Below are 57671 nucleotides of genomic sequence, written 5' to 3'. Positions count from 1 at the left end.
ACTACTGGACAGCAATGAAAGCAAGAAGAAGATGTGCCAGTATTATAACGAAATTTCGAAGGAACTGTTCGGATTTGGTACCACTCTCCTGAGAGTGACCATTGACCAGAATATTGTTACCTTCTACGCGAAGCACCGACGTTCACCGCGCTCTGACGCCCTGGAAGGGGAGGCCCCCGGCTTAAAGCTGGAAGTGGACTTCCGCATGTCTGTCTTATATAAGAAGAAATTCCGGGAGAAGCTCGAGCAACACATGGGTTTGCCAATTGAAGCTATATTGCGGGATTATGATGCGTCCACTCAGTGGGCGATCACGAATGTGATTCTGGAACAGGCCTAGGATGGATCGGCAGGATTGATTCTTGTTGATGCATACGGGGGTTGTTGACCGGATTCATGATCAGGTTCCGTACAATTTCATATGATGGCGTCTGTCTTTGGATTGATTCTGAAGCAGAAACCGATGATGTACCGGCAGCGGGTGTCGCTTTCCTTTGTTTACGAAGAAAAGTGTTCTTGTTTATACAAGAGCGCTTTTCTTTTTGTTTTTTAAGTCGAACTATACACACTCAACTAACGTAATTTACACGGGCACTCGATGACAGAACAACCTTCCGATCGCTGTTATCCCCAGATTTTTTGATCCTTTAAAAGGTGAAATCCGGTGATAAAGGCGCACGCTTCGCTTCTTCAGGTTATTTCTGTCCTCTCCGTTATGTGTAAATGCTTAGCAGAGCATGTAAGCTAGTTCAACTTAATGGTTGCGTTGTTAAATCACACATATCAGGGGGAATAAGGATCATGATGAAAAAGTGGATTAGCGGTTTGGCAGCAGTGGCAATGACATCGGTATTACTTGCAGGTTGTGGCAGCAGTGCGGAGGATGCAACAGGCGGATCAGGCAGTGGGGGAACAGCAGCTAACAAATTGGTTATCTCCACTTGGGGCTTCTCGGAAGATTTCTTCAATGAATCAGTATTTGGTCCCTTTGAAAAAGAACATAATGTAGACATCGTGCTCGAAGTCGGCAATAACGCTGAACGTCTGAACAAAATTCGTCAAGGTACATCAAATGTCGATGTCATCTACCTGTCTGACTACTATGCGCAACAAGGTATCGATGAAGGTTTGTTTGAGAAAATCGATCGTTCCAAAATTCCAAATGTAAATGACATTTATGATATAGCCAAAGCACCACTTGGTGAAGATTATGGCCCGGCCTACACGGTTGGACAGCTCGGAATCGCTTATAACCCCGACCTCGTTTCCAAAGAAGTGACTTCATGGAGTGACCTGTGGGACCCGGCGTTCGAGGGTAACCTGACCATCCCGAATATTACGGCAACGGCAGGCCCAATGGTTGTGGATGCAGCTTCCCGTGTAGCCGGAAACGATACGTTTAATGAAGATGCGGCATTTGCTGAACTGAAAAAACTAAGCGGCAATGTGGTGAAATTCTACAGCCAAACATCCGAATTCGTGAACATGTTCTCCCAAGAAGAGATTGCTGGCGGACCGATCATGGAAATGTATTTCAAAGATCTGAAAGCAGCCGTGCCTAATGCGAAGTTTGTTACACCTAGCGAAGGTGCATATGCCGTAATGAACACAATCAATGTCGTGAAGGGTAGCAAAAACAAAGAGCTGGCTGAAGAGTTCATCAACTGGCAGCTCAGCCAAGATGTACAAGCGAAATCTGCTAAAGCCAAAGTCGATTCCCCGGTAAACACGAAGGTTGAACTGACTGCTGAAGAAGCAGAAGGTGTAACATACGGCGCTGAAGTCGTTGAGAAGCTGAACAAGCTGGATATGGAATTCGTGAATCAACAGGTTAAAGGCTGGACTGATCGCTGGAACCGTGAAATTGCACAATAAAAACAAGTAACCGACTAAATAGTTATCTTTGATCTATATGTTCAACTTATATCATTTGCAGCAAGCAACCATATCACCGCATAGGAGTTGAGAACGGATGAGTGAAGCGCAAAATCGCATCATTCTGGACGTGGACACGGGGATTGACGATGCACTGGCGATTTTGCTGGCCGTCAAAAGCCGGAAGTTAGACATTCTCGGCATCACCACAGTCTGTGGGAACGTATCACTTCAGCAGGCAACAGAGAATACGTGCAAAATTCTTGAACTCGCGGGTGCACCGACTATCCCAGTCATTGCTGGAGCAGTTGGACCCCTCACTCGAAAGTCGCATTATGAACATCGGGTACATGGACAGGATGGATTGGGCGGTGCGCTGCCTGATCCGGCCGTGTCTAAGAAAGCCGAGGAAGGCTTTGCGCCAGACTTTATCGTGGAACAAGCCAAGCGATATCCGGGCGAACTGACATTAATCATGACCGCACCTTTAACGAACTTGGCACTCGCGCTGATGAAGTGTCCTGAACTGCCTTCTTTATTGAAGGAAGTCATCTTCATGGGTGGTGTTGTTCGCGGACATGGCAATATTACACCGACCGCCGAGTACAACACCTACGCTGATCCGGAAGCAGCTCGCATCGTACTGCACGCAGGCATCGAGAAGCTTACTCAAGTCGGACTGGATGTGACACGTCAAACATTGCTGAATGAAGCAACGATTGAGCGCCTCACAGATCCTGTAATACGTGCATACGTCGCTCAAAGCACAGAGATTTATATCAACCGATATGAACAAATGAACGGCGTCCGCGCTTGCGCGTTACATGATCCACTAGCCGTAGGCGTAGCCCTTGCCCCAGAACTGGTAGGACGCAAATCGTATTACGTCGATGTCGAAACCGCCAGCCGCCTGTGCGATGGCCAGATGGTATGCGACTTCCAAAATCGGTTGGGTGAGCAACCCAACACGCTCGTCTGCGAAACCGTAGATGCGGAAAGCTTCCTTGAACTGTTTATCAACGCGTTAAACGCGTAGCTGTGATCTTCACGGCATTGGGGTTCAGTCTAAAAATCATTCTTACGTAATTCGCTGGTAGTGGAGGGGACGAAATCGATTCTGAAGAAGCGAAGCGTTCGCCTAAAAGCTTTCTGAAAGAAAGCTGCTTCGGAAGCATACACTATCCTTGGATTTTTCCTTCTATTAAGAAGGAGATCAAGAAAATCCAAGGATAACAGCGATCGTAAGAACGATTCGTAACCGGAACGGCTGGTGCGATGAGTGAACGTTTATTTTTGAAATGTGCGCCAGTGAAACGTGTGAATAAAACCATTTTAAAAGTCAGGAGTATCGCGATGAAGAAATCAGTAATCTACTGGCTATTGCTGCCGGGATTCGTGTTTTTGGCGGCATTTATGATCATTCCGATTGTCCTGACGATCGGGTCGACGTTTTTCCAAGAAAACTCCTTCACGTTTGAAGGATACATGCATTTTTTCAGAGACCCATACTTTTTGAAAATATTGCTTACGACGCTGCAAGTTAGCGTGGTCACCACCATCGTCTGTGTGGTGCTCGGATTCCCGACAGCTTATTATATCTCGCAGAAAGCGCCGCGCCGCAAAGGCATTTTGCTGGCACTGGCAATCTTCCCGCTGCTCACGAGCCCAGTCGTGCGCTCGTTCAGCTGGCTGATTATCCTTGGACGCAAAGGGCTGATTAATAACACCCTTGTTGGCCTGGGCATCGTGGACAAGCCGCTGGATATTCTGTACACACCGGCAGCGATGATGATCGGTTTGACGCACCTGTTCCTGCCACTGATGATTATCTCTCTGGTGGGTGTGCTTGAGAACATTGACGGTGACCTGCTCAAGGCAGCACAAAGTCTGGGCGCATCACGCATTACGGCATTCCGCCGGGTTGTGTTCCCACTGGCTGTGCCAGGACTTGTGATCGGAGCCGTGCTTGTCTTTGTCGGAAGCCTCACGGCTTATACCACACCTGCTCTCCTTGGAGGAAAACAGCGTGTAATTGCTACGTTCCTGTATCAGAACGCCATGACCCTCAACGACTGGTATCTGGCCTCGGTTGTTGCCGCGATTATGATTGTGATTACATTTGTCGTGGTCGGTGTCATGAACAAAATGGCCAAAACTTTAAATCCGAAGGGGTAGACACATATGCGGGAGAAACATATCGGGCTGGGCCTGTTCAGTCTGCTGGTCTTTATCTTTCTGCTGGGCCCGCTTCTGATCATATCGGTCACTTCGTTTGAACCGGGAACGGTACTCAAATTTCCGCCGGAAGGGTTCTCCTTCCGCTGGTACGAGAATATTTTCAACACAGGCGGATTCCTCCGCACATTCCAGACGTCCATCATCATTTCCCTGCTGGGGAACCTGTTGGCGCTGGTGCTCGGAGTTCCGGCTGCGTATGCACTCAGTCGTTACGATTTCAAAGGCAAGTCTGTGCTGAACGCACTGTTCCTGTCCCCGGTACTGATCCCGGGAATCGTGCTCGGTTTTACATTGATGAAATACCTGATCGTAATCTACCATCTGCCGATGTATCTCGGGTTGTTGATCGGTCATACGATTATCATGCTTCCATTTATCATTCGGGTTATTGCATCGAGTCTGTCTAGCTTTGACTTTGCAGTGGAAGAAGCGGCGCTGAGTCTCGGCGCGGGACGCGTAAGAACGTTCTTCACGATCGTACTACCTAACATCCGTTCCGGTATTCTGGCGGCGGTGCTGATTGCCTTCCTGGAGTCCTTCAACAACGTGGACATCTCGGTGTTCATGACCGGACCAGGGGTAAGCACATTACCGATTCAGATGCTGACATATGTCGAGAATTATTTTGACCCAACGATTGCAGCGATTTCCGTGCTGTTGATGGTACTCACCGGACTCTTAATGTTCGTGATCGAACGGATCATGGGCGGATTTTCATACTTTACTAAACGTTAATTGGAGGCGCAGAACGCTATGGCATTGCTGACATTAGACCACGTATCCGTGGCATACGATAAGCAGACAATCCTGAAGGATTTTCAGTTGGATCTGGAAAAAGGTAAGCTGCTCTCCCTGCTCGGACCGAGCGGTTGCGGCAAAACAACTACGCTGCGCCTCATCGCCGGGTTCCTGGAAGCATCGCAGGGCAAGTTTATGTTCGGCGGCAAGGATTATACGAAGGTTCCAGCGAACAAGCGGAACTTCGGATTCGTATTTCAGAGTTATGCGCTATTCCCGCATCTGTCTGTCTATGACAACGTGGCCTTTGGCCTGCGGATGCGCAAGGTGAAAGACAAGGACATCTCTTCCCGTGTGATGCGAATCCTGGAAGTCGTTAACCTGAATGGATTTGAGAAACGTTTTCCACAAGAACTGTCCGGTGGACAGCGTCAACGTGTGGCGATTGCCCGCGCATTGGTGATTGAGCCTGACCTGCTCTTGTTCGACGAACCACTCAGTAACCTGGATGCCAACCTGCGACTCAACATGCGGGTGGAGATTCGCCGGATTCAGCAAGAGCTGGGCATTACAACACTGTATGTCTCACATGACCAGGAAGAATGCTTCTCGATCTCGGATCAGGTAGCGATTATGAACAAAGGTGTGGTTGAGCAGCTCGACCGCCCGGAAACCATTTTCAAATATCCCGCAACGGAATTTGTAGCACGATTCATCGGGTTCCATAATTTCATTGAATTCGCAGAGCGTAGTGATGCAGGTGAATTGATTACGCTGAGCGCAGGTGGACGTACGTTTACAGCTACCGCGCATCCTGGAACAGCACGTCCCGGTGCACGCAAAGGTGCGATTCGTCCGGATGATCTGATCGTTAGTGGAGATACCTCTGCGGATGTGGTGAATGCATTGCCGGGGATTATCAAAGTCAGCACGTATCTGGGACGCAGTTATCAGTATGTAATCGAGACGGAGCTGGGTGATTTCACAGCAAATCAGGAGATGGAAACACCGTACCTCAGTGGGCAGCGTGTTAGCCTGATTTTCCCACAGGACAAGCTTGTATTGGTAGAGTAGTCGTGAATGTAGGGAGTAGCATTAAGAAATAAGAGCAGCAAAGAAGGCATTTCATGCGATGATTCCGGGCGAGGCAGTGGTACGCAATCAAGTGCAGTGCATCAGATTAAAGTGCAGGTTCATTATCCAGTCCGGATCGCAGTGAAATGCTTGTGAAGAAGGAGATTATGCCCCATGCGTGCAGATCAACTAATTGTGAATGTACATGTGTATAACAGTTATTATAAACGGTTTGAAATGAACAACGTTGCTGTACTCGACGGCAGATTCCTATATGTTGGACCCGGTGGACCGGAGATGATTCAGGCAGACGAAGTCATCGATGCGCGAGGAAGATACATGATTCCTGGCTTGATTGATATCCATCTGCATATCGAAAGCACGATGGTGACACCGGAAACCTTTTCCCATGGTCTGATTGGCTGCGGTGTAACGTCCATTGTGGCGGAACCGCATGAGATGGCGAATGTATTCGGGCTGGAGGGTGTGCAGGAGATGATGGCTGCGAGTCGGGAGACGACGGTGGACATGTTCTATGCGATCCCAAGTTCCGTTCCGGCAACCCCGATGGAGACAACAGGCGGTTCGATCGAGATCGAAGATATGGACGTGCTGCTCGCCACTGGCGAGATCATCTGTCTGGGCGAGATCATGAACTATGTCGATGTCATCCGTGATCCGGAATGCAAGACGAACCAGATTCTACAGCATATCCGCAAAAACTATCCCGATCTGGTGATCGAAGGTCATACACCGAAACTGCTTGGACTTGATCTGCATCGACTGATCTACGCAGGCATCGATTCCGACCATACCCATCAGAGCATTGAAGGATTACAGGCGCGGATTGCGGCAGGCATGTTTATTGAAATTCAGGAGAAATCAATGACACCTGAAGTCATGAAGTACCTGATTCAACATGATGTGGCACAGCATTTCTGCTTCGTAACAGATGATGTAATGCCGGATTCACTGGTGGAGCGTGGTCATCTGGATCATATCGTACGTAAAGCAATTCAGATGGGGATGCGTCCGGAAGACGCGATCTATGCAGCAACATCTACCCCTGCTTCCCGGATGAAAATGACCGATCGTGGCAGCGTTGCCCCAGGCAAAGTGGCCGATTATGTGTTGGTATCCAACCTGGAGGAACTCGCTATTGATCAGGTGTACAAAAACGGCCGCAAAGCTTATGACGATTACGAACCGTATAAGCAGGAACGCATAACCGGGCAGTTCCCACCTCACTTCTATAAGAGTGTACAGTTGGAGAAGCTGGGCGTAACAGATTTTGCAATTCAGTTGTCAGACCCGAAAGTCAGTGGATCAGGGGTTGATCTCACTAGTGGAGGGGAGCACCAATGCCGTGTCATGATGGTCAAGGATGGTTCTACTTTTGTGGAAGAGCATATTGCATCCGTTCAGTCCTCGGATGGTGAATTGCGCTGGGAAGAAAGCGGATATGCGCAGATCGCGACCTTTGAACGTTATGGCGTGAACGGCAATCGTGCACATGGTCTGATCGGTGGAGACACCATCAAACGCGGCGCAATTGCAACGACATACTCACACGACAATCACAACCTGCTGGTTGTAGGACGTAATCGTGAAGATATGATACTGGCAGCTAACACAGTGATTTCGAGCCAGGGTGGATTCTGCGTGGTGGAAGATGGCAAGATGCTGTCCCATCTGGAACTTCCCGTAGGTGGCATTTTGACGGAAGAACCACTTGCAGTGGTGTCCCATCAAGTGAAGGAATTACGTGCAGCTATGCTGTCTCTTGGATATGTACATTACAATCCGATCATGTCGATCAGCACCCATTCCCTTGCGGTAAGTCCGGCGTTGAAGATTACGGACCATGGCTTGATTGATGTGAATGCAGGTAAAGTTGTATCGTTGATTGTATAGTTGGAATACCACATATCGTGATATAACTCCAATTGGATTGTGATTGTGGAATTATTTTGGATTAGAAAAAGTCCTATACCCCGTTTCGCCATGGTAAGTGGTGTGACGGGGTATTCTTGTTCAAGCAAAGGATTCGAGATAATGTTTCTGTATGCTTAATCTTGCAAGTGAAACATGAATTAGATTTTAATCTTCCCTTGTAATGACCACTCAACATATTTGGACACTGACGGTGCAACCCACTTTCGGCTATCATTCTCATGATTCCACACAAACACGTCTTCTCTACAGATTCCATCCCCCGTCACTGGAAACGCGAATAAATCGCCAATGCCACTCTCCCCGAAGAAAATCAGGTTATCGAATGGCATATAATAATCTTGGAAGTGATCGTCACGATAGTGTTTGTTTTCATTCTTGATTCGATCTACTGACCAGATTAGTCCTAAATCATAAATGGCTCTTACCCCATTGGTTTCCAGCAGTATTTCCTTTAGTTCATGAGGCAGAGTGACATGGAACAAGCTTTCAACCTTTGCAATTTCATCTCCAGATGCAGGAGAACTGAACGTATACTCTTCTGAAATTCCCTTGAAATATTCTTTCCACATGAATTAGTCCTCCCACATTATGTAATGTAATCATTTACTTCGTAAGAGTTATCTCTTCTTTTTGGTCAATGAAAAGAAGGTAGCCCGCCATAGATTTGCCCTACTACCGGCTACCAAATAACAATAGGAAAATAATGCAGTCTACCTTTTCTAACTCTAGCTTACCAAGTAAGCCAACCACCCGTACGTTTATAATTGTGCAGGAGATCATACTTCTCATGGTACATGAGACGCTTCATTTTGGTTCTATACAGACGATAATCCTGTTTACGAGCGGGTTTACACTCTTTGTTGTAATGCGTGCTCTTGATTCCTTTACGGTGATCTTTCAGCTTTTCTTTTCTTGGATCAATGAACTTTTTACTGTTTTTCAGTTCAAGCAATTGTTCATTTTTCCAGATTGGAATCTCTTCGTGTGTAAACATCTTCATCCCCGTTGTGCCGGGTTAGATTTTGGCTTCGAGTGCCATGGCCTTAGACACAACTAACAGAAGAAGACTTTTGGATTGAATATAAGTATCACCTCTGATGTTATTCATCCTAATTTTAACATAATTACAACGTGTCTTTCCGATGTCTTAATCTGATTGAGGTCATCATCGTTCCTTGAAGACATAGAGCAAGATATTCATGGTTTGGACGGGACAAATGAATACATATATAGTAGAAGAGAATGTTTGGACTCAAAAGCAGGAGGATAGACAATGATTATGAATGAAATAAATAAAGCTAAAACCATATTTTTCGACGTAGATGATACCTTATACGATCACCTGCAGCCGCTTCGTGGCGCATTGCAGGACGTTCTCGGCCTGCCGGATGATTTCCCTTATACTGAGGCCTATCATCGTTTTCGTTATTATAGTGACTGGCTGTCTGCTCAAGAAGATCTGTCCGCTGTACCGGAGCCGGATGCGGTGGAGCGAATGCGCCGTCGTAGATTTGAGCTGACGATGGAGGAGTTTGAAATCCCCCTACAACAGGGACAAGCTGAAGAGCTGCAAGCACAGTATTTAAGCAGACAATTTGAGATTGTACCTTTTGAAGGAGCATATGAGCTAATCAGAATGCTTCAGGCAGAAGGCCATACAGTGGGTCTAATCACCAATGGAGAAGGGGAGCATCAGCGGCGTAAGCTTGAAGCATTGGATGTGCTTAGTCTCGTGGACGAGCATCTGATTTTCATCTCTGGTACCACCGGTTATGCCAAGCCGGATCGTAGGTTGTTTGAATATGTGAGTAAGCAGACCGGGACAGAAGCTCGTTCCAGCTATTACATTGGCGACTCGTGGCGTAATGATGTGGTAGGTGCAGTTGATGCGGGGTGGACAATTATCTGGTTCAACCATCGGGAGGCATTGCCGGAGTCCGATCATCAACCTCATTTTGTAGCACGGAGCTATGAAGAAATCAGTTCTATTCTGACTTTTGAACCCGTCCGAGTTTAAGGAGATTTATGTTTAAAGGAGCAGTCCTGCTACCAGCTTGGTGCAGGTCTGCTTTTTATATTATACCTTCTATAAAGGCATCAATGATGAGGTGTCTAACTCTTCGCTTTCAATTACAATTGCCATTAGTCCAGTTGCTGTTTTAGTTTCGTGCCATTCATCTTTATCCCAGAGAACCGCTTCACCACAATGAACTTTGATGTATTCATTTGCTTCACCTCTAACCCAACCCTCTCCGCTTACTATTAAAAGGAGTTGAGGAACCATAGCTTGGTGATAACCTATTACTCCATCTTTATCCAAGTGCATGCATCCTATATGAGCTTCTTTATGGATCTGCGTGATACGTGACATAACGAAATTAGAATCAAATTTGATAATCTTCTTACCTGACTCTTGTTTAAATTGAAATATCCTCATGTTTACCTCCGCAATAGTGACTAATTTAACTTCCTACATCGGTAACTATCCTTATGATGGGTATCATCCTATTCCATAAAATTGATGGAAACCCAATCAGACGAGTTTATCATAGCTCTAATGGGTTGGGAACAATTTGCTGACAATCATCTTTTTCTAATTTCCTGTACCAATGCTTCTATGAAGCTGTGCTTCATGAAATCTTCATTTGAAAGAGTAGTTCAGAACCTTCCCAAACAGTGTGTACAGTGTTATAATTAAAACAAGATTTAGATTAAGTCTAAATTAAAAGTAGAGAATCAAAGTAATCTATCATAAAATTCAAAACCATTTTTATATTCGAGAGGGGATAAATTCCATGAGCACAATCCAAACTAGAAACAACACTTTTACTAACAACGCCACAGCACTTCAAGAGGTTCTGAACCGTCAGATCGCAGGCTGGTCCGTACTGTACACGAAACTGCATCAATTCCACTGGTATGTTCAAGGACCTCACTTCTTCACACTGCACGCCAAATTCGAAGAACTGTACAACCTGGCTACAGCGAATATGGATGAAGTTGCAGAACGTTTGCTGGCTATTGGTGGACGTCCAGTGGCTACGATGGGTGAACAGCTGCGTCTGTCTCCGATTGAAGAGGCACAAGGCCAGTTGTCTGCTGAGCGTATGGTAGAGTCGGTGGTTGCTGATTTGCGCACAATGGTGGAAGTGATTCATCAAGGCATTCACGAAGCAGGAGAAGCGGAAGATAATGCAACGGAAGATATGCTGATTGGATTCACCGCTGCACTGGATAAAGAGGTCTGGATGTTAAACGCATTCCTGGGCAAATAAGCAAAGTCATCCTACATCCTGACAACGATATGTAGAGTCCGTGAACAAAGTGTCCGTTCGCTTACAAATCCGGTGTGCTTGCCGTATAATGATGGCATTCAAGATGTACAGAATGGTGGAATGAGTATGCGGTCAGACCTGGAACAATTGCAGGAAGAAGCTGAACGGTTTATATATACATGTTATGAAGAGCTGGGCCATTCGCGTGAAGACGCGCAGGCTCGGCTTGTTGCCGTTATGGGAGAAATCGAAGTAACGGGAACCTATGTGCACACCACAGATGAATTGGAGCAGGGTTGCAAAATGGCCTGGCGGAACAGCAACCGCTGTATCGGGCGGCTGTTCTGGGATAAATTGCGAATCGTGGACGCACGCCATGCCGATACAGCAGGAACGGCAGCGGATGCTGTGCTGAACCATATCTCTGTAGCTTCTAACGGAGGCAAAGTCGTTCCGATGATCACCATCCTTCCACCGGATGGGCCGAATGGAACTCCGATACGACTCTGGAATCATCAGCTTATTCGTTATGCGGGATATGAGACGGAGCAAGGCATTATTGGAGATCCTGCTTCGGTGGAACTGACGAAGGCGGCGATGTCACTTGGCTGGCAGGGGGCAGGTAGCTCCTATGATGTATTGCCACTCATTATTCAGGCACAAGGACAAGCTCCAGAGTGGTATGTTGTACCCGAAGAAGAGATTGTGGAAGTAGCCATTGGACACCCGGAACGAGCGGAGATAGCAGAACTTGGCATGCGCTGGTACGGTGTGCCGATGATTGCCGATATGCGACTGGAGATTGGCGGTATATCCTACCCGGCAGCGCCGTTTAATGGTTGGTATATGGGTACTGAGATTGGCGCCCGTAATCTGGCGGACACGTTCCGGTATAACAAATTGCCTGCGGTGGCGGCAGCATTTGGATTGAATACGTCGAGTGAAACGACATTGTGGAAGGATCGTGCGTTGGTTGAACTGAATGTGGCTGTGCTGCATTCGTTCAAGAAAGCAGGCGTGAGCATTGTGGATCACCACACGGCGGCAGCGCAGTTCGAGTTATTTGAACAGCGGGAGGAGAAGGCTGGGCGTGAGCTGACCGGAGATTGGGTGTGGCTGATTCCGCCGGTATCTCCGGCGACAACGCATATTTTCCACAGCACTTATCGCAATGAGATTGTGAAGCCGAACTTTTTCCGTCAGGATCAGGCGTATACCCTGAAAGATGGCGTGGCATCTGCCGCAGAGCCGCGAAGTAGCGAGCAGCAGAATGCACAGGTAGAGAATCACCAACCACAGGCTGGTGAGGCACCAATGAAATGCCCGTTTGCACATTAAATTGTGCAGACGGGTTATTTTTTGTGATCCTTTTTTATCAAACGAAGGGCTTTAAAATAGGAAAGAAATGAAAAGATTCTTTCTCTATATGGAAATATATAACACGCCTATAATGAAGCCATGACTTTGACATCACATAGGGGAGGGAACAATCCATGGGTTATATTGAAACGTTGCGAGGATTGGTTGGCAATGCTCCTGTTATTTTGGTGAGACCGAGTATATTGATCTTGAATAAGACAGGTGAGATTCTGTTGGTTCGACATATGGATGACACTTGGGGATTACCCGGTGGATTCATGGAGCTCGGCGAATCGGTGGAAGAGTCTGCAATAAGAGAGGTCAGAGAAGAGATTGGGATAGAGATCAAGAAACTTCATCTGTATGGCGTCTTCTCAGGAAAAGAGTTATACACGAAATTAAGAAATGCGCATGAATACTACAATGTGGTCATTGGTTATATTTGCACGGAGTATGAGGGAGAACTGAAGCCAGATGGGGTTGAAGTTCTTGAAGCGGAATTTTTCAAACCAACGGAATTGCCTGAAAGGACCGACCCTTACTTAAAAAGAAAAATCCAAGAAAATGCAGTGCACATAGCAACATTATTGGGAAAAATATAATCGAGAGGTTGCGTCCGGAATGGTTTATCTCACGAGTTGTAAAGCTAACGAACCGAGCGCGCCTTATAGGGCGGATTAATTGTGGAATTATAATTTAATGAACATCAGTGGCGTTATATCGGCATTAACCTGCCTGAAACCGATGCAGGAGCAATAAATCAAGGAAATAGCGCCTCTGTGATTCGTTAGTCTACAGTCCTGTGGGAATTGTAGCGAATAACACTTGTGCAGTTCGTTAGAAATAATTATGCCAATAAAGGGATGTCCTCCGTCATATTCATGACTTGAGGGACATCTCCCTTTTGCGTTTACACCCGTTTTGTCTTGTACCGACTGCGCATTGCAGCCTGAACTACAATGGCAGCAGCAATCAGCACCAGATTGAACACAAAAACGGAATACAGCGACCCAACCTCCATCATTAGTGCTGCAACCAATGGCGACACGATGGAGCCGATCTCGGCCGCAGAGACGATTTTGCCTATGACAGAACTTCGACTCTCGTCTGGGATGTGGTCACCAATATGGGCAAAGAATGAATCCATGTAACAGGCCCCTCCGACCCCACCAATCAGCATACCAACGTAGACCCACAGATAGGAGGATGTGCTTAGAAATACAACGACTTCAATTCCAATCAGGAACATGCCAAGCATGCAGAGCAGCAGGCGATCGCCCATCCGGTCAGAGAGATAACCAACAAAGGGAGCAGCGGCAAGCGTAGAGATCCCGGAGACGGTGAAGGCAAGACTGGTGGCAAACGGGTCCCAGTGCATGATGTGAGCTGCATACAGTGCGAAATAGGTGAGGAATACCGCATAGGCACTCATCTCCAGAAAATGCACCGTACCGTACCCAAGTAGCTGTTGCCGCCGGGTGAGCCTTGTATACGCCTCCTGAGTATGCTTTGCATCAGACGGTGATGAAGATAAAGGTGGTGCAGTGGGTGCAGCAAAAGGGTGGGAGTCACTGATGGTGGAATCTACAACAACCTCATCCGTGGAGAGTGGCGAATGTGTTGATTTGTCCAGAGGTTCTTGTGTCACAGTAGCCGAAGGATCCTCTATTAGATGATCACTTAACGTATCCCCAGATCCATGATTAGCTCTAGCTTGTGCTGTCGTCTTCATACCCATCGCAGCGACAACGGCCATCAGACAACATACGGTCACGAGCAGAAAAGGTAGTGACAAGGGCCAGTGCAGTGCGAGCCAGCCACTTATTACAGGACCGAGCACCATACCGCCACCTTCACTGCTGCTGATATACCCATTGTACAGTCCTCGGTTGTCTACATTCCCTCCGTCCCCGATGATGGAACGCACAACCACGGTAAGACCGGTGGAAGCCAGCCCTTGCAGCAGCCGGAGCAGGCCGAATAACACCGCAGCAGTAGACAGCGCGAAGCCACCCATACAGACAGCGAGTAGTAACAGCATGAGGATGAGAGCTTTTTTACCACCTAGTTTCTTATAAATTGCTGCTGCAGGAATGCCACCAATCACTTTCCCCACATAAAAAAGTGCAAAAATAACCCCCATCATCCAGCCAGACAGGCCGAATTCCTCAATAAATAAAGGAAACAGGGGCAGGATCATGAATCCGCCCATCTGACTTAGGAAACAAATCGTCATCAGCAAAGGCAGGTTACGACGAATATCCAAGAGCCAAGACTCCTCTCACACATAAAATGGAATCCTATAATTCCTTCCTTCACCTCATATGGATGCGTAGATATCGACATATACCCGTAATGTATGCAGGATTTTTGAAAATAAGAAGAAATGCCACGTGGCGTTTACATCAAAACCATTGCGGATATACCTGAATCATATATAATAGATGGGTTATCAATAAGGAAACATGGACGAAAGTGTACAGACTTAAGATGTACCTCAAGTATAAGGGGGCGATGTGAAGCATGTCAGAACAACAACCGATTATCCGCTTCGAAGCGGTGACCCAGCAATACGATCAGGATGAAGCCGTATTGAAGGCGGTCAGCTTTGAGATTGAGCGGGGTAAATTTTATACGCTTCTTGGCCCTTCAGGGTGCGGGAAAACAACCATATTGCGGCTGATTGCCGGCTTTGCGGAGCCGACACAGGGCAGTATTTATTTTAACGGTGCGCTCATCAACCGAGTGCCTGCCCACCAGCGGCAGGTGAATACCGTATTTCAGGATTATGCGTTATTTCCACATTTGAATGTATTTGAGAACGTGGCTTTTGGTTTGCGGATCAAAAAGATGAAAACAGCTGAAATTCGCAGCAAAGTGTTGGAAGCCCTCAAATTCGTCAATCTGTCCGGTTATGAAAACCGGGAAATTGGCGAAATGTCCGGCGGACAACGACAACGTGTTGCGATTGCACGCGCCATTGTGAACGAGCCTGAAATTCTCCTGCTGGACGAGCCTTTGTCAGCACTCGATCTGAAGCTGCGGACCGAAATGCAGTACGAGCTGCGGGAGCTGCAACAGCGACTGGGCATCACGTTTATCTTTGTTACGCATGATCAGGAAGAGGCGTTGGCGATGTCCGACGAGATCTTTGTCCTGAATGGTGGCGTGATTCAACAGAGCGGTACACCGAATGATATCTATGATGAGCCGATTAACCGCTTTGTGGCAGATTTTATCGGGGAATCGAACATTGTATCGGGCAAAATGAAGCAGGACTTTGTGGTGGAATTCGCTGGCGCACAGCATGAGTGTGTCGATCAGGGTCTCCAGCCGGACGAGCCGGTAGAGATTGTCATTCGTCCAGAGGATCTGGAGATTACAACGGAAGACCAAGGCAAGCTCAAGGTCAATGTAGACTCCCAGTTATTCCGTGGGGTGCATTACGAGATATCCACGTACGACGATGCGGGCAATGAGTGGCTTGTTCATTCAACCAAGAAAGCCGTTGTAGGCGCGCGGATTGGACTGTATTTTGACCCGGAAGCTATACACGTCATGCGCTTTAACGAGACCGAGGAAGAATTCGACAAACGACTCGAAGCCTACCAAGAGGCCGCTCATGCAGACTAAGGCCAGCACACGCAATGCGTATCTGATTCCATATGTATTATGGATGGTGTTGTTCGTTGTGGCGCCGGTTCTGCTGGTCATCTATTATTCGTTCTTCGACGTTGAAGGCAACTTCACGTTTGGCAACTACGCCCGGTTCTTCACACCTGTGTACTTGCAGATGACGCTCAGTTCGTTCTGGTATGCATTTCTGATTACGGCATTCTCGCTGCTCATCTCCTACCCGACGGCGTATATGCTGACCCGGACGAAGCACAAGCAGCTGTGGTTGCTGCTGATCATTCTGCCAAGCTGGATCAATCTTTTGCTAAAAGCATATGCCTTCATCGGCCTGTTCGGAACGTATGGTCTGACCAACTCCCTGCTTGAAGTCGTGGGTATTGGTACACAGCAGATCTTGTTCACCGACTTCAGCTTTATCTTTGTCTCGGTGTACATCTTCATTCCATTCATGATCCTGCCGATCTTCAATGCGCTGGAAGAGATGAATCCATCGTTGATCTACGCGGCGCGTGATCTGGGGGCCTCATCGTGGCTGACATTCCGCCGAGTTATCTTTCCACTGACGATTAGCGGTGTGAAATCAGGCTGTCAGGCTGTATTTATTCCAGCGCTGTCCCTGTTCATGATTACCCGCCTCATTGCGGGAAACCGTGTAATTACGCTGGGAACAGCGATTGAACAGCATTTTCTCGTCACCCAGGACTGGGGGATGGGTTCGACGATTGCCGTCTTTTTGATTATTGCGATGGCGATTATTATGTTCCTGACTGGATCAGGTAAGAAGGAGGTGCGTAATGGGAAGAAACGGAAAGCTGTCTAACGTCTATCTAGCCGTTGTATTCGCCATCCTGTACGCACCGATTGCGTATCTGATCTTCTATTCCTTCAATAGTGGCGGCCACATGCGCAGCTTCGAAGGATTCACGCTTGAATGGTACAGAGAGGTGTTCGCCGATACACGGCTGCTCATCATTGTGCTGAATACATTTATCATCGCACTGCTGTCATCGGCGATCTCAACGATCCTTGGTGTTGCAGGAGCACTGGCGATCTACCATGTGCGTCGCAAACGGACCAAAAATACGCTGCTGTCACTCAATAACGTGCTCATCGTGAGTCCCGATGTCATCATTGGTGCATCGTTCCTGATCCTGTTTACCATGATTGGCATCAAACTGGGCTTCACTTCGGTTCTGCTGTCTCATATTGCGTTCAGTGTGCCAATTGTCGTTATTATGGTATTGCCGAAGTTACAGGAGATGAGTCCGACACTGATGGATGCGGCACGGGATCTGGGCGCTGGTTCATGGCAGATTCTGACGCGTGTGGTGCTGCCATACGTGAAACCGGGTATTTTTGCCGGATTCTTCATGGCTTTGACGTACTCGCTCGATGATTTTGCAGTAACATTCTTCGTCACGGGAAATGGGTACTCTACACTCTCTGTAGAGATATACTCGAGAGCAAGGCAGGGCGTATCCCTGTCCATCAATGCGCTGTCGACCCTGTTGTTCCTGCTGACAGTGTTGCTGGTCGTTGGATATTACTTCATTAACCGCCGTGCAACGCGGATTCCACCTGGAGGGAAGGGGCTGCGTCCATGAAGCAACTGGTACGGACATTTGCAATTGTATTCGTGGCCGCCTTTGCCCTGATGATCCTGGCTTCGTATCTCAACAAGAGTCAGGGGTATTCTGGCGGCAACACGCTGACCATCTATAACTGGGGCGATTATATCGACCCGGATCTGCTTAAGGAGTTTGAGGACGAGACGGGCATTAAAGTGATCTATCAGACGTTTGACTCCAATGAAGCGATGCTGACCAAGATTGAGCAGGGGGGAACCACGTTTGATGTGGCAATTCCTTCCGAATATGCGATTAGCAAAATGAAAGAAGAAGACCTGCTCGTTCCACTCGATCACAGCAAATTGACTCATCTGGACAACATTGATCCGCGGTTCATGGACTTGTCCTTTGATGAAGGCAACACGTATTCCATCCCTTATTTCTGGGGAACGGTGGGGGTTGTGTACAATCCCGAACTGGTGGATGGATTAACGTTTGATAGCTGGAACGACCTGTGGGACCCGCGTCTGAAAAACCAAATCCTTCTCCTCGACGGCGCACGTGAAGTCATTGGTATGGGTCTCAACAGTCTCGGGTATTCCCTGAACGATACCAACGAAGAACATCTGCAAGAAGCTCTGAAGAAGCTGTCTACACTGACACCGAACGTCAGAGCAATTGTTGGTGACGAGATCAAGATGTTGCTCGCGAATGAGGAAGCAGCCGTTGGGCTCGTATGGTCCGGGGATGCGTCCGAGATTATGGATGAGAACGACAAGCTGGATTACATGGTGCCGGAAGAAGGCTCGAACCTCTGGTTCGATAACATGGTTATTCCAAAAACAGCGAGTAATATTGAAGGAGCACACCAGTTTATCAACTTCATGCTGGACCCGGATCATGCCGCTCGCAATGCGGAGTATGTCGGATATTCCACACCGAACGCCGAGGCGCTTAAGCTGCTGCCGGAGGATATCTCGGAGGATGAACGCTTCTATCCGGACGAGACACTGACAGGTAAGCTGGAGGTCTACGATAATCTGGGTAAAAAAATGCTCTCGCATTATAACGACCTGTTCCTGGAGTTTAAAATGCACAGTAAATAACCGCCAATAGCGTATGTACAGTTCGTTAGATCTGAAAAAAATAAAGGGGTGCTGCTCGTCATATCAATTGATGACGAGCAGCACCCCTTTTTTATTACTTCAGAGCAATAGCGCTTGAGGTGTCATATAAGATGAACATTTAAGATCACACGTTAACGGAGGGGACAGAAAAAACTGAAGAAGCGAAGCGCTCGCCTTTATCAACGGATTTTCCCATTCCAGATGGGATTCAAAAAAATCCGGGGATAACAGCGATCAGAAGTTGTTCTGTCACCGGAGTGGCTCAGTTGATCCACCTATTCATCTTATATAATTGCCACTACATGCGCTTTTTGCGCCCCACCATGATCCATGCCCCACCCATAATCAGCACAATGGCCACGAACGGTTGGATAAAGCTCAAGCTGCTCAGCATCGTGCCAATCGACATTACGGCGAAGAACAGCAGCGATACAACCATCAGAATGTTGATGGGGATCAGCAACCATTTGTTCCGACCACCGAACCAATACAATTCGAACAAACCAACAGCAACAGCCAGAATGAAGCCCGGCCACATTGTACTCCAGTTATTGAACAGCATGGCGATCTGACACACGATACCAACGGTGAGCAGCAACCCACCAGGAACCAGCAATCCGACCCCTCTGCCGATCATGGAGAAGTAGAGCCAGTGGAAGAACAGCCCGAGTGGAATCACGAATAACGTGGGCCAGAAGGTCGCAAAGATCGTACCCGGACCGAGTGAACCTCCCTGGTTCAGAATCAGGTACACGCCCAGCAAAATGAGAACAGGCGCAAGGATCGTACGTTTAGCCATAATATCTCTCCTTCTCAATACAAGATCAATTTTCCGGACAGTTGTATGTAGAGCAATTCTTTCGATATTCACAGCATACCATGAACTGGAAAAGGATATCCTCCGCCTTTGGAGTTAAAGTAAACCTAGACCAAAGTCTAGGTAGGAAAATTGGAGAAACTATACTCCCTGGAAGAGGGTGTAGTTGAACATGCTAAGAACCCACTCTGTTGAAGAGTGGGTTCTGTCATTTTTTTTATCAAAAGCGAAGCTCGTTATTTCACCACATCTGAATGTTTCTTGCCCCAGCTGTTCACGCCGTCATCCTCAATAATGGAGATGGCTGCATCGGCGATATCGGGGTTCGTCATCAGTTTCTCCTGAATACGGAACTTGATGTCATCCGCATCAGCCAGGCTGAGTCCTTTGGTCAGTTCAATCAGACCTTCCACATGATAATAACGGCCTTCCTGAATGATACGCATCATCTGAATATCGGCAACGTGTGTGTCTGCCAGAATGGTCTGGGATACTTTGTCCTCAATATCCTGCGGAGCCGCTACACCGATCAATCCGATCATATTATCATAACCGACACGGAAGGCTACAGCGATCATCAAGCATCCAATAATCGTCGTTACAATACCATCAATCAATGCAAAATTGGTTAAGGCAATGACCACGACGGAGATCAACGCTAGAAGGGCACCAAGTACAGCCACAACATCTTCGTAGAATACGAGACGGGTTGGCGGTGCAGCACGGCCTACGTTTTTGATGGCAGCAGGGGCCAAGGCAAATCCAGCAGCTTTGGGTGCGCGTGCTTCTTTGAGGATTTCCTTCATGGCTTTGATCAGAATGGCCCCGTCGATCAGAATGTTCAAGACGAGCACACCGATGTTAATCCAGAGGCCCCCGGAATGACCAGCAGGATGCTGGAGCAGGTGGATACCTTCATGGATGGTTTCATAGGCCATAATCGTCACGACAATAACGGCGATCATACAGAAAATGTTGATGACCCGTCCGAATCCGGTCGGGAAGCGGCGTGTAGGTTTTTTCTCGGACAACACACTTCCGACAAAGACAAACCCTTGGTTAATGGCATCAGCGAGTGAATGCATCGCCGAAGCGAACATGGCACCACTGCCACTGAATAGGAAAGCCCCTCCTTTGCATACGGCAAGTACGGCATTCCCTGCCATCGCTACGGCGGAGGATGTATTCCCCTTTTTGACGAGAGACAGAAAGCTCTCAGACTTCGGTTGTTCAGCCACTTCGTAGTCCCTCCCAGATCAATGTATTAGGTGCAGAAAAGGCAATCTTATCTATACAGCATGTGCATTTCCACTAAATGTTATTATAACCGCTTTGACATATCCCAGCATTATGCAAAAAAGGTCATATCACCATATGTATCTCAGTATTCAATGGCCTCCAGAGCACGTAAGTTCCGGTTGGATTGCTCCAAGAGCTCTGTAAACGTCCCGGCGACATAATATATAAAATCCGGATCATGCACGTACATAATAATCTGCCCAACGGTTCCTTGCTCTGTTGGATCAAAATCAAACATTAGATACAGTGAACCTCCCCCAAGCATGCCAAACGTAACCCATTTCTTCTGAAACAGGTACGGCTTGATTCGGGGATCAAGCTCACGGAGCTCTTCTTCGGTATAATAATCATCCAGGCGGTTCTCCACAAGCGTGGACTGCTCCTTTTGAATCTTTTCCAAGGACAACAGGTAAAATGGCTCAGATTCCCGTCCTTCCTCAGGGCTTGGATACAAGACGTGAAAGGCATATCCACTCCCATTTTTTCGTTTATAGAATGCACGAAAATCAGCGGGTAAACGAATACCATGTTCACGCTCGAATGCATCAAGCTGCTCATCCGTCACGCCTTCAAACTCGCGATATGCGTTGAGCAGCTCCCGGTTCTCCTCATCCTGTATCTTCTCCTCCAACAACATATCCAGTTCATCCATCAATTCATATATGCGCTGTTCTGGCATCCGATTCCCCTCCGTATGAGCTATTGAGATAATATGTTGAGTGATATGCGAGCAAACTGTGCCTAATTTCACCTCATATTATAGTTATAATCCGGAAAAGCACACAAGAATCAAGAGTCTTGTCTTACATGCTCCCATGGTCTCATCATTCAAAGCCGGTTGTTGCATAATCAGCACACCTGGTTACATCCACAGCTCCATCTACCAACTTCATGGAAGTTGCTCCTAACAACAAGTAAAGCGTGAGCAACAGGAGCAATCCCTGTAACCCACGCTTTTTATTATCTACTATATAAATGAAACTAATCTTTTACACGAAAACGTAGAGGGCAGAAATAACCTGAAGAAGCGAAGTGTTCGCCCTTATCCTCAGATTTATACCTTTATAAAGTAAATAAAAAAATCTGGGGATAACAGCGATCGGAAGGTTGTTCTGTCATCGGAGTAGCGAGTGTAAATACTTTTGTTCGTTTTATATAGTCCTCTTTAATCAAACTTCCAGCAGGACAGACTAAGGTTGCCATACTGATAGGCTTTGAACAGGAGCGATGCCTGCTTGTTCTGATCTCCCGCACCCATAGCGAGCAACAGCGGTACAAAATGCTCCGGAGTAGGCACGGCGGCTTGAGCTGAAGGCGCCAGCTTGTCATAGGCGAAGAGAGACACCGTATCCCAACTCATGAGCTTGTCATGCAGCCAGTTGTCGAACTCTGATGCCCATGGGTCAACGCCGTTACTTTCCCAGTTCAACCGACGCAGATTGTGTACCGTTCCGCCGCTGCCAATCACGAGAATGTCCTGCTCACGCAAGGCGGCGAGCGCCTGTCCAACCTGATATTGCTGCTCACCAGTCAGATAGCGATTCACGGACAAGGCTACTACGGGAATATCCGCATTCGGGTAGAGCAGGCGCAGAACAACCCAAGCGCCATGATCCAGGCCACGGACGTCATCGGTCTGTACTGGAATCCCGGCTTCTGCAAATAAACGCTCCACTTCGGCTGTAGTCTCTGCATGTCCTTGAGCCGGGTATTTAATCTGATACAGCTCTGGCTGGAAACCGCCGAAATCATAGATGGTCTCGTAATTGGCTACCGAGGATACAAGCTGAGTAGTGGATTCCCAGTGAGCAGAGAACAATACGATTGCTTTGGGTTTCGGCAGTTCTTGTCCAAGTTTTTGCACAAACTCAGTGTACGCATTCTCCTCCAAAGCCAGTGAAGGGGCGCCATGGGCAATAAACAAGGATGGCATCATTATGCATTCAGTCCTTTCGGGTCTTCGGCAGTCAGATTCGCATCCGCCCGAAGCCAGTGTTGGAATTGTTGATATAGATCAGGGGTCACCTGGTGCCCACCGTTGTAAGGTACATATGTGACGTGATCGGTATGTTGACGGAAGAAATCGGCGTTATCTTCGCCCAGTTGGAGCGGGAATAGATGATCTTGATCTCCATGCGAGATGAACACAGATAGCTCCGAATCGGGTTGCAGCGTGTACTCGTCTTTTACAAATTGCGGGATGTACCCACTCATGGCTACAATACCTTTAATTGCATCTCCCATCACCAGCGATAGGGTCATCGCCATAATGGCGCCCTGGCTGAATCCGGCGATATAACGCCGCGTGGGATCAATAGCATATTTGGCGGACAGCTCAATAATTAACTGTTGCAGTCCCTGAACGGAGGCATCATATAACTCACGAACGGGATTGCCAATGCTTTTGATCTGAAAATAAGCATAACCACCACCCTGGACGATAGGCCCACGGACGGCGACAATAATAAAATCAGACTGCAGGGGCTCCATCAAACGAAGCATATCCTGTTCATCTGATCCCATGCCATGTAAGGCGAAAATCACGGGATAACGTTGATCTGAATTGTAATGGGATGGTAATCGGACTTCATGTATATAAGGAGAATTCATTGAAAACACCACCTGAAGAGGAATAAGTTCTTGATATCGTTTCTTGATAAAGTTCACTAATATGAAATAAATATTCTTATTGATAAACAAAATTTATCATGGTTTCATTGTAGGGTCAACACTTTCTTTGTATGATGAATAGAGTCGCTGAAGATGAATTATATTTTATTCCGGAGGACGTGATCAGGATGTTAAAGAGTATCGTGCCTATTCTGAGGATATTTGATGAAAACAAGGCCAGAGAATTCTACCTTGAATACCTGGGATTTCAATTGGATTGGGAACATCGATTTGAGCATGATATGCCCTTATATATGCAGGTTTCGCTCGATTCTATCGTGATTCATTTATCTGAACATCATGGAGATTGTACACCTGGAGCCGCCTTACGTGTGGAGACGGATAACCTGGATGCATTACACGGTGCACTTCGTAAGAAAGAGTACAAACATGCTAGGCCCGGTATAGAGGAGACGCCTTGGAATTCAAGGGAGTTGACCGTGACGGATCCGTTCGGCAATCGGATTATATTTGTGGAGGCACGCACCGAATAAATGGAGGTTTATGTCATCAATCAATAGAAGGGGAGGGACGCGATATGGATATCGGCTTGGCTATTCGTACGATCCGCAAGCAGAAACAGATTACGATCATGCAGATGTGCGAGGGCACCGGGTTGTCCAAAGGTTTTATCAGCAACGTGGAAAATAACAAAACGTCACCTTCCATTGCTACGCTTGAAAGTATTGCGGATTATCTGGAAGTGCCACTTCCCTATTTGCTGCTGACACCGGAGCAACGGATGAACGTGGTGCGTAAGAACGAGCGCAAGGAAACGACAGCGGGAAGCGGACAGATCAAAGTACAGCAGCTTACAGCCAAAGGTGCGATGCGCATGTCCATTGTGGAGTTACCGCCAGGTGCATCGACCGGGGTTAGCAAACATGCCGGAGAAGAGAGCCATCTGGTCTTGCAGGGTAAAATTCGTGCGGAACAATGCGAAGATGTGGAAGTTCTCGAAGCGGGTGATTCGTTTACCTGGAATGCCATTGTGCCCCACGAAGTGACCAATATCGGTGAGGAGCCTGCGGTCGTACTGATTGCTGTGTCCAAGGAGTTGGGTTTGGATCTATGGAATACATAAAGGTGGGAGGGAGCTTATGCCCCCTCCCACCTTTATCTATCTCATGCGGCCTATTGCGGATTGGTTGTCCAGATGCCTGCGGCTTTGACGAATACACGGTCGGACAGCTTGAGCGTTGCCAGTGCCAGTTCAGCTACATCTTCGGCTTGCATCATGCGATCCTCGTCCCCGATTTTCAGTCCTGCATTGGTCGCGAGCTCCGTATTCACTGTACTTGGTGTCAGCGCCGTTACACGAATGTTGGACTTGCGCACTTCCTGCATTAGAGATTCGGTCATGCCGAGTAGAGCAAACTTGGATGCACAGTATGCCGAACCTGTAGCGAATCCGCGCTCACCTGCAGTGGAAGCAATATTGATAATGCTGCCGCTACTTTCCTTGATCATGCTTGGAAGGACAGCACGTGTGACGTAATATGTACCCATAACGTTAACATGCAAGATGCGTTCCCACTCTTCTGGGTCCATATCCAGCAATGTGCCGAAGCTTGCGATACCTGCATTATTGATCAGGATATCCACCGCGCCGAGTTCCATCTCGATGGCTGCTACAGCGGCTTCTGCCTGCGTACGATCCGAGATATCTGCTACAGCACTGGTTACTTTCACACCGTGTTCTTGACTAAGAGACTGTTGAAGAGCCTGAAGATCGGCAGCGGTACGTGCGATAAGGCCAAGGTGCACACCTTCTTTGGCAAGTGCCTCAGCAATCGCACGTCCGATACCTTTACCAGCACCTGTGATGATCGCTGTTTTATTTTTAAGTTCCATGTGGGTAATTCCTCCTTAGAATTGGACTGGCATCTGATTATACTATATTACCCACAGTTCGGAAATTTGCTTCATCACTATTTGGTAATCTCGATGCTCCCGGAAGAGGTACGAGCTTTGATTAATTCCCGGCTCACCATTGGAGATTCAGGTACATCTACACTTCCGGAAGTAGCCTTAGCGTCATAGATTCCGTCAAAATCAGGTGCAGCTTGAATGAAAATATCTCCTGATGTTCCGGATGCATTAATCGGTGCAGAATGGGACTGCTCAATATGGATGCTTCCCGAAGTGAATTGAACATCGGCTGCGCCGTTTAATTCCGTGATCTCAATATCACCTGATTCGATCTCACTGTTTACATGACCTATTACCTGCTCGGCAGTGAGACTTCCCGATGTCTGTTTCACGGTCATGTCTCCATCAATCATGGAAGCGGTAATGTCACCCGAAGTTAGAGCCAGCTCAATACGGGGTACCTTGATGTTTTCCAGACGAATGGAACCTGAGGTGTTATTCAGCTCAAGCTGCTTGGCACTCAGACCTGTCAGATCCCAGTCACTTGAAGAAGAATCCAGCTTAACCTCATTTAATTGGTGTCCTTCGGGCAGGGCCACAGTTATTGTGGAATCTCGATCATTCCAGTACAGGGTGAAAAACTGCAATCGTTCACGTTCTGTCTGAGACAGTTGGAATGTGCCGTTGGATAAGGTGGCTTGTTCGAAGCTTTTGACTACGGCAGGGTCCCATTTGCCATCCACTTCGATATAACCGTTCGAATCCGGGCTTACAACAAATTCAATATCCGCACTGAAATTAGCATTCATAATAATGTTCTGCAATTCATCTTCTTTGAAATCCCATCGTTTGGAGTAATTCTCCCGCTCATCTCCGAACTGAACTCCATAGATCGATATTCCGAGCAAACCGATTCCAATACATATCACGGCCAAAGCAAGCCATTTTTTGGTGCTCATGCGGAGACATCTCCTTTCATCATGTTTTTATTCCATCTAATGTATTGAAGAGTGACGATTTTGAAGGCTTTAAAAACATACTTGGATGCGATGGCAAACAAAATGCCGACACCGAATGCGCCAATCGCAACGAAGATCTCTGCTTTATCGAGTTGGCTCAGGAACACGAAATCCACAACCGCTGCCACAGGAGCCAATACCAGCAAGGACAGGCTGGCAATGATAAGCCATACGGACCACATAATGAGACCAAGAGGTATACCAAGGATCAGATTAAGAAACAACAGGCCTACGGCTGTGAAAAAGTTGCGAGTGGCTCTGGTGCTGTTTCTGGGCGACCGCATTTCTTGATACGTCGGTGCATAGAACGCATCTGAACCCGGTGTATGGATGTCATACCGATCACCGAGTGCTTCCTTGGCGATTTCTTCCGGCTGTCCGAGTTCCCGAGCGATCTCCTCTTCCAGTCGACCTTCTCTTAATCCGAGCTCGAAATGTTGATCATAGTCGGCGAGCAACTCAGCCCGTTCGAATGGGTCCATCGGCCGTAGATGGACTTCCATGGCTTTCATAAATTGTTGTCTATTCATTAGGGGTTCCTTCCTCAATCAGATTTGCGACATTGCGCACAAATTCATTCCATTCTGTCGTCAGTGCCGTCATGTAGTCGCGACCTGTATCGGACAGTCGGTAATACTTGCGCGGCGGTCCTTCCGTTGATTCTTGCAGATAGGTGGTGCAGTACCCGTCATTTACAAGCCGTCGAAGCAAGGGATACAGTGCACCTTCAGCAACTTCAATATGTTTGGAGACCGCCTGAGCCAGTTCGTAGCCATACCGATCCTGGCGGTTAATTAATACCAGGACGCACAGCTCCAATACTCCTTTTTTGAACTGGATGTTCACATTCACACAGGTTCCTCCTTAGTAGCTTCATTTATCGCTAGTGTGTATTGTTCAGTAGTAGTGGATTCATCATAGCATTCAGTACTGTTTAATGCAAGGTAGTGATTTTAAAATAGTTCCATGTCACGATTTATCCCGTATCTATTCGTTTGATGTTGATGCACAGCCGATACGGTTTGTTTAGCTATAATTCAGCATACGCAAAAACCGGATCGGTTACTTCCGTCTGGAGGCGGATTCCGATCCGGTCTGTGAGATGAATTTTTGTATCAGTGGTTTACAGATTAATTCCGGTTAACCCTGAGCGTCCAGAACTTTAAGGTCTTCCACAGCAGGGCCCTCAATGACATGGCCTGCATAATTGTAGCGGGAACCATGGCATGGGCAATCCCATGAACGCTCACCCTCGTTCCATTCGACTTCGCACCCTAGATGGGTGCAGGTGGTATCCACCAGAAACAGCTTGCCACTGGTGTCCTTGTAGGCGCCAGCCCGTTTGCCATTATGTCGAACGACAGCTCCTTCGTCTTCACCAATATCGCTAACATTTTTGTGAACAATGCCTACTTTACCAGAGATTAATTCCTTGGCTACATTGGCGTTCTCCACAATAAAGTTCTTCATGCCAGGATCTGCCTTGAATCTTGCTGGATCAAATACTTCAGCATGCGGATTGTCACGTCCGGTGATGCGATCTGCGAGAATGTGACCAGCCATGGTACCCGTTGTCATACCCCATTTGGCAAATCCAGTCGCGACATAGACACGTTCATGTCTTCCGGTAATCGGTCCGATGTAGGGCACCTTGTCAATGGAGATTAGATCCTGAGCAGACCAGCGATATGGAATGTTGCGAATACCAAATGTCTCCGCTGCGAACTGCTCCAGGCGTTCATAATGACCGAAGGTGCAGATGCCTTGTCCGGTTTTGTGATTTTCGCCTCCAAAGAGGATATGTTCTTTTCCGTCATGTAAGACAGTACGCAAAGAACGGGACGGTTTATCGTCCGAGATGTACATGCCGCCGGCATAGGGTTTCTCCGGTTCAACTAATACGGCGTAGGATCGTTCCGCATGTAACCGCGTGAAATAAAATCCGGGATCATAGACTGGGAAATGAGAAGCCACGACAACATGTTCTGCTGTTACAGATGGGCCATCGCCATAGGTTCGTACATGCAGAGATGCGTCTTCCTCTACATCGGTAACTGTCGTATGCTCGTAGATCTGTACCCCGTGTTTTACGGCTGAATCGAGCAAGTAGTGAAGATAGGCAAGCGGATCATATCGTGCCTGACCCGGCATGCGAATGCCTGCTCTTGCGGGAACCGGAATGGGGAGGGGATCGACCCACTCCCCAGGAATATTGAGTTTACCATAGGCGGTCAGCTCGATTTCCAGTTTTTTAATGTTTTCCTCTGATTGAATGTAGACGTAGGCATCTTCCTCTGCCCACTGGCAATCAATCTGTTTTTCCTTTACCAGATTACGCATCCACTTTGCGGCATCGGCATTGCCTTCATAGTACATTCGAGCCTGTTCTTGTCCGAAATGATGCATAATTTCATCAAATATGACACCATGTTGTGCAGATACCTTGGCCGTGGTATGGCCGGTCGTACCATCCAGTACTTTTCCAGCCTCCAGCACGACCACACGCATACCTGTCTGTGCCAGCAAATAGGCTGTAGTAATGCCGGCAATACCTGCACCGATAATGGCCACATCAGCGGTAATATCTTCTGTCAGTTTCGGATAGCTATCGAATTCATGCGTAGCACGCCACAGTGATTCCGGGACCGGGGGCAGACCCGTCTTGGGCTGCTGGTTGTCGCTCATTTTGCTTCCTCCTTGATTATCTTCAATCTATCGAATGGGATGTTGTTCAGCGCAAGTCGTCATACTCTTATTCATGATTGCCAGACTGTTCCAGAAAAAAACGATACGATTCAGATTTTGCAGGGGGATGTTCACAATTTCCTGTGATGCACCTCTGTTTTTTTTGTTAAACATGCTATATGATAAGGTTATCGAAACCGTTTTAGGTATGGGGATAAAATAGAGGTTACACAGCTATAAACGCTTATTATAAAAGGATTAGTTCACCCATTGGAAGAAAGAATACAGCCGCAATTGTACACGTTTTTTACTAGGACATGTATTCGCTATCATTTTAACCAACTACCGATCACCAAAGGAGATTCCATATGACGACCAACCAAACGAAATATCCGTTTCAAGATACAGCACTAGAGTTAGACACCCGGGTGAAGGACCTTGTATCCCGCTTGACTGAAGATGAAAAAATTGAATCCATGCTGCAATATCAGCCGGCAGTAGAACGTTTGGGTGTACCTGCATACAAACATGGTACTGAAGCAGCACACGGTCTGGCCTGGCTTGGAGAAGCAACATCTTTCCCACAACCGGTGGGGCTAGCCTGCACATGGGATGCGGATCTGATGAAGGAGATTGGTTCCGTGCTTGGAGACGAGGCACGTGTATTTTACAAACGCAACCCGGCAGTAAACGGTCTTACGCTGTGGGCGCCTACAGTGGATATGGAACGTGACCCGCGCTGGGGACGGAATGAAGAGGCTTATGGTGAAGATCCGGAACTGACAGCCGAGCTGACGACAGCATTGGTCAAAGGAATTCAGGGCGACCATCCGAAGTATTACAAAGCGGTCGCTACCTTGAAGCATTTCCTCGCCAACAATAACGAAGTGGATCGCGGAAGCGGTTCGTCCAGCATTGATCCGCGCAATATGCGTGAATATTATCTGAAAGCGTTCGAGAAGCCGTTTAAGGAAGGCGGTGCACAGTCCATGATGACTGCGTACAACTCCATTAACGGTACGCCAGCATTGTTGCATCCATTTGTGAACGAGATTGTCAAAGGCGAATGGGGCATGGATGGCTTCGTTGTCAGCGACGCAGGTGATGTGATGGGTATCAAGAACGATCATAAATACTATGATTCCCACACACCGGGTACCGTAGAATCTGTGAAGGCCGGAATTGATAGCATCACGGATGATGCTGATCTGTCCAAGCAGGCGCTACGTGAAGGATTGGCACAAGGTACACTCACGATGGATGATATCGACAAGGCGTTGTTCAATACGTTCCGTGTGCGTTTCCGTCTGGGTGAGTTTGATCCTGAAGAGGGCAATCCTTACGCAGCTATTGGTGAAGAGTCCATGATGACGGAGAAAGCGAAAGAATTGTCTCTCAGAGCCGCGAGAGAACAAGTGGTATTACTGAAGAATGACAAAGGCACACTCCCGCTGGACAAAACAAAAGCAGGTAAAGTGGCTGTGATTGGCCAACTGGGTGGAACGGTCTATCGGGACTGGTATGCAGGCACCATGCCGTATAACGTATCCCCGCTTGAAGCGATCCGTGGCAAAGTAGGCAGCGACAAGGTGGCTTTCAAGGATGGCAATGATCGCATTACGTTAACTTCCGTAGCCAATGGGAAGAAGATTGGACTGGCGGAAGGTGAGAAATCACCTGTTATTGCTTCAGGAGAAGCGGAGACGTTTATGGTGTCCGATTGGGGCTTCGGAAGTTATACCTTGCAAGCCGAAAGCAACGGCAAATATCTGACAACAGATGAAGAGACCGTTACAGCATCTGCAGATGAAGTGTATGGTTGGTTCGTGAAGGAAGTATTCCACCTGTTGCCACAAGAGGATGGCAGTGTAGGTCTGACCACATGGAATGGCAAAACGGTGACTGCACCTAATGGTGGAAACGATGCATTCGCGGTGTCCGAAGATCTGAAAACCTTCGGTGCCACAGAGACATTCAAGCAGGATATCATTGTGAATGGACTTGAGGAAGCGGTAGCAGCTGCCAAGGCTGCGGAAACGGCAATTGTCTTTGTTGGTAACAATCCGCTTGTGAATGGTAAAGAAGAGATTGACCGTCCAAGTCTGGATCTGGCCGAATCTCAGCAACGTTTGGTTGAGGCGGTCTATGCCGCGAACCCGAATACGGTTGTGGTCATCGTGGGAAGTTATCCGTTCACATCCAATTGGGTTCAGGAGAACATCCCGGCTGTATTATATACTTCACACGCAGGACAGGAACTGGGCAACGCAGTAGCTGACGTACTCTATGGCGACTATGCGCCAGCAGGCCGTCTGAATATGACGTGGGTGCAATCAGCAGATCAACTGACGGACATCAAGGATTACGATATCATTCAATCCGGTCGGACGTATCAATATTTTGAAGGCAATGTATTGTATCCGTTTGGACATGGTCTGACGTATGCTACGTTTAAATATAGCAATTTGGAACTTAGCCCAGTTCAAGTGGGTACAGAGGACAACGTTACGGTAACTGTAGATGTAACCAATACCGGTTCAATTGCCAGTGACGAGGTTGTACAATTGTACGTTCGTGCAGGCAAATCCCGGGTGAAACGTCCACTCAAAACGTTAAAAGGATTCCGTCGTCTTCATATCGAAGCCGAAGCTACAGCGAAAGTCAGCTTCACCTTGCCTGTGCAGGAACTGGCCATCTGGGATGTGACTCGTGATCGGTATGTCGTGGAAAGTGGAATATATTCCATCATGGTTGCCAAGTCATCCTCTGATGTTCAGCTGGTTGCAGACCTGACAGTAGAAGGAGAGACAATCCCTGCTCGTAATCTGAGTATTGCAACTCGTGCTGAGAATTATGACGCTTATCTGGGTGTTGACCTGGATGAGAGTAAAGAGGGCGGAAGTGCTGTTCGTGTAGTTGGAGAGCAAGGATGGATTGCATTCAACGATGCAGATCTGGGTGTTGGTGCAACCGCACTGGAAGCTCGTGTATCCGCGGAACAAGCAGGCGCTGTGTTGGAAGTGCGACTCGGCTCTCCGGAGGGTACGCTCGCAGGACGTGTGGAACTGGCACAGGGCGAAGCCCAACAGTGGTCTACCGTGAAGGCCGAACTTACGGGTGCAGTAGGTACGCAGGATGTATACATGGTGCTGTCCGCAGGCGTACGCATCAGTCACTTCGAGATTCGTTAAATTATATAGCTAATGCTAAAGCCTCCGAATACATTCGGAGGCTTTAGTTTGTTGTTTGTTATGAAACGTATTTTTTTATGCCATCTTACACATTTTTTATTTCCCATTAAACGCATTTTTGTTTTCCATTAAACGTATCTTTATTTTCCATCAAACGAAATCATTTTTTGCACAAATTGCTTCAATTGCTTGTTGGTTTCATTCAATTGCTCGATCGTGCTCATGAAATTGTTCACAAGCTCAGCCTGCTCTTGAGAGCTCGCAGTGATCTCACCAAGTTCATTCTCCATGCCCTGAATGGATTGCCGGACCGAGAGAAGAGAGTCCTCAATACGGGCCGTCGCTTCCTTGGTATCGACAGACAGTTTGCGAATTTCTTTGGCAACAACGCCGAAACCTGCACCTGCTTCCCCTACACGAGCAGCTTCTATAGCTGCATTCAAGCCGAGCAGATTGGTTTGTTCGGAGATTTCTCGAATGAAGCTGGCAACTTGAGTTACATTTCCTGATTTCTGTACGGCTTGTTTGGAGTTGTTCCGGATCTCTTCGGTTGTGGCACTGAGTTCTTCGGAGTGCGCGGCAACGTGCTGTACACTGTCAATTAACTGGTTAGTCAGATTTTCGGTAGCATCCATGAGTTGTTGCAGTTGATCCTGATCATCCATACTGTAGAGCAGGTTAAACAGGGCGATGACTTCACCTTGTTCATTTTTAATAGGAATGAAAGCCACGTCAAAAGGAATGCCGAATAAATCTTTAGGGTAGTGATCGAATCTTTTTACTGTACCGCCGTTCAGATCTGCAAAATTTCGATTTCCATCCAACAGAGGATCTCCGGGTTGATAATTCAGTTGTTTTAACGATTCCCCTGCTGAGAAATAGAGGAATTTCTCATGATCAATAATGGACAGGGTTACATCCTGACGGATGGTGTCTCGAAAGAAAGGCATACATGTAATTAATGCTTGAACAATATCCATATAAAAGGTTAATCCTCCCTGGCTACCTTATGTAAACGGTTAAATTTTAAAAAGCTAAATTAATAACTACCTATATAATATACCATCATGCAATAGAGAAGAAAGTAGAGAGAATGGATACAACCTATTTCTTTGAAATAGGCGACTCTACGTCAAAAAGACACGAGTCCTTGGGGACTCGTGCCTACAACATACTGAGCTGTATCGTGACGACCTTTTGAGTGGCTAGTGTTGCACTGACATCAATCAAACGTTGATTCCGGCTGCCGCGGAAGGGCAGGGAGACATCACGTTCAGCTTCAACATATCGCCCGTCGATAATGACGTCGCATAACCGGGCAAGCTCCGCTCTCACAGGGTCGGTGATCAGCTCTTCATATTCGAATCCCGTGTAAGCCCACACTGTCAGATCAGGACGTGCAGCGCGAAGCTGCTGAACCCAGGACGTACATTCTGCTGCCGAGAAAAAGGGATCACCACCACACAACGTAACGCCATCCAGCAGGGGATGGTTCGTCACATCATGCAGAATCTGCTGCTGCCGCTCCTCTGTAAAGGGCTCACCTGCTCGAAAGCTCCATGAATCCGGACTGAAGCAGCCTGGACAGGCGTGATGACATCCGCTGATGAATAACACGGCGCGTAGGCCTGTCCCTTCATTCACCGATTCCGGGATGTAACCATACAGATTCACCGGTGCTTCACCCGATCCCGCACTTCGGCCTGCTTTGCAGCATTGAAGCGTACTTTGTAATCTCCAGTCAGATAACCCGTTACGCGGCGTAAACGCTGGAAATGCACATGGTTCTCGTGAGCTTCGCAGCCTGGGCATACATCCCCGATGACCCCTTCATAACCACATGCAGGGCAGCGATCGATCGGGTGATTAATAGAGAAATATCCGATATCCTGTGCCAGGGCATATTGCACGATCCGCAGGAAAGCTGCGGTGTTGGCTCGAACGTTCCCGTCAAGCTCCACATAGGAGATTGCACCCGCATTACATAACGTATGGAACGGGGCCTCCAGTTCAATCTTCCGATAAGCTGGAAGGGTATGATAGACCGGGATATGGAATGAATTCGTATAATACTCCCGATCATTAACTCCAGGAATGAGGCCATAACGCTCTCTGTCGATCTTCGTGAATTTGCCGGACAACCCTTCAGCAGGCGTGGCAAACAGGGTGATGTTCAAGTTATGCTGCTCGCTCATCCGATCACAGAAATCTCGCATGGTCCGAATAATGTTCAGCGCTTCACGATGTACATGAGTGTCCTGCCCGTGATGACGCCCATAGAGAGCTGTCATACATTCAGCGAGACCGATAAAACCAAGGGATAACGTGCCGTGTTTCAGCAGATCTGCAACGGGTTCATTGGGAGCGAGCTGCTCTCCACCTTCCCATACACCCTCCCGCATCATGAAATCGGATGCCTTGGCAGGTTGCGCGGTCTGGATTCGGTAGCGATGTAACAGACCGTTAGCAGCATTATGCATCACGGATTCCAGTGCGGTGTAGAATCCTGCCCGATCCGCAACGGCTCTGCTGCCTTGGCAGATACCAAACCGGATGCCGAGCTTAACCAGGTTAATGGTGTTGAAGGACAGGTTACCCTTGCCACTCTGACGATTGCGTCCAAACCGGTCAGCCAGTGTACGTGTACGGCATCCCATCGTGGCGATGATCGTATCCGGATCTTCCGGATGATAGAAGGGCAGATTGAAGGAGGCATCCACATTGACAAAGTTGGGATACATCCGCCGGGATGAACAGGTGACTGCGAGACGGAACAAGTCATAGTTCGGCTCGCCTTCAGCCTGATTGATCCCCTGTTTGCACTGGAAAATATGTTGAGGGAACACGGGAGTCTCCCCGTTACCCAGACCTCGGATCGTTGCTTCCAGCAACGAGCGTGATACCAACCGACCTTCCGCTGATGTACATAATCCATAGTTCAGTGAAGTGAACGGAATCTGACCACCTGCACGACTGCTCATCGTATTCAGGTTATGAATCAGCGATTCAGCAGCTTGTCCTGTCTCCAGTTCAGTCTCTTCATAGGCGAAGGCATACGCCTGCGGGCACTGATTCTTCGCTTCGATGCTATCCAGATGAAGCTGTTCATCCCCGATCAGGACATTTTCACCAAAGAGCCGTTGCCCTTTGCGGTAATGTTTGCGGAACGATCGCTGTACATAGGGAGCCAGATCCCAGTCGATTTTATTGGCTGACACACCACCGTATTGACTGTTCTGCTGGGACTGGAAGATGATCGCAATCAAGGCCATGGCAGACATGATGGTCTGAGGTGTGCGAACCGATCCGTTACCTGTATTGAAACCTGCAGCCAGAAGACGGTCAAACGGGATAAAGATGCAGTTGGTCGTTCCGAGTGCATACTGATCCAGATCGTGCACGTACAGATCCCCGTTCTCAACGGCTTGAGCAAGCTCTTCCGGCAGCACATGACGCAGAGCATGCCACTTGGCGGTCTCCGAACCGAGCCTGCTCATCTTGCCGCTGAAGGAGTCTCCGTTCAGATTGGCATTTTCCCTCAACGTATCGGCGTCTTCTGCGCCAATAATTCGTCTTCCCAGGTCGGATAATAGATCGGATGCCGGTGGAGTGGCATACTCAAGCATGTTCATGTAAGGTTCCTCCTAAAATGATTTCGATATCATTCAATTTCCATATAACACTATATGTAGATTCGTCTTATCCATTTATAAACTATATGTGGGTGTTTTGGTGTGATAATGATCACATAGCTTACAGGAAAAAGTGGACTTCCTTTAATTGCTGTGGATAAAGGTTCCCAAAGTCTGAGCGGAAGCGTATAATTTCTAGTTATCCTGCAAGTATAATATCCGAAGTCGGACAAGATGGATTTTGATCAATCTGAAAAGGCGTTTTGCCATAATTTTTCGTTTGTTCAACCATCCGTTTAAGACCTTTTTTACAGAAAATGGCAATAATTAGGAAGTATGATTCTCTTATACAGCTACGGTGTTAATCATATAAGTATAGATTGTGACAGCAATTCGGATTTTTGATGAACCCTTGTACGTGATTAAACATTAATGATCTACAGATTTGATAGTGCAGCTAAGACAAGAGGGGTGGATCATGGGGACGGCAGAAGGCATTACGAGAGGCTTCTATGAAGATATAAAGGAAGCTGCGGCCCATATTGTAGACGTATTAAGTGGTATATTGAAGGTCAATACCATCTTTGTTGCTACGAATGACGGTTTGACGAATGTCATTCTGGAGGCATTCAATCGCAAGGAAGAATTGATTGTAAAAGGTAGCGAACTTCCATTTGAAGATTCTTACTGCAGTTTGGTATTAAGAGATAAAAATGAAAACCTTACCATCCAGGATACATGTGAACATCCGTTGACACGATCCATGGATGTCACGAGCGGACTTGGCAATCGTTTCTTCGTGGGCGTGCCCATCATGCGAAGATCCGGCGAAACATTCGGTACCATCTGTCTGATGGATAATCCTGACTATGTAATCAGTGAGACCGACATGAAGACACTGAAGGCGATGGCTGTATTCCTGGGCTATGTTGTGGACCTGGAGAGCACATTGCATGTTCAGGAGCGTAAATTGAGTGATTCGGAACAAATGCAAGAGCAGCTCCAGGCAGAGAAAGAACGAGCCGAATCGGAGGCCATGACCAAATCACAGATGCTAAAGCTGATGAGTCATGAGATTCGCAATCCGTTGAACGGCATTCTGGGACTGACAGATCTGATGCGTACACCGGATATGCCTGAGGAGCAGTCAGAGTATGTGAATATGATTGAGACGAGCGGCAATATTCTGCTTTCCTTGCTGAACAATATGATGAATTTCAACATCAATGAGGCAGGTAAAACGGTTATACATGATGATCCTTTCGATCTGGTAGGCACTATCGAGAATACCGTTTATCTCTATGCGGGAATTGCGGCTGGCAAGAACATTGAGCTGGGATTGAATCTTGAGCTGAATGTGTCACAAGTATTCGTTGGTGATGAGATCAAGATCGGACAGCTGCTTGCACATGTCATTCAATATGCTCTCGATTCAACGCGTGAAGGCTCTGTCCTGATCACGGCAGTGGTGAACGGAGAAGACACCGAAGAGACGGGTACACTTCTGCTCAAGGTGAAGTACACAGGTCAGACGTTATCGGATAAGAAGATGCAAACCTTCAATAGCCAAGATGAGAATTTGAATATCCAAAAACTGATCGGAAGCAATCTGGGTCTGGCTGTAAGCCAGAATCTCGCGATTCTCATGCATGGCCGTATTCAGGTGAGTAATGTGAAGGAGAATGAGACGGAATTCCACATTGCCCTTCCGTTACGCAGATACTGGGAGTTACCTCAACTCGCAAGTATTCAGCAGAGGTTAAAAGGGAAAAAGGTGTTGCTTGCCAAGGACCCTGACATTCTGCAAGGTGTCTCTTCCCTGATGCGCAGATGGGAAATGGATGTGCGTATGACTTCAGGCTCGAGTGTAGCACATGAGTGGATCAAGGAAGGCTTCAGGCCGGATGTGGCCGTTGTGGATATGGGACTTCTGGAAGGCGGCGCAGTGGATTTTGTACATGAGTTGAAGCAGCGCACGGAGAATCTGCCCGTCATTATTCTGGTTCCCTATGGCATGCATATGGACCTGCATGAAGCGGAAGCCTTTGATGCTGTTCTGACAAAGCCGGTCAGACAAGCTGATCTGTTGAATGCATTGAGTATTACGCTGCCTTAAATGAGCAGATAGATGAAGGAATATCATAATTGGCGCACCTGCTATAGGTGCGCTTTTTTGGTTCTGCTTTTGAATTTTCCATTTTCTGAGCCAAAACTCTTTTCATCCGAGCTGGTTACGTTACAATAGAATGTGAACTTCATCTTTATAACCAATAGAGGAGGATATGCAATCAATGGATTATCGCAGATTGGGTGGAAGCGGACTGAAAGTAAGCGAGATCAGCCTGGGAAGCTGGCTGACGTACGGAGGGTATGTGGAACGTGAAAATGCGGTGAAATCAATTGAAACTGCATTCGATGAAGGCATTAACTTTTTTGACACAGCCAATGTATACGAACGGGGTGCAGCAGAAGAACTGCTTGGGCAGACGCTCAAAGCCTACTCCCGTGACTCTTATGTACTTGCAACCAAAGTATTTGGCAAAATGGGGGATGGTCCGAATGACCAGGGGCTGTCTCGTAAACATATCATGGAGCAATGCGAAGCCAGTTTGAAGCGCTTAGGCGCTGAATATGTGGATATCTATTACTGCCATCGTTATCATACTGAAACACCGATCGAAGAAACACTGCGCGCGCTTGATGACCTGGTGCGTCAGGGCAAAGTATTGTATGTTGGCGTCAGCCAGTGGACTGCGGCTCAGATGGAAGCTGCTTTGGGTACAGCAGACCGCCTGCTCTTGGATCATATCGTGGTCAATCAGCCGGTGTACAACATGTTCGACCGATATATCGAAAATGAAATTATTCCGCTGGGTGAGCGCAAAGGCATCGGACAAGTCGTATACTCGCCGCTTGCTCAAGGTCTATTGACCGGCAAATATACGTCCGTTTCCGATATTCCGGAGAACAGCCGTGCTGCCAAACTGGGCTGGGACGAAGGTAAGATCAATGCAGATCGTATCGGGAAAGTTCGTCAACTGATTGAGGTGGCGGACAAGCTCGATCTGAAGGTTGGTCAACTGGCCCTGGCGTGGATTCTGCGCCAGAACAACGTATCCAGTGCACTTGTAGGGGCAAGTCGTCCTGAGCAGGTCAAAGAGAATGCAGCTGCATCTGGTGTGAAGCTGGATGCTGCCATTGTTGAGGAAATTGAGCGCATCCTTGCTTAATCTCCTGTCAGTACACAAGCTCGGATGATAGATACTCATCCATAAGCAAAGGGATGTCCTGTACGCCTGAATGGCGAACGAGACATCCCTTTTTGTTAAGTGGAACATGACAGACAGGTGATAACGGGCTTTAAAGCGTAAGAGACAGAGAGCGAAGTGGTAAGGCACAGACGCGATTACGCCCTGTATTCTTGGCTTCATATAGTGCACGGTCAGCCTGCTCGAAGAAGTCGTTATCATCGTGGTCATCACAATGATCCGGATATACGGCTACACCGATGGATATCGTTAGACGTATCGTGTGCCCGTCAGGCAGGGCAAATTGATATTTCTCTACCCCTTGCCGGATCGATTCAGCGATAGCCATGGCCTGTCGGTGTCCACAATCGAGCAAGAGAATGGCGAATTCCTCACCACCGTTTCGTGACACAATATCAGTGGAACGCGCATGCTCAACGAGCAGTTGTCCGAGTTGCTTCAGAACTGCATCACCGGCGGAATGACCGAAGGTGTCGTTTACCTTTTTGAATCGGTCAATATCAATGGCAAGCAAGGAGAGCTTTTGTTGGTATTCCCGGGCATGCTGAAGCTCTGATTGAAGTGATTTTTCGAACTGTCTTCGATTGCTCAGATTGGTAAGATGGTCGGTAGATGCTCTTCTCTCCAAAAGAAATAACATTTCATTCGATTTATTAATAAATTCTGCGATGAAATAGATAAAGATTCCACCGACAAAGGAAATCGTCATCTGTAACGGATATACTTTCATTAATGAATTCATGCTGTCCGTGTTTAACATAAGAATAATAAAGATCAACGTAATGCCCAGCAGGTTCATCGTAATAATTTTGGTCAGTCTGGACCAGGAAGCATAGGCGAAATATACACCGGACAATCCGATCAGAGTCATGACAAATCCTGCATCAATGGCAGAGGATGATATGCCGAACATCAGAATACGAAGAATTGAGATAACGAGCCCCGTAACGACCGAAGCCAGTCCTCCCAGATATACTGCTGCGGTAACGATGGCCAGATGCCGTAGGTCTACAATCGTACTTTCGTTCAGAGGGAAGGAATAGTTCATGAGTACCGTGCCATATATGCCGAATAATAAGCCGCCGATCAACTGAACACGTAAGGAGGGAAAAGGCAATCGGATATTATAGAACTTGGCGATGATTCCGGACACATACATAAACGTAATCATGACACAGATATTGATGAAAAAAGTGCTTAACAACCGACATTCCCCCTTTTTACGCACATCCCTACATTTTATCTGAAAAATGGTGCAGTAGCGAACCATATTATCCCAAATTATTGAGGGGATTGCTGGGAAAGTTGTTTTTAATTCCATAGGCTGTTGTGGGCGTGGATATTGACTTCAATATACAATGAGATTTATACTTAATCTAAATCAAAATTCATCCTCTTTAATTGGAAAGACTGTTGTAAGTAGATGTAAGTAGAAGATCAGTGTCTGATTTCATATAAAATGCATTCATAATAAAGGAGAAATGGTTGTGAGAACTTTAAATCTGACGATACAACGGCAAGCAGTATATGATGTGGTGCGCCATTCGGAAGATCACCCGACAGCTGCTGAGGTAATGAATCGACTCGTGGAACAAGGATATAACCTGGCCTATGGCACGGTATATAATTCCCTTCGTTATCTGACGGACAAAGAATTAATACGGGAGCTTAAACTCGGAGAGACAGCAAGCCGATATGATGCCCGCATGGATGATCACCAGCACATTATGTGTGAAGTGTGCGGCAAAGTGGACGAGGTGATGACGGAGGTTCCTCCACAATGGATGAAACAGGTAGCTGAAGAAACCGGATATGCAATCGACCATGCGCATGTGGTCTTTGGAGGTGTCTGCGGGGAATGCAGAAACAAACGGATCAAGTAAAAATAAAGCTGCCTGGCCGCCGTTTACCCATTCGGGTTAAACCCGCCTTGTCCGATTCAACACCTCTTGTGGACAATTGTCCGGTTACACGACGTGTTATTCTGATCAGCCCGATGCCGGGGCAGGTACACGAACTGGTTAAGGCCTTGACGGATAGTTGCTTTGATGTGCTGGTCTTTCACCGCTGGGAACCGGATCTGCATGAACGCCTTGTCTTCGATCTGTTGATCTATGATCTGTCAGTTGCCGGAACCATCGATGCATTCGCTGGGATCAGCAGCCGATTGAACCGGGAGGCAGAACACACAACGCCATGTCTGTATCTGGTCGGTGAGAAGATGATCGGCAGCGCGAGTGGACCGATGCTTCAGGAAGAGTTGTTGGTGTGGCCTGCACGTCCGCAGGAAGCTCTTTACCGGGTACAACGTATGATTGGCAACAGTCCTGCTATGCCCAAACGTGGATTTTTGCCTGAGGAAGGGCAGCGTATCGGATTCAAGGATCTATGGCTGGATCGTGAACGGATGAGTGTGCAGCGCGACAATAACCGGATTCATCTGACCAAGACCGAGTATGATCTGTTGCTCAAGCTGATTGATGCCAAAGGAGCAGTCATTTCCCGTGAGGAGATGCTCAGCGATATCTGGGAGACAGATTTTACGGGTGGAAGTAATGTGGTTGATGTTCATATCAAAAGTTTACGCAAAAAATTGGGCGATAACGCGTCTTCGCCGCAATACATCGTAACAGTAAGAGGAGTGGGCTACCGCCTGGCGGATTAGTCCGCTTTTTTTTATATCTATCGTTCACGTATGTTCATACGTCATTCATGATTGGATCAAGAACCTCATCGTAATCTCATGTGAACCTCATGCAACAGATGAATGGGACATGTTAGAATCAATTTAACAGTTAGATCAAGTCTAAATGTATATTTAAACCGAAGCCGAATATGATTTTAATAGTCGATATATAGCAGCCGTGAGACCCATTAGAGGAGGACGACATGATGACAGAACGTATGACAACCAATCAAGGTGCACCTGTAGGTGACAATCAGAATTCCCGCACAGCAGGCAGAAGAGGACCGACACTGCTTGAAGACTACCATCTTATTGAGAAAATAGCCCACTTTGACCGTGAACGTATTCCCGAAAGAGTCGTGCATGCGAGAGGTGCTGGAGCCCACGGCGTATTCACGCTAGAGCAGAGTATGAAGGCTTATACCACAGCGGACTTCCTGCAAGATCCGGGTACGGAGACCGATGTTCTGGTTCGTTTTTCGACTGTTATTCACGGAACGGGATCACCAGAGACTGCACGAGATCCACGTGGATTTGCCGTCAAATTCTACACACGCGAAGGCAACTATGATATCGTGGGCAACCATCTGCCCGTCTTCTTCATTCGTGATGCCATGAAGTTCCCTGACATGGTTCACTCTCTGAAGCCAGCTCCGGATACCAATATTCAGGACCCAGCTCGCTATTGGGACTTTATGACCCTCTCGCCGGAATCCACCCACATGATGACCTGGTTGTTCTCTGACCTGGGTACACCGGCGAATTATCGGGAGATGGATGGATTCGGCGTACATGCTTTCAAATGGATCAATGCACAGGGACAGGTCCACTATGTGAAGTATAAGTGGGAGTCTGCACAAGGGGTTCGAGGCTTCTCTCGTCAGGAAGCTGCCGAGGTACAGGGCCAAGACTTTAACCATGCTACCCGTGATCTGCGTGAACATATCAAGAACGGGCAATACCCGCAGTGGAAGCTTCAGGTACAACTGTTGAAGCCTGAACAGATGGATGATTTTGCTTTTGATCCACTTGACCCTACAAAGACCTGGCCTGAGGATGTACTCCCGTTCCATACGGTAGGAACCATGACCCTGAATCGAAATCCGCAAAATTTCTTTGCTGAAGTGGAGCAGGCTGCGTTTTCTCCTAGTGCGGTTGTACCTGGAATTGAGCCTTCTGAAGATAAATTACTGCAAGGACGCTTATTCTCTTACCCAGATACACAACGTCACCGGCTTGGAACGAACTATTTGCAAATTCCGGTGAATTGCCCGTACGCACCCGTTCGTAATCATCAGCGTGATGGACTCATGAATGTGAATCAGGACCCATCTCCGGTGAACTATGAACCCAACAGTTCCGGGAACAGCCCGCAGGAAGATCCGGCATACCGGGACAGTCAGGTGCCATTGGAAGGGCACGTTACACGTGAGAAAATCGAGAAGACGGATGATTATACGCAGGCAGGGGAGCTTTTCCGTTCATTTACGCCTGTAGAGCAGCAGCATTTGCTGGATAATCTGATCAATGACCTCAAGGGTGTATCTGTTGATATTCAAATGCGCGCGCTCTGTCACTTCTTCCGGGCGGATGGACAGCTTGGCGGACGTTTGGCCCATGGACTTGGCGTGGATATTTCTGCACATATGCCGTCACAGGATAGAAAATAAATTGCAGTCTGATCATGTATGTATAACCTAATATAGGCTGATATTTCGGTGAAGACCGGGCAGAACCGTGAAATTGCGGAACTCCCGGTCTTTCCGCTTTTTTGGTGAAATGGAAAACAAATTTACAAATCATTTACATAAAATAGCTGACATAGAGGTTGACTTCTCACTTGATGGCACTACAATGAGTAGTGTGAGGGGTGTCAGAATATGAGAATACACAATTTCAAAGTGGGTGAGCGTGGGCTCAACCGATTTTTCGGTCCGCTGGAGGCCAAGATCATGGACATTTTATGGGCTCGTCCTGGCAGCAGCATCCGTGAAGTGCAGACCGCACTTGAACAAGACAAAGACGTCAATTTTAATACAGTCATGACCGTAATGAATCGGCTCGTAGACAAAGGACTGCTTGGCAAGTCTCAAAAGGGCAGAACATCTTTGTACCAACCGGTACAGAGCAAGGAGGAGTTTATGAACGACCAATCCAAGGAACTGTCACATGAGTTGGTGGATGAATTCGGAGCGCTGGCATTGAATCATATGTTGGATGCCCTGGATGAAGCAGATGCGGGTCTGATTGAACGCCTGGAACAGAAGATCAAGCAGTGGAAAAAGGACAGCGATTAAGATGTGGAAGGCCCGCTCGAAGCTGTTGTTTACCGTCGGGTTTGGCATTCCGTTACTCGTGTTCATGCAGATGTTCATGTACGCGATGTACAAGATTTTTGGATGGGATATCCCGTTTAATCTGCTCTGGCTCTGCAATCATTGGATGAGCCGACTGGGTTGGTTATCCGTGGGACATTTTCTGCTCGCACTCGTCTTGCTGACATTCGCCGGGACAGGCTGGTTGCTTACGGTTCGCATGATGAAAACCAGGGCAGCCGTCCGTAAACTCCGCTCCATGGAGATCCGGGCACTGTCCCGTGAACTGGAGTCGAGGTATCACCATCTCGGACAGCCCGGATTCATTGTCGTGGACAAGCCATCCCCTGTCGCATTTACAATTGGTTTATGGAGACCTTGTATCGTACTCTCCACAGGGCTTCTGACGATGCTTGATGCAGAAGAGGAGACTGCGGTTGTGTATCACGAAGTCCACCATCTGTGGCACCGTGACCCACTGAAGACCACGCTGCTGTCGGTGTTTGCAATTATGATGCCTTATATTCCCGTATTGAAGCATACGTCGAAACATTACAATATCGTCAGAGAGATTCTGGCGGACAATGAGGCCATTGAGCGTACAGGAAACGCGGCAGGTATTGGCAGTGCTTTGCTCAAGCTGCTCCGTGCTTGTCCTGAACCTTGGGGAGCAAAAGAACTAACCGTTCAATCGTCATTTGCGGATACGTCGGTAAATGTCCGAATTTCACGTCTGCTGGACCCGGAACAGGACGTCACGCTGAGATTGCCACGCTACGCCGTTCTGATGTCGGTTACCGTTTTCCTGTTGCTGTCTATCTTGTTTGTTTGGTCCATTGGATGAATTAATTTAGCTAAATGTGAGGTCGAGTATAACACTAGGAAGGAAGATGAACATGAATAATAAAAGTGTAGAGATTGGATTACTTTTCTCAAGGATTATGATCGGTTTGATCTTTGTATTGCACGGCTGGAGTAAATTCGAAGGTGGAATCAGCGGTACAGTAGGTTTCTTCGAAAGTATCGGTATTCCCGGATTTCTTGCATCCGTTGTAGCCATCATTGAGTTGGTGGGTGGTGCGGCGATGATTTTGGGTCTGGGTACACGCGTGTTTGCAGCCCTGTTTGCCATCGTGATGGTTGGAGTTCTGTTTACAGCCAAAATGGGTGAGCCGTTCCTGAGTGGTACCGAGTTAGATTATCTGCTGCTGGCTGGTTCCCTGACACTGCTCTTCACAGGAAGCCGCTTCCTGGCTGTGGATTATCTTATCTCCAGACAGGGTAATTCTCGCCAAAATGTGAGTGCTTGAATCCAATAACCATTGCTTAAACGAATAATGGTGCGCAGGATGGTACGACATTCTGTAACGAAGCTCTCTATTGGCCAGCCCGGTTCCGAAGTTGTATTCGCGAATCGGGCTGATCGGTAGGGAGCTTTTTGGTTTGGACGACAAGCCTTTGGTTTGATACAATGAGAATAAGTATGCTACTAAGAAAAAATAAGGAGGATGCATTTTATGATTAACGTCATTCCATCCGATGCCCGCTCCAGCTTTGACCGAGGCTGGCTTCGTGGCAGTCACAGCTTTTCCTTTGGAGAATACCAAGACCCGGATAATACCTCGTTTGGACCGATGCGGGTAGCGAACGACGATGTGATCGCGCCTGGTCGCGGTTTTGGGGCTCACCCGCATAGTGACATGGAGATTGTATCCATCGTACTGAACGGCAAGTTGCGACATGAAGATAACCTGGGGAATGTAGCCGTTACAGGCTTTGGTGGTATCCAGCGGATGTCAGCAGGCAGTGGCATGATTCATACCGAACATAATGCATCCGATACCGAAGAAGTACGTTTGCTTCAGCTCTGGTTCATGCCACAGACAAAAGGGTTGGAGCCCTCCTATGAGACCACATCATTTGATCCAGCGGCATTGGCAGGAGCGCTTGTGCCTATTGTATCGCCAGATGGGGGACCAAGAGTGGCAACCATTCATCAAGATATGACGATCTACCTCAGCCGATTGTCCAAAGACGAGACGTTAACCTTTAATCAGGATACGGGACGTCGCATGTACATTTTCTCCATCGAAGGAACGTTGGGATTGAATGGAGAGTACCTGTTGAATGAAGGCGACACAGCTCGTGTGGAGCAACACAGTTCCATAGAACTGCAAGCAAACGAAGATACATTTTATATGATCATTGATTTGCCGTAGATGGGTGTTGGAATAAACTCCAAGAACAGAGGAGGATTATACGTATGGCGCAACAGGAATGGTTTATGGTTAAGCATGCGGTGACTGGTCGAGGTTTGGCAAACAGCAAAACAGATACACTGTCCTATCGCTTCCAGCAGGAGGGCACAGATTTCGTATTTACCGTGACGGGTCTGGACGAGCAGAGCGTGGAACAGATCCTGGAGCTCAGACAAGAACTGAATGTATTTCGATTCGTCCAACGCAAGGATCAGCCCCTTTTGAAGCACTGGTACTACGTAGAGGGTGAGCGAGTAGTGTATGACGAGGAGCGTCACACGCTAAGTATCTATGCGAAGTCGGAAATTCGTTATGTCCCTGAAGATTATTTTGCCGATTAACTTGTATGTAACGATAGAATTGGAACATCCCAGAAGGTCTCTGTGAATACAGGGGCCTTTTTGCTGTCTGGATTCGGAGAATGCATTCTTAATTTTGCAAAAAGGACCACATAATTCCCTGCTGTCTGGCACAAGCTACCTTGTATAAAAAACGAGCGGAGGGACGGCATATGGCAGACAAAACATCAGGGAAAGACAAGTCCAGAACTTCGGGATCCGCTTCAGAAGAAAAAAAACATGTACCTCTGGGACTGCCGTCCCCGCCTTTTCTGCGGCAGCCGATCAGCGCAGTACATGAGACTCAGATTCAGGCGATAAAGGAGATCTTCTCCGAATGCTCGGATGTGGTTTTCCGTAATGTCATGATCACGCCTGAAGTGAAAGGGCTGCTGGTATACATCGAAGGTATTGTTAATTCGGCTGATATTCAGGATCACATGTTGCGTCCGATTATTCGTGGATTGATACAGCAGCGTACAGACGAACCTGATGTTCCACTGGATGATACACGCGTAGAGCTGACGCAGGTGAAGCGAGTTGAGACTTGGGCTGCTGCGACAGAAGGTGTCCTTGCATCCTCCGCACTTCTGGTGATCGATGGAAGTGCCCAGGCATGGATGTTCAATGTCAAAGGTGGCGTAAGACGCGGTGTGGAGGAACCTCAGACAGAATCTGTCATTCGTGGACCACGGGAAGGATTTACAGAAACATTACGGGTGAACACAGCATTATTACGCTTCAAATTGAAGACACCTGCCCTCAAGATGGTGAGCATGACGCTGGGTACCGAAACCAAAACGGATATCGTTCTGACTTACCTGGAAGGGATCGCGGATCCAAAGCTGGTCCAGGACGTTAAGGAACGCCTGGAAAAGATCAAAATTGACGGCATTCTGGAGACAGGATATATCGAGGAGTTAATTGAGGACCATCCGTATTCTCCCTTTCCGCAGATGCACTATTCGGAGCGTCCGGATACGGTAGCAGGCAATCTGTTGGAAGGGCGGTTTGCCATTATGGTAGATGGTACTCCCTTTGCGCTGATTGCCCCTGTCACGATGTGGCAGATGCTTCAAGCCAGCGAGGATTATTATGAGCGATTCTTTATCAGTAATCTGTTGCGCTGGATTCGCTTTTTGTTCGTAGCCATTGCGTTATTCCTGCCAGCGCTATACATCGCTATTACGACATTTCATCAGGACATGCTGCCAACCACATTGGTACTGAGTATTGCCGGGTCACGGGAAGCTATTCCTTTTCCGGCACTGGTTGAAGCTCTCATCATGGAGCTCTCCTTCGAGGCACTTCGTGAAGCAGGAGTCAGGTTACCGAAAACGGTAGGGCAGGCCGTCAGTATCTTGGGTGCGCTTGTAATTGGGCAGGCAGCCGTTCAGGCAGGGATTGTATCTGCACCGATGGTTATTATCGTATCCATGACAGGTATCGCTTCCTTTACGATTCCGCGGTTTAATTTTGCGATTACCGTTCGTCTATTGCGTTTTCCAATCATGTTACTGGCTGGCATGTTCGGACTGTATGGTATCGTGATCGGTCTGGTCCTGATTTCGGTGCATCTGACCCAGATGACTTCATTTGGTGTGCCTTATCTGTCGGGTCTTAGCCCATACAGCAAAACGGATACCAAGGATATTCTCATTCGTGTGCCGTGGTGGAAAATGATCAATCGTCCATCTACCGTCCATGATAACCAGAAACGGATGAATGAGAAGATCAATGGTTCCCCCGAAGCAGAGGAAGGGTGGTAAACCCATGCAATTTATGTATAAATACCGGGCAGTTATAGCTCTGTTGTTATGTACCTCTCTCATTTCAGGTTGCTGGGATCGAGAGGAAATAAACGATGTTGCCTTTGTAATTGGTGTCGCTATGGATAAGGAGGAACAAAACTACAGATCCAGTCTGCAGATTGCTCTTCCAGGACAATCTGGTTCTTCGGGTAGTGAAGGAGGAGGAGGGGGCACAAGTGGTGATAAATCCTGGTTCATATTGTCCAATACAGCCAAAACCTTTCACGGAACATCTCTTGAAGGGCAAAAGGCGCTCTCACGCAAAATATATTACGCTCATCGGCGTACTATGCTAATCGGTGAGGATTTGGCGAGGGAGGGCGTTGCCCCTATGCTGGATTTGATGACACGTTATCCGCTCAATCGTTTCTCAGCGTTGCCGGTTGTGACAAGAGGAGAAGCATATAAGGTCATGGATACTGATGCACCCATAGAAAAATTTCCATCTGAGATGGTACGGGAATTGTGTTTTTTAAATATGCGAAATCCCCGCTCGCTCAAGACGTTTATAGATTCCATTCTTAGCGAAGGCGTAGATGCTTTTCTGCCCATAGCTTCGGTTGTTGACACTGTGCCCAAGAACTGGAAGGACCCCAAAACGAACATCAAGATGGATGGATTGGCCATTTTCAAGAAAGACAAGCTGGTAGGCATGATCGATAAAGCACCGGCAGATGCACTGATTCTGGCCATGGGTGAGGCCAATGCACCAGAGGTTATGGTCGAGGCTCCAGGGGGAGAAGGAGATATATTCATTAAACTGAACGAGAACAATTCTTCGCTGCATCCCAGTGTCAAGAATGACAAGGTTAAGGTGAGCATTCAAATGTACGCCAAGGGAGTTATCGTCGATAACGAATCGAATTACGGTGACCGGCGGGAGGATGAGATATTAAAGTTAAATGACGCCATCCACAAGAAAATAAAGTCAGATATTGAGGAAGGCATCCGATTGGTTCAGCAGAAGTATCATGCCGATATTCTTGGAATCGGTCGATCTATCCATCAGCACCTGCCGGCGGAATGGGACAAGATGAAGGATCGATGGGAAGTCATTTATCCTGAAGTTGAGGTAACCGTTATTCCCCATGTCATTATTGAAAATGTAGGAGTAATCAATAAACCGATCGGTGTCGTGGAGGAGGAGGTCGTACATGATTAAACCGCTTTTGTTTACCTATCTGGGCATGGCAATTGTGGTCATCTTGATGGATTTCAGACATATGAAGCAGGCAGCAGCCATTAATCGCTGGATATCCTATGGTCTGATTGCATTGGGAACGGTCATTTGGTTCTATGTCACTCACTTGAGTAAAACGGTTTTTGTCACGGTATGGATAAGCCACGTTATTCAGCGATTTTTACCTTTACCATAGATTGCAGATTAACTGACGGAAAGGAGGTATTGTATGAATCAGAGTGTGACTCATAGGCAGATCGTGCTGCTCGTGCTGCTACTTTGTATTACAGGTACGCTGATTCAGCCTCACGCGCAGACCATTTTCTACGCGGAGCAGCATGCTTATCTCTCGTATGTGCCCGTCGTTTTTGTGATGATAGTGTCTCTATGGTTAATAAGTCGGGTCCAGCGACGATTTCCCAATCAGGATCTGTTCGAATCCCTTGTTCAGCGATTCCCGTTTTTGGGGAGAGTAATGGGATTTCTGTACATTCTATTTTTTTTCTTCGTGTTTGCAAGAGATATCCGACTAGCAGGTGACTATATAAGTATAACGCTACTGGAGAACACACCCATTTCCATCATTGTATTATCTCTGGTGGTCATGGGGGTCTTTATCGTTCGAGGCGGACTGGGTTCCTTAATCGGAATGGCGGAGTTGTATGTTACGCTGTTTCTGCTGATCTCGTTGATTATACCTTTCATGCTTATTCAGCAGGTAAATATGGATAATCTCATGCCATATTTTCATGTTGATGTTGCAGGAGTAGGCAAGGGGAGTTGGTACATATTTTCTTTTTATGGAGAGATGATTGCATTGCCATTTGTAGTCAAAGGAAGCGATTTTCGTTTCAAGTCGGTTCTATGGGGAATTATCATCTCTGCACTCCTAATGATGCTTATCCTTGTGGAGACGATAACTGCGATCGGAGTCCCTATTGCTTCCAGACTGGTATACCCATCCTATGAGCTGGCAAGGCAGCTGCAAATCAGTGATTTTCTGGACCGGTTTGACCTTGCGCTGGCAGCAGTAACCATGCCGACCATGATCACAAAGATTGCATTTGATCTATACTTTGTCTGCTGGGGACTGAAGCGGATGATCCCGAAATTGTCGGGAAAGATGATGACGGGCCCGGTCGCCTTGGTCGGATTCGTATGTTCTTTCTGGTTCTTCCGAAACGCGATTCAGCTCAATCGTTTTACCCGGGAATGGACATGGATTGCTATTGTATTTGAAGCACTGTTTCCTCTCGTGCTGTATCTTTTCCTTCGTCCGCGCAAAAAGGTTAAACAAAAATCGAAAGATGCCGGGAAGGACGGAGAGAAAAGACGGAAGGATTCCCATAGTGGAGAGCTCCAGCCTTCCTGATACATTCCATCAAAAATCGTTATAGATGAAACGGCCAAAAGAGGGGAAGTGCAGTTTCCCTTCGAAGAAGTACCCTGTATACTGTAGTCAGACTGATGAACATTCGGCTGAACTAACGGGGGGAACATGAGATGGCTCAACATTTGGCAGGTGTACGTGTAGCATTGACAGGACCGCGAAAGTCGAAAGAGATGTCCTTATTGGTTGAAAAAATGGGTGGCATTCCGCTTGTGCGACCGGCACAGGGAACGGTATTTCTGGATGATCGGAATATCAGGGATGGTCTGGTATCCTGGATCTCGGACCCACCAGACTGGGCGGTATTGACCACTGGCATGGGTCTGGACGCGTTATTTGAAATGGCTGAGGATATGGAAGTTGCGGGAAAATTACTGGATGCACTGTCGGAATCCTCAATTGCGGCCAGAGGATACAAGACGGTGAATGCACTTAGAAAGCGCAAATTAACGCCGCTAGTACGGGATGATGATGGCAGCACGGACGGGCTTATTCGTGAATTCGCGCCACATGATCTCGCAGGGAAAAAGGTGATGTTGCAGCTTCACGGGGAAACAGCTCCCAGACTCGTTTCATGGTTGGAGGAACAAGGAGCAATCGTGCGCCAAGTGCTTCCTTACCGCCATGTTCCACCGGAAGAGGCTGAGCTGGAACAGCTTTTGAATGAGATTGTACAGTACGAAATAGATGCTGTAGCGTTCACAAGTGGACCACAGGTTAGATTCCTGGCGCAATATGCGGCATCGCAGAATAAGCTCGAACCGATGCTGGAAGCTTTCAGACAAGGTGTAATCCCTGCGTCTGTGGGTAAAGTGACGGCTAATTCGATGCGAGAAGAAGGCATTGAAGCGCTGGTGATTCCGGAGGAAGAGAAGATGGGCGCACTCATCGTTGAACTCGGGCGTTACTTCGCAGCGGGACATGCGGACAAGATCCGCAAATAGCAGCAAAAACAGTCGAGCAATGAGTATAAACGAATTCAATCCTTCGGCAGTTTGATGATTCAAAACGAGTGGTATATGCATATGTTATTCCGGGTTCTGATCTGAGTTTTGGATCAGGACTTTTTTCTGTTTTGTCTGAAAATAGAAGAAGAGACAAGTATCATAAGCATGGACATTATTTCCTGAGCGGTGTTATTATGAAGACAATATTGATGAAAACAAGCAAGGTGCTCTTGCGTAAAGCAAGAGGTAACAGGGAATCGGGTGAAAGTCCCGAGCGGTCCCGCCACTGTAATGGTGAAGCCCTTTTTGATCCAAGTCACTCGCTAGCCGGGGAAGACAGAAAAGGAAGCTGATGATCCAGAGCCAGGAGACCTACCTTGCATGTGTCACCGAACCCTTCGCGGAAAGGAATGGTGTACGAAGAATCAGGAATTGGGCGAACAAGCGGTTCGCCCGGCTGGCCCCCTTGGGCCACATAGTCACAGGATTACCCTCTGGGAGTCTGGGACTGTGTTCTTGAGTGTACGTACATGCGTATCCCATCCGTTATAAGGATGGGATTTTTTTGTTTTCCATGAAAGTGATATCCCTACGATCTCCAGTGTTGGAAGAATAGAAGCAAAGGAATAAGTTAACAGAGCTAGGAATTGAACACGCTTAACAGTTGGGGAGAAGGTCGGCATAGCCGTCCTTCTTCACTGTTTAATCCGTACGACAAGTGTGATGAAGGAGGAGAAGCAATGCAAGGTCAAGGCAAGCTGCTAATTATCGGGTTCGGTCCGGGGGCGATGGAACACATCACGAAGCGGGCACTCGAAGCACTTCAGGAGAGTGAGGTTATTATCGGATACAACACGTACGTGGATCTTATCCGACCTCTGTTGAACGGGCAAGCGATTGTGCGCACGGGCATGACGGAGGAAGTAAGTCGCGCGCAAGAAGCGGTCCGGCAGGCGGAGATGGGCAAGATCGTTGCTGTAATCTCCAGTGGTGATGCAGGTGTATATGGCATGGCGGGTCTGGTATACGAGGTGCTTATGGAGCAAGGCTGGAAGCCGGATACAGGTGTTGCTGTTGAGGTTATTCCGGGTGTGTCGGCCATTCAGTCTTGTGCTTCACTTCTCGGTGCCCCCGTCATGCATGATGCATGTACGATCAGCCTAAGTGATCACCTTACGCCGTGGGAGACCATTATTCGCCGGGTCGAAGCCGCAGCGTCAGCTGATTTTGTCATTGCTTTGTACAATCCACGCAGTGGACGACGTACACGCCAGATCGTGGAGACACAGGAAATGATCCTGCGTTATCGTGACCCACAGACCCCGGTAGGTCTGGTGAAGAGTGCATATCGTGAGCGTCAGGACGTTGTCATGACCACACTGGAGGATATGCTGAATCATGATATCGGCATGCTGACGACGGTGATTATCGGCAACTCCTCGACCATGATGTACGAAGGACTCATGGTCACCCCGCGCGGGTATCAGCGGAAATATACGCTGAACACCGCGGAACAGTCGCTCAGACCTCATGAGCGACTTCGCACGGAAGCCGAGCCATGGTCGCTCGGCGCAAGGGAAGCCCGCGCTGCCGCCTCCAGCGATGCAGCGGGCGAGAGCGCGGCCAGCGATGCATCGGCCGCGCAGCCACAGGCGGAGCCAGCCCTGCGCGGCGCAAGCACCGGAGCGGGCACGGCTCCGCAAGGGCAGCCGCCCGCTGGCGCCGGGGCTGCTGCCGCTATGCCTACGGCAAGCCCGGCCGGCAGCGCTGCCACCGCTGTGCTTGCCGGCGAGCGACCTGCTTTCGCGGCGGCAGAGGCCGCTCCGCGCAGAGTCGCAGAAGCGCCACGCGCCGGCGCAGCTGCACTCGCCGCTGAGGCGCTGACGCGGCTCGCGGCAGGCGGAGCGCTCGCGAGTGAATCGGCGAGCCGCTGGCTGGACGCACCAGCGCCGAGCCACACGGCAAGTGCGCCGCAGGCTGCGACCACAACGGCGGTACGCACCGTGCCCGAGCCTGGGCGCAAGGCACCGCTGTTCGAAGTCGGCGTGTCGCCCGGCGTGGGCAACAAAAAATTCACTGCCGCCCAGATGGCGCTGCTGGCGCAGTGTGCAAGTGAAGACGGCGAACTGGAGTACACGCCGGAACACCAGATCATTTTGAGAGTGCCGACCTTTGAACCGGACTCGCTGGTAGAAGAGCTGCGTGCAGCGAATTTTATCGTTGTACCGATTGGAGATGTCATCAAGGTAAAGGCCTGTGACTTCTGCAACATGGAGAAGGATGATGCTGTCCCGATGGCTAACCATCTGCAGGCGGTGATTGGTGGACTGGGTGCACCTAAAGAAACGAGTGTGGCGCTGAATGGCTGCGGCATGGCATGTTATGGGGCGGTGCTGGAGGATATCGGCATTGTGTACCGCAAAGGTGCATATGATCTGTTCCTCGGCGGCAAGAAGTTCGGACGCAATGCTCACCCTGCCCAGCCCGTAGCGGAGGGAATTCCGGGTGACCAGATTGGTGGGATTGTGGAACGCATTGTGGCAGATTACAAGGAAAAAGGTCATCCGAACGAGCGATTCCACAAATTCTTCAAACGGGTCGGCGTGATTCAGGGCTTCCGCCATGTGGATGCACCGGTCACTGTGGAAGTAAACCCGGTATGTGGTGACTAAGTCTTGATTAAGTCCTTGATTGAATCGCTTTCTTCGTGGAGACATGATGGTTTACCTTGCCAGGGCTTATGCAATATTGTGCAATCTTCGCTGGATTTCAGCTGACATAGATGGATTGATGTTTCGAGTAATGTATCGAATGGAATGCCAGAAGAATGAATATGAAAAGCCTGATCTGTGGGTCTAGGCGGGGGAGGAAAAACAGAAGATGGATGCAATATTGTTGGTGGGACACGGGAGTCGTGATCCTGAGGGGAACCGGGAACTGAAGGAGTTTGCAAGTGAGGTAGCAGCGAAGGCACCGGAGAATACGTTAGTGGAGACCTGTTTTCTGGAGTTAACGAGACCGAGTATTGCCGAAGGCGTTACCGCTTGTGTGGATCGTGGGGCAACACGTGTCGTGTTGGTGCCGATCATTCTGTTTGCTGCCGGTCATGCCAAGATCGATATTCCTAATGCCATTGACCGTGCCAAGGCACGTTATCCGCAGGTGGAATTCGTGTATGGTCGTCCTATCGGTGTTCATGAGAAAGTCGTTCAAATCATGCAGACCCGTCTGCAAGAAGCACAACCTGTACTCGTGGCATCCCAAGGCGGAACAGCGGTAGCAGCTCCACCTGCTCCAGTGACGGATGAAGAGACCGCAGTCCTGGTGCTTGGACGGGGAAGCAGTGATCCGGATGCCAACAGTGACTTTTTCAAAATGACCCGGATGTTGTGGGAGAAACTGCCTTACAAGTGGACGGAAAGCAGCTTTATTGGCGTGACTCAGCCCTCATTCCCGGATGGATTAGAGCGCTGTCTATTGCTGGGTGCGAAGAAGATTATTATCATGCCTTATTTCCTATTCACAGGCGTACTGATCAAGCGCATTGATGAAATGACTGCGGAATTTGCAACGGCACATCCAGACATTCAGGTCGAGGTTGGCGGATATTTCGGATTTCACCCGAAGCTGGTTGAACTTGTACTGGAACGGGCCCATGAGGGGTTATACGGACGCGTAACAGCCAACTGTGACAACTGCCAATTCAGACTTGAAGCAGCCAAACACCATCACCACCATCATGATCACGACCATGGGCATGACCACGATCATCACTATGATCACGACCACGACCATGATCACCATCATCACGATCACGAGCATAGTCACGATCACCATCATGAACACAGCCATGCGCACAACCACGATCATTCGGATCATGATCACTCGCATCATCCTGATGGGCACGACCACCAGCACGTACATGCACACGATGACCACGCACATATGCATGACCACGATCATGAGCACACTCATGCTGCCGTCGATCGTCAAGCATCACTCGATTATCATCATGATCATGATGAAGAGTTGCATCATACGCATCACGAGCACGAAGGAACCGTACAGGAAGATGCTTCTCCCGATCAGGCTGAGGTTGCAGCAACTTCAGAGCAGGTGAATCGTCCATGATCTTCATGTTGTGTGGTACGAGTGATGCAAGGGAACTGGCTTTACAGATTCAGCAGCAAGGAACAGACGTGCTGACTTCCGTTGTAACCGACAGTGCGGCGAATAGCTTGACCGAAGCTGGATTACCTGTTCGGACAGGCCGTTTGACTGTGGAAGCAATGGTGGAGCTGGTACGCGAAAAAGGTAGCCGTGCCATCGTGGATGCAAGTCACCCATTTGCCGAAGAAGCACATGCCAATGCGATGGAAGCAGCAAAACAGGCGGGTATTCCGTATATTCGTTATGAACGGACAGGCCTGGCGTACGATGATCATGCGTTACTTCATGTTGTCTCTTCCTACGATGAAGCGGCACTCAAGGCCAAAGAGCTGAAGGGCTCCGTCATGCTCACGACAGGTAGCAAAACGTTACAGATTTTCACCAAGCACCTGCTCGGTGATTCGGACATTCGCCTCGTTGCCCGCATGCTTCCGCGTCTCGATAATATGGAGAAATGCGGTGAGCTTGGTGTGGAACAACGCAATATTATTGCAATGCAGGGACCTTTTTCCCGTGAAATGAATGAAGCCTTGTACAAGCACTATGCGACGACGGTAATGGTTACCAAGGAGAGCGGCAAGACCGGAGCGGTGGATGAGAAAATCCAATCTGCACTCGAACTGGGCATTCATGTCGTGTTGATTTCACGCCCCGAGGCTGAATTTGGAACGGTGTTTGATCATTTTGAAGGTGTACTGGATGAGCTGAAGCGCGTATTGGTGCAGTAGAACACCCCGATAGTCTTAATTTGAATAACGAATATTTGAATGACACCACTACTTGAAGGAGTGAAACGCATATGGATTTCAAAACGGAATTTAAACCGTTGACCGTACAACCACAGGAGATTGAGGGCAAAAGCTTTGAGATGATCACGGAGGAACTGGGTGAGCATCCTTTTACGGATGAGCAGTATCCCGTGGTACAGCGTGTTATTCACGCCTCGGCTGACTTCGAACTGGGCCGTAGCATGGTGTTCCACCCGGATGCCATTCAAGCAGGAATTGCAGCGCTCCGCGCCGGACAATCCGTCATCGCTGACGTACAGATGATCCAAGCTGGCGTAAGCAAGGATCGCATTCGCGGTTTCGGCGGAGATGTGCATGTACATATTTCGGATCCAGATGTGATGGAGGAAGCCAAGCGCTTGAACACTACTCGGGCAATTATCTCGACGCGTAAAGCAAATCAATTGTACGAAGGTGGAATTTACGCCATTGGTAACGCACCAACAGCACTGCTGGAATTGATCCGTCTGGTCAAAGAAGGCGAAGCC

At 48.1% G+C, this 57671-nt stretch carries 56 protein-coding genes and 1 riboswitch (2 of these 57 only partly in view); of the genes, 37 read left to right on the top strand and 19 right to left on the bottom strand.

Translation table 11 applies throughout. The features are described 5' to 3' along the window. The 7 genes from FS628_RS19420 to FS628_RS19390 form a co-directional block, all read left to right on the top strand. Positions 1-340, top strand: partial view of a Na-translocating system protein MpsC family protein gene (locus FS628_RS19420; protein ID WP_017691786.1) — the 3' portion only. It extends 5 nt beyond the left edge of the window; the window shows 340 of its 345 coding nt (coding positions 6-345); its start codon lies beyond the left edge, outside the window; it ends in the stop codon at positions 338-340. A 464-nt stretch (positions 341-804) separates the two neighbouring features. Then, a complete protein-coding gene (locus tag FS628_RS19415; RefSeq protein WP_145325005.1) occupies positions 805-1875 on the top strand; it encodes an ABC transporter substrate-binding protein in 1071 nt (356 codons plus the stop codon). Between the two features lie 97 nt (positions 1876-1972). Continuing rightward, positions 1973-2911, top strand: coding sequence for a nucleoside hydrolase (locus FS628_RS19410; protein ID WP_145324689.1), 939 nt, complete (start codon positions 1973-1975; stop codon positions 2909-2911). Positions 2912-3228: 317 nt separating this feature from the next. Beyond that, on the top strand, positions 3229-4050 hold the full coding sequence (locus tag FS628_RS19405) for an ABC transporter permease (protein WP_145324687.1): 822 nt from the start codon (positions 3229-3231) through the stop codon (positions 4048-4050). A gap of 6 nt (positions 4051-4056) precedes the next feature. Further along, positions 4057-4848 carry an ABC transporter permease gene (locus tag FS628_RS19400; protein WP_145324685.1) on the top strand — a complete coding sequence of 264 codons (792 nt, stop codon included), beginning with the start codon at positions 4057-4059 and terminating at the stop codon, positions 4846-4848. Positions 4849-4866: 18 nt separating this feature from the next. Beyond that, positions 4867-5925, top strand: coding sequence for an ABC transporter ATP-binding protein (locus FS628_RS19395; RefSeq protein WP_145324683.1), 1059 nt, complete (start codon positions 4867-4869; stop codon positions 5923-5925). A gap of 174 nt (positions 5926-6099) precedes the next feature. Next, entirely contained in the window at positions 6100-7839 is a 1740-nt protein-coding gene (locus FS628_RS19390; RefSeq protein WP_145324681.1) for an adenine deaminase C-terminal domain-containing protein, read from the top strand. Between the two features lie 179 nt (positions 7840-8018). Here FS628_RS19390 and FS628_RS19385 read toward each other — a convergent pair whose 3' ends face one another. Both FS628_RS19385 and FS628_RS19380 read right to left on the bottom strand, forming a co-directional pair. Continuing rightward, positions 8019-8450 carry an SMI1/KNR4 family protein gene (locus tag FS628_RS19385; protein ID WP_145324679.1) on the bottom strand — a complete coding sequence of 144 codons (432 nt, stop codon included), beginning with the start codon at positions 8448-8450 and terminating at the stop codon, positions 8019-8021. Positions 8451-8611: 161 nt separating this feature from the next. Beyond that, the gene (locus tag FS628_RS19380) at positions 8612-8881 is read right to left on the bottom strand and encodes a hypothetical protein (protein ID WP_186327882.1); all 270 of its coding nucleotides are present in this window, start codon (positions 8879-8881) and stop codon (positions 8612-8614) included. Positions 8882-9160: 279 nt separating this feature from the next. On the opposite strand from FS628_RS19380, the gene FS628_RS19375 reads away from it, so the two are divergent. After that, positions 9161-9898 (top strand): HAD family hydrolase, encoded by a 738-nt coding sequence (locus tag FS628_RS19375; protein ID WP_145325003.1) that lies wholly within the window; start codon positions 9161-9163, stop codon positions 9896-9898. Between the two features lie 69 nt (positions 9899-9967). Here the strand turns inward: FS628_RS19375 and FS628_RS19370 are convergent, their stop codons facing one another. After that, a complete protein-coding gene (locus tag FS628_RS19370; RefSeq protein WP_145324677.1) occupies positions 9968-10318 on the bottom strand; it encodes a cupin in 351 nt (116 codons plus the stop codon). A gap of 358 nt (positions 10319-10676) precedes the next feature. On the opposite strand from FS628_RS19370, the gene FS628_RS19365 reads away from it, so the two are divergent. The 3 genes from FS628_RS19365 to FS628_RS19355 all read left to right on the top strand — a co-directional run bounded on the left by FS628_RS19365 (position 10677) and on the right by FS628_RS19355 (position 13117). Next, the gene (locus FS628_RS19365) at positions 10677-11156 is read left to right on the top strand and encodes a Dps family protein (protein ID WP_145324675.1); all 480 of its coding nucleotides are present in this window, start codon (positions 10677-10679) and stop codon (positions 11154-11156) included. 126 nt (positions 11157-11282) lie between these two features. Then, positions 11283-12494 (top strand): nitric oxide synthase oxygenase, encoded by a 1212-nt coding sequence (locus FS628_RS19360; protein WP_145324673.1) that lies wholly within the window; start codon positions 11283-11285, stop codon positions 12492-12494. A gap of 155 nt (positions 12495-12649) precedes the next feature. Continuing rightward, entirely contained in the window at positions 12650-13117 is a 468-nt protein-coding gene (locus FS628_RS19355) for an NUDIX hydrolase (RefSeq protein WP_145324671.1), read from the top strand. Between the two features lie 308 nt (positions 13118-13425). Here the strand turns inward: FS628_RS19355 and FS628_RS19350 are convergent, their stop codons facing one another. After that, positions 13426-14781: an MFS transporter gene (locus FS628_RS19350; protein WP_145324669.1), complete on the bottom strand. Its 1356-nt coding sequence runs from the start codon at positions 14779-14781 to the stop codon at positions 13426-13428. A 257-nt stretch (positions 14782-15038) separates the two neighbouring features. Here FS628_RS19350 and FS628_RS19345 point away from each other — a divergent pair, with 257 nt between their 5' ends. Genes FS628_RS19345 through FS628_RS19330 form a run of 4 tightly spaced genes read left to right on the top strand, consistent with a single transcriptional unit; the run spans position 15039 to position 18825 of the window. Beyond that, positions 15039-16148, top strand: a complete 1110-nt coding sequence (locus tag FS628_RS19345) for an ABC transporter ATP-binding protein (RefSeq protein WP_145324667.1) — start codon at positions 15039-15041, stop codon at positions 16146-16148. After that, on the top strand, positions 16138-16971 hold the full coding sequence (locus FS628_RS19340) for an ABC transporter permease (protein WP_017691799.1): 834 nt from the start codon (positions 16138-16140) through the stop codon (positions 16969-16971). Before FS628_RS19345 ends, FS628_RS19340 begins: the two co-directional genes overlap by 11 nt. Continuing rightward, positions 16946-17755 carry an ABC transporter permease gene (locus tag FS628_RS19335; RefSeq protein ID WP_062836831.1) on the top strand — a complete coding sequence of 270 codons (810 nt, stop codon included), beginning with the start codon at positions 16946-16948 and terminating at the stop codon, positions 17753-17755. The genes FS628_RS19340 and FS628_RS19335 overlap by 26 nt, the downstream gene beginning before the upstream one ends. Then, entirely contained in the window at positions 17752-18825 is a 1074-nt protein-coding gene (locus FS628_RS19330) for an ABC transporter substrate-binding protein (protein ID WP_145324665.1), read from the top strand. The genes FS628_RS19335 and FS628_RS19330 overlap by 4 nt, the downstream gene beginning before the upstream one ends. 319 nt (positions 18826-19144) lie before the next feature. Here FS628_RS19330 and FS628_RS19325 read toward each other — a convergent pair whose 3' ends face one another. From FS628_RS19325 to FS628_RS19305, 5 genes are all read right to left on the bottom strand, one after another. Beyond that, the gene (locus FS628_RS19325) at positions 19145-19645 is read right to left on the bottom strand and encodes a hypothetical protein (protein ID WP_145324663.1); all 501 of its coding nucleotides are present in this window, start codon (positions 19643-19645) and stop codon (positions 19145-19147) included. A gap of 254 nt (positions 19646-19899) precedes the next feature. Beyond that, positions 19900-20901, bottom strand: coding sequence for a cation diffusion facilitator family transporter (locus FS628_RS19320; RefSeq protein WP_145324661.1), 1002 nt, complete (start codon positions 20899-20901; stop codon positions 19900-19902). Positions 20902-21044: 143 nt separating this feature from the next. Beyond that, entirely contained in the window at positions 21045-21641 is a 597-nt protein-coding gene (locus tag FS628_RS19315; protein WP_145324659.1) for an SMI1/KNR4 family protein, read from the bottom strand. Positions 21642-22127: 486 nt separating this feature from the next. Then, the gene (locus FS628_RS19310; protein ID WP_145324657.1) at positions 22128-22898 is read right to left on the bottom strand and encodes a DODA-type extradiol aromatic ring-opening family dioxygenase; all 771 of its coding nucleotides are present in this window, start codon (positions 22896-22898) and stop codon (positions 22128-22130) included. After that, on the bottom strand, positions 22898-23572 hold the full coding sequence (locus FS628_RS19305; protein WP_145324655.1) for an alpha/beta hydrolase: 675 nt from the start codon (positions 23570-23572) through the stop codon (positions 22898-22900). The genes FS628_RS19310 and FS628_RS19305 overlap by 1 nt, the downstream gene beginning before the upstream one ends. 188 nt (positions 23573-23760) lie before the next feature. Between FS628_RS19305 and FS628_RS19300 the strand changes: the two genes are divergently transcribed. Together FS628_RS19300 and FS628_RS19295 are read left to right on the top strand one after the other, a co-directional pair. Continuing rightward, positions 23761-24126, top strand: coding sequence for a glyoxalase superfamily protein (locus tag FS628_RS19300; protein ID WP_145324653.1), 366 nt, complete (start codon positions 23761-23763; stop codon positions 24124-24126). A 44-nt stretch (positions 24127-24170) separates the two neighbouring features. After that, positions 24171-24716, top strand: coding sequence for a helix-turn-helix domain-containing protein (locus tag FS628_RS19295; protein WP_145324651.1), 546 nt, complete (start codon positions 24171-24173; stop codon positions 24714-24716). 50 nt (positions 24717-24766) lie between these two features. Here the strand turns inward: FS628_RS19295 and FS628_RS19290 are convergent, their stop codons facing one another. From FS628_RS19290 to FS628_RS32030, 6 genes are all read right to left on the bottom strand, one after another. Beyond that, complete coding sequence (locus FS628_RS19290) at positions 24767-25486, bottom strand: 3-ketoacyl-ACP reductase (protein ID WP_145324649.1); 720 nt, start codon at positions 25484-25486, stop codon at positions 24767-24769. 77 nt (positions 25487-25563) lie between these two features. Continuing rightward, positions 25564-26463, bottom strand: a complete 900-nt coding sequence (locus FS628_RS19285) for a DUF4097 family beta strand repeat-containing protein (protein ID WP_145324647.1) — start codon at positions 26461-26463, stop codon at positions 25564-25566. After that, a complete protein-coding gene (locus FS628_RS19280; protein WP_145324645.1) occupies positions 26460-27053 on the bottom strand; it encodes an HAAS signaling domain-containing protein in 594 nt (197 codons plus the stop codon). The genes FS628_RS19285 and FS628_RS19280 overlap by 4 nt, the downstream gene beginning before the upstream one ends. Continuing rightward, a complete protein-coding gene (locus FS628_RS19275) occupies positions 27046-27375 on the bottom strand; it encodes a PadR family transcriptional regulator (RefSeq protein ID WP_091036026.1) in 330 nt (109 codons plus the stop codon). Before FS628_RS19275 ends, FS628_RS19280 begins: the two co-directional genes overlap by 8 nt. Positions 27376-27663: 288 nt before the next feature. Beyond that, the gene (locus FS628_RS19270; RefSeq protein WP_145324643.1) at positions 27664-29208 is read right to left on the bottom strand and encodes an FAD-dependent oxidoreductase; all 1545 of its coding nucleotides are present in this window, start codon (positions 29206-29208) and stop codon (positions 27664-27666) included. Between the two features lie 27 nt (positions 29209-29235). Continuing rightward, positions 29236-29382, bottom strand: a complete 147-nt coding sequence (locus FS628_RS32030; protein WP_222125262.1) for a hypothetical protein — start codon at positions 29380-29382, stop codon at positions 29236-29238. A 194-nt stretch (positions 29383-29576) separates the two neighbouring features. Between FS628_RS32030 and FS628_RS19265 the strand changes: the two genes are divergently transcribed. Further along, positions 29577-32399, top strand: a complete 2823-nt coding sequence (locus FS628_RS19265; RefSeq protein ID WP_145324641.1) for a glycoside hydrolase family 3 C-terminal domain-containing protein — start codon at positions 29577-29579, stop codon at positions 32397-32399. A gap of 140 nt (positions 32400-32539) precedes the next feature. On the opposite strand, the gene FS628_RS19260 is transcribed toward FS628_RS19265, so the two are convergent. From FS628_RS19260 to FS628_RS19250, 3 genes are all read right to left on the bottom strand, one after another. Then, positions 32540-33379, bottom strand: coding sequence for a methyl-accepting chemotaxis protein (locus FS628_RS19260; RefSeq protein ID WP_145324639.1), 840 nt, complete (start codon positions 33377-33379; stop codon positions 32540-32542). Between the two features lie 184 nt (positions 33380-33563). Continuing rightward, entirely contained in the window at positions 33564-34073 is a 510-nt protein-coding gene (gene nrdG, locus FS628_RS19255; RefSeq protein ID WP_145324637.1) for an anaerobic ribonucleoside-triphosphate reductase activating protein, read from the bottom strand. Further along, on the bottom strand, positions 34070-36031 hold the full coding sequence (locus FS628_RS19250; RefSeq protein WP_145324635.1) for an anaerobic ribonucleoside triphosphate reductase: 1962 nt from the start codon (positions 36029-36031) through the stop codon (positions 34070-34072). Before FS628_RS19250 ends, nrdG begins: the two co-directional genes overlap by 4 nt. A gap of 478 nt (positions 36032-36509) precedes the next feature. Between FS628_RS19250 and FS628_RS19245 the strand changes: the two genes are divergently transcribed. Both FS628_RS19245 and FS628_RS19240 read left to right on the top strand, forming a co-directional pair. Further along, positions 36510-38147, top strand: coding sequence for a hybrid sensor histidine kinase/response regulator (locus FS628_RS19245; RefSeq protein ID WP_145324633.1), 1638 nt, complete (start codon positions 36510-36512; stop codon positions 38145-38147). A 175-nt stretch (positions 38148-38322) separates the two neighbouring features. After that, complete coding sequence (locus FS628_RS19240; protein ID WP_145324631.1) at positions 38323-39261, top strand: aldo/keto reductase family protein; 939 nt, start codon at positions 38323-38325, stop codon at positions 39259-39261. Positions 39262-39391: 130 nt separating this feature from the next. On the opposite strand, the gene FS628_RS19235 is transcribed toward FS628_RS19240, so the two are convergent. Then, positions 39392-40504, bottom strand: a complete 1113-nt coding sequence (locus FS628_RS19235; RefSeq protein WP_145324629.1) for a GGDEF domain-containing protein — start codon at positions 40502-40504, stop codon at positions 39392-39394. Between the two features lie 283 nt (positions 40505-40787). Here FS628_RS19235 and FS628_RS19230 point away from each other — a divergent pair, with 283 nt between their 5' ends. The 17 genes from FS628_RS19230 to FS628_RS19150 all read left to right on the top strand — a co-directional run. After that, positions 40788-41183: a Fur family transcriptional regulator gene (locus FS628_RS19230; RefSeq protein ID WP_145324627.1), complete on the top strand. Its 396-nt coding sequence runs from the start codon at positions 40788-40790 to the stop codon at positions 41181-41183. After that, the gene (locus tag FS628_RS19225) at positions 41159-41965 is read left to right on the top strand and encodes a winged helix-turn-helix transcriptional regulator (protein WP_145324625.1); all 807 of its coding nucleotides are present in this window, start codon (positions 41159-41161) and stop codon (positions 41963-41965) included. Before FS628_RS19230 ends, FS628_RS19225 begins: the two co-directional genes overlap by 25 nt. 227 nt (positions 41966-42192) lie before the next feature. Next, positions 42193-43656: a catalase gene (locus FS628_RS19220; protein WP_145324623.1), complete on the top strand. Its 1464-nt coding sequence runs from the start codon at positions 42193-42195 to the stop codon at positions 43654-43656. A gap of 210 nt (positions 43657-43866) precedes the next feature. Continuing rightward, on the top strand, positions 43867-44283 hold the full coding sequence (locus FS628_RS19215; RefSeq protein WP_017691824.1) for a BlaI/MecI/CopY family transcriptional regulator: 417 nt from the start codon (positions 43867-43869) through the stop codon (positions 44281-44283). Position 44284: 1 nt separating this feature from the next. Continuing rightward, positions 44285-45145 carry a M56 family metallopeptidase gene (locus tag FS628_RS19210; RefSeq protein WP_145324621.1) on the top strand — a complete coding sequence of 287 codons (861 nt, stop codon included), beginning with the start codon at positions 44285-44287 and terminating at the stop codon, positions 45143-45145. A gap of 52 nt (positions 45146-45197) precedes the next feature. After that, positions 45198-45611, top strand: a complete 414-nt coding sequence (locus FS628_RS19205; protein WP_145324619.1) for a DoxX family protein — start codon at positions 45198-45200, stop codon at positions 45609-45611. A 207-nt stretch (positions 45612-45818) separates the two neighbouring features. Then, positions 45819-46520, top strand: a complete 702-nt coding sequence (locus tag FS628_RS19200) for a pirin family protein (protein WP_145324617.1) — start codon at positions 45819-45821, stop codon at positions 46518-46520. 44 nt (positions 46521-46564) lie between these two features. Beyond that, a complete protein-coding gene (locus FS628_RS19195; protein WP_145324615.1) occupies positions 46565-46900 on the top strand; it encodes a hypothetical protein in 336 nt (111 codons plus the stop codon). 170 nt (positions 46901-47070) lie between these two features. After that, positions 47071-48666, top strand: a complete 1596-nt coding sequence (locus FS628_RS19190; protein ID WP_145324613.1) for a spore germination protein — start codon at positions 47071-47073, stop codon at positions 48664-48666. 4 nt (positions 48667-48670) lie between these two features. Further along, on the top strand, positions 48671-49870 hold the full coding sequence (locus FS628_RS19185; RefSeq protein ID WP_186327881.1) for a Ger(x)C family spore germination protein: 1200 nt from the start codon (positions 48671-48673) through the stop codon (positions 49868-49870). After that, positions 49863-50084: a hypothetical protein gene (locus FS628_RS19180; RefSeq protein WP_145324609.1), complete on the top strand. Its 222-nt coding sequence runs from the start codon at positions 49863-49865 to the stop codon at positions 50082-50084. Before FS628_RS19185 ends, FS628_RS19180 begins: the two co-directional genes overlap by 8 nt. 33 nt (positions 50085-50117) lie before the next feature. Continuing rightward, positions 50118-51260: a GerAB/ArcD/ProY family transporter gene (locus FS628_RS19175; protein ID WP_145324607.1), complete on the top strand. Its 1143-nt coding sequence runs from the start codon at positions 50118-50120 to the stop codon at positions 51258-51260. A 131-nt stretch (positions 51261-51391) separates the two neighbouring features. After that, entirely contained in the window at positions 51392-52222 is an 831-nt protein-coding gene (locus tag FS628_RS19170; protein ID WP_145324605.1) for a uroporphyrinogen-III synthase, read from the top strand. Between the two features lie 208 nt (positions 52223-52430). Further along, a riboswitch (cobalamin riboswitch) is annotated at positions 52431-52619 on the top strand. Between the two features lie 346 nt (positions 52620-52965). Further along, a complete protein-coding gene (gene cobJ / locus FS628_RS19165) occupies positions 52966-54897 on the top strand; it encodes a precorrin-3B C(17)-methyltransferase (protein ID WP_145324603.1) in 1932 nt (643 codons plus the stop codon). 208 nt (positions 54898-55105) lie between these two features. Then, positions 55106-56356, top strand: a complete 1251-nt coding sequence (locus FS628_RS19160; RefSeq protein ID WP_145324601.1) for a sirohydrochlorin chelatase — start codon at positions 55106-55108, stop codon at positions 56354-56356. Then, entirely contained in the window at positions 56353-57123 is a 771-nt protein-coding gene (gene cobK / locus FS628_RS19155) for a precorrin-6A reductase (RefSeq protein WP_145324599.1), read from the top strand. Before FS628_RS19160 ends, cobK begins: the two co-directional genes overlap by 4 nt. A gap of 71 nt (positions 57124-57194) precedes the next feature. After that, positions 57195-57671, top strand: the 5' portion of a protein-coding gene (locus tag FS628_RS19150) for a precorrin-8X methylmutase (protein ID WP_145324597.1). The gene runs 192 nt beyond the window's last position; 477 of the gene's 669 nt are visible here — the first part of the coding sequence; it begins with the start codon at positions 57195-57197; its stop codon lies beyond the right edge, outside the window.

The organism is Paenibacillus xylanexedens (assembly GCF_007676705.1).
Taxonomy (GTDB): Bacteria; Bacillota; Bacilli; order Paenibacillales; family Paenibacillaceae; genus Paenibacillus; species Paenibacillus xylanexedens_C.
Note: the sequence above shows the minus strand (reverse complement) of the source record. Positions and strands in the feature narration are given on the sequence as shown.

Coding starts and splice junctions, on each gene's coding strand:
- cobJ (WP_145324603.1), top strand. CDS start 52,966: ATGCAAGGTCAAGGCAAGCTGCTAATTATCGGGTTCGGTCCGGGGGCG.
- FS628_RS19260 (WP_145324639.1), bottom strand. CDS start 33,379: ATGGATATTGTTCAAGCATTAATTACATGTATGCCTTTCTTTCGAGAC.
- FS628_RS19385 (WP_145324679.1), bottom strand. CDS start 8,450: ATGTGGAAAGAATATTTCAAGGGAATTTCAGAAGAGTATACGTTCAGT.
- FS628_RS19355 (WP_145324671.1), top strand. CDS start 12,650: ATGGGTTATATTGAAACGTTGCGAGGATTGGTTGGCAATGCTCCTGTT.
- FS628_RS19290 (WP_145324649.1), bottom strand. CDS start 25,486: ATGGAACTTAAAAATAAAACAGCGATCATCACAGGTGCTGGTAAAGGT.
- FS628_RS19315 (WP_145324659.1), bottom strand. CDS start 21,641: ATGCCAGAACAGCGCATATATGAATTGATGGATGAACTGGATATGTTG.
- FS628_RS19325 (WP_145324663.1), bottom strand. CDS start 19,645: ATGGCTAAACGTACGATCCTTGCGCCTGTTCTCATTTTGCTGGGCGTG.
- FS628_RS19195 (WP_145324615.1), top strand. CDS start 46,565: ATGGCGCAACAGGAATGGTTTATGGTTAAGCATGCGGTGACTGGTCGA.
- FS628_RS19200 (WP_145324617.1), top strand. CDS start 45,819: ATGATTAACGTCATTCCATCCGATGCCCGCTCCAGCTTTGACCGAGGC.
- FS628_RS19185 (WP_186327881.1), top strand. CDS start 48,671: ATGCAATTTATGTATAAATACCGGGCAGTTATAGCTCTGTTGTTATGT.
- FS628_RS19265 (WP_145324641.1), top strand. CDS start 29,577: ATGACGACCAACCAAACGAAATATCCGTTTCAAGATACAGCACTAGAG.
- FS628_RS19270 (WP_145324643.1), bottom strand. CDS start 29,208: ATGAGCGACAACCAGCAGCCCAAGACGGGTCTGCCCCCGGTCCCGGAA.
- FS628_RS19190 (WP_145324613.1), top strand. CDS start 47,071: ATGGCAGACAAAACATCAGGGAAAGACAAGTCCAGAACTTCGGGATCC.
- FS628_RS19305 (WP_145324655.1), bottom strand. CDS start 23,572: ATGAATTCTCCTTATATACATGAAGTCCGATTACCATCCCATTACAAT.
- FS628_RS19245 (WP_145324633.1), top strand. CDS start 36,510: ATGGGGACGGCAGAAGGCATTACGAGAGGCTTCTATGAAGATATAAAG.
- FS628_RS19170 (WP_145324605.1), top strand. CDS start 51,392: ATGGCTCAACATTTGGCAGGTGTACGTGTAGCATTGACAGGACCGCGA.
- FS628_RS19405 (WP_145324687.1), top strand. CDS start 3,229: ATGAAGAAATCAGTAATCTACTGGCTATTGCTGCCGGGATTCGTGTTT.
- FS628_RS19240 (WP_145324631.1), top strand. CDS start 38,323: ATGGATTATCGCAGATTGGGTGGAAGCGGACTGAAAGTAAGCGAGATC.
- FS628_RS19280 (WP_145324645.1), bottom strand. CDS start 27,053: ATGAATAGACAACAATTTATGAAAGCCATGGAAGTCCATCTACGGCCG.
- FS628_RS19180 (WP_145324609.1), top strand. CDS start 49,863: ATGATTAAACCGCTTTTGTTTACCTATCTGGGCATGGCAATTGTGGTC.
- FS628_RS19340 (WP_017691799.1), top strand. CDS start 16,138: ATGCAGACTAAGGCCAGCACACGCAATGCGTATCTGATTCCATATGTA.
- FS628_RS19215 (WP_017691824.1), top strand. CDS start 43,867: ATGAGAATACACAATTTCAAAGTGGGTGAGCGTGGGCTCAACCGATTT.
- FS628_RS19310 (WP_145324657.1), bottom strand. CDS start 22,898: ATGATGCCATCCTTGTTTATTGCCCATGGCGCCCCTTCACTGGCTTTG.
- FS628_RS19295 (WP_145324651.1), top strand. CDS start 24,171: ATGGATATCGGCTTGGCTATTCGTACGATCCGCAAGCAGAAACAGATT.
- FS628_RS19375 (WP_145325003.1), top strand. CDS start 9,161: ATGAATGAAATAAATAAAGCTAAAACCATATTTTTCGACGTAGATGAT.
- FS628_RS19395 (WP_145324683.1), top strand. CDS start 4,867: ATGGCATTGCTGACATTAGACCACGTATCCGTGGCATACGATAAGCAG.
- FS628_RS19365 (WP_145324675.1), top strand. CDS start 10,677: ATGAGCACAATCCAAACTAGAAACAACACTTTTACTAACAACGCCACA.
- FS628_RS19210 (WP_145324621.1), top strand. CDS start 44,285: ATGTGGAAGGCCCGCTCGAAGCTGTTGTTTACCGTCGGGTTTGGCATT.
- FS628_RS19300 (WP_145324653.1), top strand. CDS start 23,761: ATGTTAAAGAGTATCGTGCCTATTCTGAGGATATTTGATGAAAACAAG.
- FS628_RS19410 (WP_145324689.1), top strand. CDS start 1,973: ATGAGTGAAGCGCAAAATCGCATCATTCTGGACGTGGACACGGGGATT.
- FS628_RS19205 (WP_145324619.1), top strand. CDS start 45,198: ATGAATAATAAAAGTGTAGAGATTGGATTACTTTTCTCAAGGATTATG.
- FS628_RS19415 (WP_145325005.1), top strand. CDS start 805: ATGAAAAAGTGGATTAGCGGTTTGGCAGCAGTGGCAATGACATCGGTA.
- FS628_RS19220 (WP_145324623.1), top strand. CDS start 42,193: ATGACAGAACGTATGACAACCAATCAAGGTGCACCTGTAGGTGACAAT.
- FS628_RS19175 (WP_145324607.1), top strand. CDS start 50,118: ATGAATCAGAGTGTGACTCATAGGCAGATCGTGCTGCTCGTGCTGCTA.
- FS628_RS19335 (WP_062836831.1), top strand. CDS start 16,946: ATGGGAAGAAACGGAAAGCTGTCTAACGTCTATCTAGCCGTTGTATTC.
- FS628_RS19390 (WP_145324681.1), top strand. CDS start 6,100: ATGCGTGCAGATCAACTAATTGTGAATGTACATGTGTATAACAGTTAT.
- FS628_RS19160 (WP_145324601.1), top strand. CDS start 55,106: ATGGATGCAATATTGTTGGTGGGACACGGGAGTCGTGATCCTGAGGGG.
- FS628_RS19380 (WP_186327882.1), bottom strand. CDS start 8,881: ATGAAGATGTTTACACACGAAGAGATTCCAATCTGGAAAAATGAACAA.
- FS628_RS19330 (WP_145324665.1), top strand. CDS start 17,752: ATGAAGCAACTGGTACGGACATTTGCAATTGTATTCGTGGCCGCCTTT.
- FS628_RS19345 (WP_145324667.1), top strand. CDS start 15,039: ATGTCAGAACAACAACCGATTATCCGCTTCGAAGCGGTGACCCAGCAA.
- cobK (WP_145324599.1), top strand. CDS start 56,353: ATGATCTTCATGTTGTGTGGTACGAGTGATGCAAGGGAACTGGCTTTA.
- FS628_RS19225 (WP_145324625.1), top strand. CDS start 41,159: ATGCAGAAACAAACGGATCAAGTAAAAATAAAGCTGCCTGGCCGCCGT.
- FS628_RS19360 (WP_145324673.1), top strand. CDS start 11,283: ATGCGGTCAGACCTGGAACAATTGCAGGAAGAAGCTGAACGGTTTATA.
- FS628_RS19285 (WP_145324647.1), bottom strand. CDS start 26,463: ATGAGCACCAAAAAATGGCTTGCTTTGGCCGTGATATGTATTGGAATC.
- FS628_RS19370 (WP_145324677.1), bottom strand. CDS start 10,318: ATGAGGATATTTCAATTTAAACAAGAGTCAGGTAAGAAGATTATCAAA.
- FS628_RS19250 (WP_145324635.1), bottom strand. CDS start 36,031: ATGAACATGCTTGAGTATGCCACTCCACCGGCATCCGATCTATTATCC.
- FS628_RS19400 (WP_145324685.1), top strand. CDS start 4,057: ATGCGGGAGAAACATATCGGGCTGGGCCTGTTCAGTCTGCTGGTCTTT.
- FS628_RS32030 (WP_222125262.1), bottom strand. CDS start 29,382: ATGTTTAACAAAAAAAACAGAGGTGCATCACAGGAAATTGTGAACATC.